We start from the raw sequence: 56915 nt of genomic DNA on the forward strand, positions 1-56915 counted from the left end.
GGTCTGGATGCCGAACGTGTTCCGGTACCTGATCGCCCGCGTTCCGTGACGACCCGGTTCTGAACAGTCCGTGGTGCCGTACCACTCGACCGCACGGTGCCGGCGGTCGCGCGCCTCGCGTACACGCCCGGGAGCGGACCGGCCCTCGCCGCGGCTCCGAGGGGCGCGACGCCACCCGGTCTTCGCAGGCCTGAGGAACGACGGCTGAACGACGCCGAGGCCGTCGGCGTACGGCCCGGGGGGCGCGGTCGGAACCGCGCCCCCCGGGCCATGCGAACGAGGGCGTCAGCCCATGAACTTCTTGAACTCCTCCGGGAGCTCAAAGTCCTGGCCGCCCTGCTGCGGGAGTCCGAGGGCGCCTCCGGCCTGCGCGGCGGCCGCGCGGCGGGCGGCCTCCTCCTGCTCCTGCTGCTTGCGCTTCATCGGGTTGCCCGAGCGCTGCTTGCCCTTGGCCTTCTTCTGCTGCTTCTTCTGCCGACCGGGTCCGCCGCCCATGCCCGGGATGCCCGGCATACCCGGCATGCCACCGCCCTGAGCCATGCGGGACATCATCTTGCGGGCCTCGAAGAACCGCTCGACCAGGTTCTTCACGGCACTGACCTCGACACCGGAACCCTTGGCGATGCGGGCGCGGCGCGAACCGTTGATGATCGTCGGTTCCTGGCGCTCGGCCGGGGTCATCGACTTGATGATGGCGGCCGTGCGGTCGACGTCGCGCTCGTCGAGGTTGTTGATCTGGTCCTTCATCTGGCCCATGCCGGGCAGCATGCCGAGCAGCTTGCTGATGCTGCCCATCTTCCTGACCTGCTCCATCTGGGCCAGGAAGTCGTCCAGGGTGAAGTCCTGGCCCTTCTTGGACGCCAGCTTGGAGGCCATCTTCTCGGCCTCTTCCTGGCTGAACGTCTTCTCCGCCTGCTCGATCAGGGTGAGCAGGTCACCCATGTCGAGGATGCGGGAGGCCATCCGGTCCGGGTGGAAGGCGTCGAAGTCCTCGAGCTTCTCGCCGTTCGACGCGAACATGATCGGCTTGCCGGTCACCGAGGCGATCGACAGGGCCGCACCACCGCGGGCGTCGCCGTCGAGCTTGGAGAGCACCACGCCGTCGAAGCCGACGCCGTCGCGGAAGGCCTCGGCGGTGTTGACCGCGTCCTGACCGATCATCGCGTCGACGACGAACAGGATCTCGTCGGGGCTGACGGCGTCGCGGATGTCCGCGGCCTGCTGCATCAGCTCCTGGTCGATGCCGAGGCGGCCGGCGGTGTCGACGATGACCAGGTCGTGGACCTTGGCCTTGGCGAACTCGATGGAGTCCTTGGCGACCTTGACCGGGTCGCCCACGCCGTTGCCCGGCTCGGGCGCGTAGACCGCGACGCCGGCGCGCTGGGCGACGACGCTGAGCTGGTTGACGGCGTTGGGGCGCTGGAGGTCACAGGCCACCAGCAGCGGCGAGTGGCCCTGCTCCTTGAGCCAGCGGCCCAGCTTGCCCGCGAGGGTGGTCTTACCGGCACCCTGCAGACCGGCCAGCATGATCACGGTGGGCGGCTGCTTGGCGAAGCGCAGGCGTCGGGTCTCGCCGCCGAGGATGCCGACCAGTTCCTCGTTGACGATCTTGAGGACCTGCTGGGCGGGATTCAGCGCCTTGGAGACCTCGGCGCCCAGGGAGCGTTCCTTGACCTTCTTGATGAACGCGCGCACGACGGGCAAGGCCACGTCGGCCTCGAGGAGCGCGATGCGGATCTCGCGGGCCGTGGCGTCGATGTCCGCCTCGGACAGCCGCCCTTTGCCCCGGAGGGATTTGAAGGTGGCTGACAGGCGGTCGGAGAGAGTATCGAACACGGCGGCGTAGGTCCTCGCGTCGGCGTTGGTGTAGGTCGCCCTCCAGGGTATCCGGCCCGGCAAGCAAATCGTCCCCGCCCGCTGCGGAGAGCGGACGGGGACGGGACGCCCCGCGTGGGCGGGGAGCACATCCGGTGGACGCACGACGCGGCCATGTGGTCACGCCCCCAGCGACTCCTCCAGCCCCCGGGCCACCGACACCGCCTCCTCCCCCGGCAGCGGCGCACCCCCGCCCCGCGTCACGTAGAACGCGTCCACCGCGTTCGCCCCCAGCGTCGACACGTGCGCACTCCGCACCCGCACCCCCGCCCGCTCCAGCGCCCGCCCGATGCGGAACAGCAGCCCCGGCGCGTCCTGCGCCCGCACCTCGATCACCGTGGCGTGGCGGGACGCCGCCGGGGCCACCGTCACGCGGGGCGGTGGCGGGAGCACACCCCGGCGCCGGGGATACGCGGCGTCCCGCTCGGCGAGGCGGCCGGCGATGTCCAGGCTGCCGTCCAGGGCCCTGACCAGGTCGGCCCGCAGCCGGGCGGCCTGGGGCAGGGAGCCGTACTCGGCGGCGACCCGCCAGTCCAGCAGCAGCACGGTTCCCTCGACGCCGTCCGGCAGCGGGAGGGTCCGCAGCTCGGCGGTCCGGACGGTCAGCCGGTGCATGGCCAGGACTCCGGCGACCGCGGGGAGCACACCCGGCTGGTCGGGCACGGCGACCAGCAGTTCCACCCCGAGCGGTTCCGGCTCGCCGGCCGTCTCCGGGGCTGCCGACGGCTCGGTCTGGGCGCGCAGTGCCAGGACCGGGCCGCCCGTGCGGAACGCCTCGATGGCGAGCCTTTCCTGTTCCGCGGTGGGCGCGGCGGTCTCGGGCTCGTCCAGCGGATCCCCCGCCAGCACCGCCGAGACGCGTTTCACCAGGTCGGCGACGAGTGAGCCGCGCCAGGACGACCAGGCGGCCGGCCCGGTGGCCAGCGCGTCCGCCTCGGTCAGGGCGTGCAGCAGTTCCAGGGTGCTCTCCGTGCCCACCGCCTCGGCGACCGCCCGCACGGTGGCCGGGTCGTCCAGGTCGCGCCGGGTGGCGGTCTCGACGAGCAGCAGGTGATGGCGTACGAGGGTGGCGAGGACGGTCGCGTCCGCCCGGTCGAAACCGATGCGGGCGGCGACGTCCCGGGCGATGGTCTCACCGGCCACGGAGTGGTCCCCGGGCCAGCCCTTGCCGATGTCGTGCAGCAGCGCGGCGACCAGGAGGAGGTCGGGCCGGTGGACGCGGCGGGTGAACCCGGAGGCGCGGACGGCGGTCTCGATGAGGTGCCGGTCGACGGTCCACAGGTGCACGGCGTTGCGCTGCGGGCGGCAGCGGACCCGTTCCCAGTCGGGAAGGAGCCGGGTGATCAGGCCCTCGGCCTCCAGCGCCTCCCAGACGTGCACCGTGGGCCGTCCCGAGCCCAGCAGGGTCACCAGTTGCTCGCGCGCCTCCGCGGGCCAGGGCGCCGGCAGCGGGCGCGCGGTGGCCAGGTGCCGTACGGCGTGCGGGGAGAGCGGGAGCCCGGCCTGCGCGGCGGCGGCCGCGGCGCGCAGCGGGAGCACGAAGTCACGTTCGGGGCGTGCGGTGCGGGCGAGCACCACCTCGCCGTCCTGCTCGACGACGCCCTCGGCGAGGGGGGAGCGCTCGGGGGCCGGCCTGCCGCCCCCCAGCATGGCGCGCAGCCTCGGCCGCACGGAGCGCGAACGCAGGACGCGCCCCACCTCGCGCCAGGTGACGTCACCGGCGTACGAGATGACGCGGGCCGCCTCGTACACCTGCCGCAGCAGCGTGTCGGCGTCCAGCAGGCCCAGCTCGGCCGCCACCTGGTCCTGCTCCTGCAGGGCCAGTCGGTCGGTCGCCCGGCCCGTCGCCAGGTGGAGCACGTCGCGCACGTCGAGCAGGCGGCGACGGGCGTCGGCGAGGCCCTCGCGCGGGGCGTCGGCCAGCCAGGAGGCCGCGACGGCGCGCAGGACGGTGGCGTCGCGCAGGCCGCCCCGGGCCTCCTTGAGGTCGGGTTCCAGCAGGTACTGCAGCTCCCCCTGGCGTTCGGCGCGCTCGGCGCACAGGTCCCGCAGTGCGGGGAGGCGTTTTGGGGCCTGGTTGCGCCAGTCTGCGAGGATCGCGGTGCGCAGTCCGGCGGTCAGCTGGAGGTCGCCGGCGAGATGGCGGGCGTCCAGGAGGCCGAGCTGGACCTTCAGATCCTCACCCGCCGTCTTCCGGGCCTCCGCGGGCGTGCGTACGGAGTGGTCGAGGGCGATGCCGAGGTCCCAGACGGGGTACCAGAGGCGGTCGGCGAGGGCGGCGACCGCCTTGCCGTCGCTGCCGTCGTGCAGCAGGAGCAGGTCCAGGTCGCTGCGCGGGGACAGCTCTCCGCGTCCGTAGCCGCCGACGGCGACCAGTGACACGCCCTGCGGCGCCTCGCCTCCCGCCTCGAACAGGCCGGCCAGCCAGTCGTCCGTCAGTGCGGAGAGGGCCGTACGGCGCGGCGGCCCGGACCGCGCCCCCTCGGTGAGGAGGCGCAGCCGGGCCGCCGCGTAGCCGCCGGGTCCCGAGTCCTCTGCTTCTCGTGTCACGTCCGTACTCGTCACCGGCGACTCCCGTTCCGTCCTTCTGCCTCAGCGCTGCCTCGGAGATGCGTCAGAGATGACCCAGAGCTGCCCAGAGCCGCCTCAGAGCGCGTCGGGGCCGCGCTCGCCGGTGCGGACTCGTACGGCCGTGTCGACCGGGACCGACCAGACCTTGCCGTCGCCGATCTTGCCGGTGCGGGCCGCCTTGACCACGACCTCGATCACCTGCTCGGCGTCGTCGTCCTCGACCAGCACCTCGATGCGGATCTTGGGCACCAGGTCGACGGTGTACTCGGCGCCGCGGTAGACCTCGGTGTGGCCGCGCTGACGGCCGTAGCCGCTGGCCTCGGTGACGGTGAGGCCGTGGACTCCGAAGGCCTGGAGGGCCTCCTTGATCTCGTCGAGCCGGTGCGGCTTGACGACGGCGGTGATGAGCTTCATGCGTCCACCTTCTTGCTCTCGGCCCGCGCGACCGCGGGGGCGGCCGGTACGGCGGTCGTCCGGGCGGCACCGCCACCGGCGCCGCTGAAGTCGTATGCGGTCTCGGCGTGCTCGGCCTGGTCGATGCCCGCCACCTCGTCGTCCTCCGATACCCGCATGCCGATCGTCCTGTCCAACAGGAAGGCGAGGACCGCGGAGACGACGAGCGAGTAGGCGAGGACGCCGAAGACGCCGGCGCACTGCTTCCAGAACTGGTCCGGTCCGCCGCCGTAGAAGAGGCCCTCGACGTCGGACTGGCCCTTGCCGGTGGCGAAGAAGCCGACGAGCAGGGAGCCGAGGATGCCGCCGACGAGGTGGACGCCGACGACGTCGAGGGAGTCGTCGTAGCCGAACTTGTACTTCAGGCCGACGGCCATCGCGCAGAGCACGCCGGCGATGATGCCGATGGCGATGGCGCCGAGCGGGGAGACCGCGCCGCCCGCCGGGGTGATGGCGACCAGGCCGGAGACGGCACCGGAGGCCGCGCCCAGCGTGGTGAAGGCGCCGTGCCGGATCTTCTCGTAGGCGAGCCAGCCGAGGATGGCCGCACCCGTGGCGACCTGCGTGTTGACGAACATCAGCGCGCCGACGCCGTCGTCGTTGCCGAGCCACGACCCGGCGTTGAAACCGAACCAGCCGAACCACAGCAGACCGGCGCCGAGCATGACCAGCGGCAGGCTGTGCGGGCGCATCGGGTCCTTCTTGAAGCCGACCCGCTTGCCGATGACCAGGATCACACCGAGCGCCGCGGCGCCCGCGTTGATGTGCACGGCGGTACCACCCGCGAAGTCGATCACGCCCAGCTCGAAGGCCCAGCCACCGGCGCCCCACACCCAGTGCGCGACCGGGAAGTAGACGATCGTGGCCCACAGGGCGACGAACAGCGCCCAGGCCGTGAACTTCACGCGGTCCGCGAGCGCGCCGCTGATCAGGGCGGGCGTGAGGACGGCGAACATCAGCTGGAAGACCAGGAACACGAAGACGGGGATGGTGTAGCCGTCCCACAGCTCGGTCAGGCCGATGTCGCTGAGCCCGACCCAGTCCGAGTTCCAGCCGATGACGCTGCCGGAGTCCGTGCCGAACGCCATGGAGAAGCCGTACAGCACCCACAGGACGGTGACGATGCCGAGGCTGATGAAGCTCATCATCAGCATGTTCAGGGTGCTCTTGACGCGGACCATGCCTCCGTAGAAGAAGGCCAGGCCGGGGGTCATGAGCATCACCAGGGCGGAGCAGATGAGCATGAAGCCCGTGTTGGCGGCAGAGAGCTCCGTCTCTGCGGCGAGCGTGATGGCTGGAGCCATCGGCGTCTCCTCGTCGTTGGTACGGCCCCGTGCGGGCGAAGCCTGAGCGGTATGAGGGGTGGGCCGGTTATGCGCCACGAGATTGGCGCAGCGCGGTTTCGGTGGGCGCCCCTCGCTGTTTCACCGCCGTGACGAAGGCACCGTGCGTGTTACGCATCGGTGAACTGCCGGGTGCGGGTCTGCTCGGTCGTCGTCCTGGCACAGCCATCCCCCGTGACCACCACGTGCGCAACCCCCACGTCGAGCGATCAGCTCCACGAGAGCGGCGCCGGCTCAGGCGCACAAGGCGAACCGGCCGCGGCGGCCTCCGGATGACCTGGCATGGGGGAGCCGAGTCGGGCGGTTCGGGAGGGCCGGCCGCGGCCGGGGCTGGTGGGGGTTCAGACCGCCTCGGCGGTCTCCGGCAGCTCGACGGCGAGGCGCTCGGTGAGGTCGACGACCGCGCCGATGCCGCCGAAATCGCGTACGGCCGTGTCGACGGTCTTGCGGATGCGGGTGTTGACGCGTTCGGAGCGGACCTTCTTGGCGAGCCCCATGGCCTCGGCGGCCAGGACGGCGCCCTGCTCGGGTTCGCGGCGGAGCAGGTGCACGGTGGCCATGCCGATCAGGTTCAGCGCGTACGACCGTTGGTGTTCGTCGTCCTCGGCGAACAGCTCCACCGCCCGGCGCATCAGGGGCTCGGCCAGGGAGGCGTAGGCGGGGCTGCGGCCGGCCACGTAGGCGAGGTCGCGGAAGGAGTGGCTGTTCTCCCCGTACAGCTCTGCCTCGGAGAAGAAGCGGATCCAGTCGGGGTCGGGCTCGTCCCACTCCTCGGCCTCGGCGAAGGTGTCCTCGGCCATGCGCACGGCCCGCTTGCAGCGGCCGGGCTGGCCCATGTTGGCGTAGGCGCGGGCCTCCATCGCATACAGCATCGACTGGGTGCGGGGGCTCGCGCAGTCCCGGCTGCCGTACTGCGCGAGGTGGATCAGCTCCAGGGCGTCGTCGGGCCGGCCGAGGTGGATCATCTGCCGGCTCATGCTGGAGAGGATGTACGAGCCGAGCGGCCGGTCGCCCGCCTCCTTGGCGGCGTGCAGGGCGAGGACGAAGTACTTCTGCGCGGTCGGCTGGAGACCCACGTCGTACGACATCCAGCCGGCCAGTTCGGCGAGCTCGGCGGCGACGGTGAACAGCTTGGACCGGGTGTCCTCGGCCTGGGGCTCCTGGAGCAGGTCGGTCACCTCGTGCAGCTGGCCGACCACCGCCTTGCGGCGCAGCCCGCCGCCGCACTGGGCGTCCCAGCGGCGGAACATCACGGCGGTGGACTCCAGCAGGTCCAGCTCCGGCTTGGACAGGCGGCCGCGCGCGCGTGAGCCGGCCGTCGCCTCGCGCGCGGACGAGGCGGCGGCCGGGGGCGAGGGGACGAGCCACCGCTGCATGGGCTCGATGAGGGACGGGCCCGCGGAGAGGGCCAGCGAGCTCCCGAGGAAGCCGCGCCGCGCCAGCATCAGGTCGCTGCGCGAGAACTCGCTGAGCAGGGCCACGGTCTGCGGGCCCGTCCAGGGAAGGTCGACGCCCGTCGTGGAGGGTGCCGGGCGGGTGGTGCGCAGCCCGAGGTCCTCGACGGAGACGACGACGCCGAAGCGCTCGGAGAACAGCTCGGACAGGATCCGCGGGATCGGCTCGCGCGGGTTCTCGCCGTCGAGCCAGCGGCGGACGCGCGAGGTGTCGGTGGAGATGTGGTTGGCGCCCAGCCGGCGGGCCCGGCGGTTGACCTGGCGGGCCAGCTCGCCCTTGGACCAGCCGCTGCGGGTGAACCACGAGGTGAGCAGCTCGTTGGGGCGCTTGTCAGCGTGCGACGCGCTTCCCGCGCTCGTACCGCTTCCGCCGTTGCCGCTCACTGGAACGCCCCCATCCCTGAGACCACCTGCCGCCGAGTGCGCCAAGCCCTATCAGAACGCCGGTCATCACGGCCCTCCGTCCGGCGGTTGTCATCCTCCGAACGGGAGGCCGAGTTGCCTCCGGCATACCCACACGTGCATGTGCCCCACGGCGCCATGCACACAAAGTAATCCTACGGTCACCCGTCCAGCCATGGCGATTGCGCAATCGCCACCATTCGCCACCCCTTCGAATGAACTCCCAGTGACCTGCACACGATTCACTTGACATAGGCCGATCACGAGTCGGCGCAGCGGTGCACACCGGGGCGTGCGTGGTCGGGCGCACCACCCGGCGCGCTTCCGGACGCCGTGTGAACCGCGCCGCACTGGGGATCTGGAAGCAGAGAGTCACGTTTCGCGCCCGCTGCGTAACCGCCGCCGCGTCGGACCCGTTGGAGGGGGCATGGGCTTCACGATCGGCATCGGCAGTGGTCGGGGCACGCGCGACATCCGGTCCGGCGCACGCCGCCGCGGCCGCGCGTCGGAGTGCACCGTCGTGGCCGAGTTCACCGGACTGTGGGGCTGGGACGTGGTGCCGGGCGCCCGGGCCGCCGCGGGCACCTGCTCGTGCGGCCTGTCCGACTGCCCGGCACCGGGCGCGCATCCGCTGGAGTTCGCGCCCCCGGTGCCCGCCGGTGCGACGCTGGACGAGGCGAACGCGGCCTGGGCCCGGTTCCCGGGGGCCGCGCTGATGCTGCCGGTCGGGCGGAGATTCGACGTGATCGAGGTGACCGAGCCCGTGGGGCTGCGGGCGCTGGCCCGGATGGAACGCATGGGCCTCCCCATCGGCCCGGTCACGGCGACCCCGCAGGGCCGCGCCCAGTTCTTCGTCGCTCCGGGCGCCGCCACCGAGCTGCCCCGGCTGCTCTACCGGATGGGCTGGGACGACCCGTCCGCCCTCGACCTGCGCGGCCTCGGCCCGGGTACGCACGTCACGGCGCCGCCCTCCGACCGGGGCGGGCTGGGCCCGGTGCGCTGGCTGCGCCCCCCGGCCCTCGACTCGGCCGCCAGGCCACCGGCGGCACGGCTGCTGCTGGGCACGCTGGCGTACGTGGCCCACCGGTCGCGAGGGTAGTCCCCCGGCCGCGTCCGCCCGGACGGCGAAGCGCCCGTCCCCCGATGGTGGGGGGCGGGCGCTTCGTGGCGCGGCGCGCGGCTCCCGGCGCATGCACCGGACGCCGGCCGGCGGTGTCAGTCGCCGATAAGGGCATCCACGAACGCCTCCGGCTCGAACGGCGCCAGGTCGTCCGCGCCCTCGCCGAGCCCGATCAGCTTGACCGGCACACCCAGCTCGCGCTGCACGGCGACGACGATGCCGCCCTTGGCCGTGCCGTCCAGCTTGGTGAGGACGATGCCGGTGATGTTGACCACCTCGGCGAAGACGCGGGCCTGGACCAGGCCGTTCTGGCCGGTGGTGGCGTCGAGCACGAGCAGCACCTCGTCCAGCGGGGCCTGCTTCTCCACCACGCGCTTGACCTTGCCGAGCTCGTCCATGAGGCCGGTCTTGGTGTGCAGACGTCCGGCGGTGTCGATGAGCACGACGTCCGATCCGAGCTCCTTGCCCTCCTTGACCGCGTCGAAGGCCACCGAGGCGGGGTCGCCTCCCTCCGGGCCGCGCACGGTGTGGGCACCGACCCGCTCGCCCCAGGTCTGGAGCTGGTCGGCGGCGGCGGCGCGGAAGGTGTCGGCGGCGCCGAGGACGACGCTGCGGCCGTCCGCCACCAGCACCCGGGCGAGCTTGCCGGTCGTGGTGGTCTTGCCGGTGCCGTTGACCCCGACCACCATCACGATGCCGGGCTTGCTCGTGGCGGGCTCGGTCTTGACCTCGCGGTCCATATCGGGGCCGACCAGGGTGATCAGCTCCTCGCGCAGCAGGGCGCGCAGTTCCTCGGGTGTACGGGTGCCGAGCACCTTCACGCGCTCGCGCAGCCGTTCGACCAGTTCCTGGGTGGGCTGCACGCCGACGTCGGCGGTGAGCAGCGTGTCCTCGATCTCCTCCCAGGTGTCGTCGTCGAGGTGCTCCCGGGAGAGCAGGGTGAGCAGACCCTTGCCGAGGGCGTTCTGCGAACGGGAGAGGCGGGCACGGAGCCGGACCAGTCGGCCGGCGGTGGGCTCGGGGACCTCGACCTGCGGGATCTCGAGCTCTTCGACGACGGGCGGCTCCTCGACGGTGGCGGGAGCGGTGCCGCCGTCCGGGAGGTCGACCTCCTCTATCGTCCGGCGCGGTTCGTCGCGCGGCTTCTCGGCCTCTTCGCCGACGTGCGGCTCGGCCGGAGGGGCGGTGATGTCGGGCGTGGCGGGGGGCGGCGGAGGCAGCTGCTTCTTGCGGCGACTGCCCACGACCAGCCCGCCGAGCGCGCCGATCACAACCACGGCGATGACTACAGCAAGGATGACGATTTCCATAACGGCTCCAGTATCAGCCATGGGCCCCCGGGACACCCTCCTTGTCGCATCCTCCAAAGGACAAAGGCCACTGGAAGGAAGGAGTCGGATCAAAGTACGATGGAGGAGGCCACGTCAACGCGCGTAGAGTCCCGACCGCCCCCTCTTCTCCCACGATCGAGGCACGGACCCCCCACATGAGCAAGACCGCCGAGACCGAAGGCGCCCTGGAAACCCGTGGCATCGAGCAGGTGCCCGACCACGAGCGCACCGCCCGGACCCGCGAGCTTTTCCCGACCTGGGTCGGCGCCAACATCAGCGTGCTGCTGCTCACGATGGGCGCGAGCCTCGTCGTGGCGTACCGGCTCAACTTCTGGCAGGCACTCGTCGTCGCGGGCGCGGCGCCGGTCGTGTCGTACGGGCTGGTCGGGCTGATCGGCATCGCCGGCAAGCGAGGGGGCGCGCCCGGCATGGCGCTGTCCCGGGCCGTCTTCGGGCAGCGGGGCAATCTGCTGCCCGGTTCGCTGATCTGGGTCGCCCGCTGGGGCTGGGAGACGATCAACGCGGTGACCGGCGCCTACGCCCTGCTCACCGTGCTGGACATCGTCTTCGGCATACGGGCCAACAGCGTGCTGGACATGGTGACGCTGCTGGCCTTCGTCGTCGCGACCTTCGCGATCTCCGGGCTCGGCATCAACGCCGTGCAGAAGTGCAACAAGTACGCGGCGTACCTCTTCGGCGTCTTCTCGGTGCTGGTCCTCGGCTACCTGGTCGTGGACACCGACTGGTCCGCGGTGTTCGACCGGTCCGCCGGTTCGGTGGCCGCGATGATCACAGGCGTGGGCCTGATCGCGGCGGGCGGCGTCAGCTGGATCCCGTCCGCCCCCGACTTCACCCGGTACCTGCCGCGCACGGCCTCCTCGAAGGGGATCGTGGGCGTGACGATCGGCGGTGCCGGCATCGTCGTCCTGCCCATGGTCGTGATGGGTATGGTCATGGCCGTCTCCACGCCCGACCTGGCCTCGGCCGCCGACCCCGTCTCCTTCCTCGGCGAGATTCTGCCGACCTGGATCGCGGTGCCGTACCTGCTGATCGCCCTGATCGGCATGCTGCTGATCAACTCCATGTCGATGTACTCGGCCGGCTTCACCGCGCAGACCCTGGGCTTCAAGGTCCCGCGCCACTGGGCGGTCTCGGTAAACGCCGTGATCTCGCTGGTCTTCGGCGGTGTGCTGATGCTGGTGGCGACCAGCTTCATGGGGTCCTTCATCGCCTTCCTGTCGCTGCTCGCGGTCGCCTTCTCCGCCTGGGTCGGCGTCTTCGGCGCCGACATGCTGCGCCGCAGGGAGTACGACGGCGAGGCCCTGGCCGACACCGGCCGCACCAGCGCCTACTGGTACCGGGGCGGCTTCTCCCCCGCCGCCGTCGCCGCCTGGGCGGTGGGCCTGGCCGCGGGCCTGATGTTCACCACCTCCGACTGGTTCACGGGCCCGCTCGCGGCGAACAACGTCATCGGCGAGTACGGCCTCGGGTGGGTCGCGACGATCATCATCTCGGCACTGCTGTACGCCGTGCTGCCGAAGCCGGCGGTGGTCGTCCCGTCGGTGTCCGCGGGGCGGGCCGAGCAGCCCGAGCCCGTGACCGTCTGACCCAGGCCGCCGAAGCCGACCCACGCCCCCTTCGCCGCTGCCCGGTGGAGGGGGCGTCGGCGCGTCCGGAGCCCGACACGCGAGGGGGACGCAGCCGGCGTGAAGTGCGCGCGGGCCGGCGGGTCGACGGTGTCGGGGCTGGGACGCCGACGCCGGGGCGGCTCCGCCGCCAGAAGTGCGCCGTGGCCTTCCGAGCCCGGTACGTGAGGGGCCGAGGGCGCCGGCCCGGCGCCAGAGCTTGCCGGTGGACGGCTCGCGTGGGCGGGACGGGGCGGGCCGTAGCCGCCCATGCCACCGCGACCGGCGGGTCTCGGGAAGTCGCGGAGACTCCCGCCGCGGGCCGGCGGGGCCGGCCGGGCCGGTCCACCGGGGGCCGGTGGACCGGCCCCCGGTCGTCCTGACCCGCCGGGCCTGCTACGCGCCCCCGCTCACGGCCCACCCGCAGCCGACCCGGCAACGGCCGAGCCGCGCCCGGTGAGCGCGCCGACCCGCAACCGGCGGAGCCTCGGCGGCTCCGCCAGGTCGTGGACACGACACCGCCGCCCCCGTCCGGACGGGACCGGACGGGGGCGGCGGACAGTACGGGGAGAGGGCAGCGGGGACTTGGCCCTTCCCCCCGGGTTCGGGGCGGGCGGTCAGCCCATCTCCTCCAGGGCCTTGCCCTTGGTCTCCTTCACGAACTTCAGGACGAAGGGGATGGAGAGCGCGGCGAAGATCGTGTAGATCACGTAGGTGCCGGAGAGGTTCCAGTCGGCCAGCGACGGGAAGCTCGCGGTGATGGCCCAGTTGGCGATCCACTGCGCGGACGCGGCCACACCCAGGGCGGCGGCGCGGATCCGGTTCGGGAACATCTCGCCGAGGAAGACCCAGACGACCACACCCCAGGACAGGGCGAAGAAGAGCACGAACACGTGGGCGGCGATCAGCGCGACCCAGCCCTGCGTGACCGGGAGCTTCCCGTCGACCAGGTCGAAGGAGAACGCCCAGGCCTCCAGCGCCAGGCCGATCACCATGCCGACCGACCCGATGATGGCGAGCGGCTTGCGGCCGATGCGGTCCACGAAGATCATCGCGATCACGGTGCCGACGATGTTGATGATCGACGTCGTGAACGAGTAGAAGAAGGACTTCGTCGGGTCGACGCCGACCGACTGCCACAGCGTCGAGGAGTAGTAGAACGCGACGTTGATGCCGACCAGCTGCTGGAAGGCCGACAGGCCGATACCGATCCAGACGATCGGCTTGAAGAAGAAGCCGCCGCCGAGCAGGTCCTTGAACGAGGACTTCTCCTCGCGGTGCATCGCGTGCTCGATCTCGGCGACGCGGGCGTCGAGGTCCACGTCCTTGCCCTCGACCTCTTCGAGGATCTGCCGGGCGCGCTCGTGCTTGCCGACGGAGATCAGGAAGCGCGGGGACTCGGGGATGGCGAAGGACAGCAGGCCGTAGAGGACGGCCGGCACGACCATGACGCCGAGCATGACCTGCCAGGCCTCCAGGCCCATCAGCTCACCGCGCTGGTCGCCGCCGGCGGCGTTCAGCAGGCCCCAGTTGACCAGCTGCGACACGGCGATGCCGACGACGATCGCGGCCTGCTGGAAGGAGCCGAGCCGGCCGCGGTAGGCGGGCGGGGAGACCTCGGCGATGTAGGCGGGGCCGATCACCGAGGCCATGCCGATGGCGAAGCCACCCACGATGCGCCACATGGCGAGGTCCCACAGGGCGAAGGGCAGGGCGGAGCCGATGGCGCTGACGATGAAGAGCACCGCCGCGATCTGCATGCAGCGGATGCGGCCGATGCGGTCGGCGATGCGGCCGGCGGTCGCGGCACCGATGGCGCAGCCGATCAGCGCGATGGCGATGACCTGGGCCAGCATCGCGGAGCCGATGTCGTAGCGGCCCCGGATGGCCTCGACGGCACCGTTGATCACGGAGCTGTCGTAGCCGAACAGGAAACCGCCCATCGCGGCCGCGGCCGCGATGAAGATGACGTGCCCGAGATGATCGGGGTGAGCCGTCCTGGCTCCTGAATTGGGTGCCTGCGATGTGCTGGCCACGTGTACTCCTCGGGCTACCGGCAACGCTGCCGGGGTGGTTCGCCCTTCGAGGTACCACTGAAGGAACCTGAAGGTAAAAGCAACGTTGCAGAGACTATGCCTTCAAGTTTCGAAGTCAATAGGTCCAGAGCTGTGAGTTATCAGACGCGAAGCGCGATCATTGCGTTCAAGAATTGAAGTCGCCTCGGTGTCTGCCGAGCGGATACCCGCTCTTCGCGACCTGGAACTAGCGCAGCCGCTGGCTGATGACCTTCGACACGCCGTCGCCCTGCATGGACACGCCGTAGAGTGCGTCGGCGACCTCCATCGTGCGTTTCTGGTGCGTGATCACGATGAGCTGCGAGGCCTCCTGCAGCTCCTGCATGATCCGGATGAGCCGCTGCAGGTTGGTGTCGTCGAGCGCCGCCTCGACCTCGTCCATGACGTAGAACGGGCTGGGCCGCGCCTTGAAGATCGACACGAGCAGCGCCACGGCGGTCAGCGAGCGCTCCCCGCCCGAGAGCAGCGAGAGCCGCTTGACCTTCTTGCCCGGCGGCCGGGCCTCGACGTCCACTCCCGTGGTCAGCATGTTGTCGGGATCGGTCAGTACGAGACGCCCCTCACCGCCGGGGAACAGCCTGCTGAACACGCCTTCGAACTCCCGGGCCGTGTCCCGGAAGGCCTCGGTGAAGACCTGCTCGACGCGTTCGTCGACCTCCTTGACCACCTGGAGCAGGTCGGCGCGGGTCTTCCTCAGGTCCTCGAGCTGCTCGCTGAGGAACTGGTGCCGTTCCTCCAGCGCCGCGAACTCCTCCAGGGCCAGCGGGTTCACCTTGCCGAGCTGCTGGTAGGCGCGCTCGGCGGCCTTCAGGCGCTTCTCCTGCTCGGCCCGTACGAAGGGCCGGGGAAGGTTGCGCGGGTGCTCGGGGTCGTCCGGTAGCCGCTCGCCCTCGGCGGGGGGCGAGGGCGGCACCTGCTGATGGGGCCCGTACTCGGCCGCGAGTCCCGCCGGTTCCACACCGAGTTCCTCCAGCGCCTTGGTCTCCAGCTGCTCGATGCGCAGCCGCTTCTCGGCGCCGAGTACCTCGCCCCGGTGGACTGAATCCGTCAACTTGTCGAGCTCCGCCTTGAGGTCGCGCCCGGCGGTGCGCGCGGCGGTCAGCTCCTGTTCGCACCGGGCCTTGGCCGCCTCGGCGGCGGTGCGCTCCTCGTCGGCGCGGACCAGGGAGACCTCGACGTGGGCGAGCAGCTGCCGGGCCCCGGAGGCGACGGCCTCGGCGACGGCCGCCTCGTGCCGCAGCCTGGCCCGCCGCTGCTCGGCCCGCGCGCGTGCCTCACGTTCCGCGCGGGCGGCCCGGTCCAGGGAGTCGGCCCGCCCGGCGAGTCCCTTGACCCGCTCCTCATGGGTACGGACCTGGAGACGGGCCTCCATCTCGGTCTGCCGGGCGTTGGCGCCGTCGGCGGCGAGCCGGTCGCGGGCGGCGGTGTCGAGCTCCTCCGCCCCTCCTTCCTCGGAGGCGCTCTCCTCGGCGACCGCGAGCCGTTCGGCCAACTCCTCGACGTCCATGAGCGCCTTGTCCAGCGCCTCCTGCGCCCGGGCCGCCGCGGCGGCGGACCGCTCGGCCTCCCCGGCCGCGCCCCGCGCCTGTCCCGCGAGCCGGCCCAGCTGCTGGGCGACGGCCGACTTCTCCCGGTCGGCGGCCCGGCGCCGCTCCCCCAGCTCCTCGACCAGCGCGGCGCACTCCCGGCGCCGCTCGACCGCCGCGCCCTGCGCCTCCGCCAGCTCCTCGCACCGCACGCCCAGCGCCTCCAGCTCGGCGGCGGCCTGGTCCACGGAAGCCTGCACCTCCAGGAGACTGGGCGCCCCGGCGGACCCGCCCTGCGCGAAGTGGGCGCCCAGCAGGTCACCCTCGGCGGTGACGGCGGTCAGTTCGGGGTGGGCGTGGACGAGGTCCTCGGCGTCCTCCAGGGTGCCGACGACGACGAACCCGCGCAGCAGGCGCCGTACGGCGGGCATCAGGTCGGCGGGTCCGCGGACGAGATCGGCGGCGTACGGGAGCCCGTCACTCCGCGGCTCGTGCGGTACGTCGTCCGGGGCGCCGGCGAGCAGCAGGGCGGCGCGGCCGGCGTCCTGCTTGCGCAGCAGGCGGATGGCGTCGGCGGCGGCCGACGGGGAGCGCACGGCGAGGGCGTCGGCGGCGGCACCGAACGCGGCGGCGAGCGGGACCTCGTGGCCGGGCGTCACGGTGAGCAGTTCGGCGGCCGGTCCGAGCAGACCGGTGAGCCCGTCCTGCGCCGCGAGCAGGGCGCCGGTGCCGTCCTTGCGGCGCAGGCCCAGGGCGAGGGCGTCGTGGCGGGCCTGCGTCGCCGCGCGCTCGCGCTCCGCCGCGGTGGCCGCTTCGCGGGCGGCGCTCTGGGCGGCCTCCGCCTCGGCCAGCCGGCGCTTGGCGTCCTCGTGCCGCTCGGCGAGTTCCTGGTCGCCCGCGTCGAGTCCGTCGACCTCGGCCTGGAGCGTCTCGTACTCCTCCTGGGCGGCGGCGGCCCGCTCCCGCGCCTCGTCCCGGGCGGCGGCCAGCCGCTCGATCTCCGCCTGGGCGGAGGCTGCCCGGGAACGCGCGGCGCCGACCTGGCCGCTCAGCCGGGCCAGCCCCTCTCGGCGGTCGGCGATGGCGCGCGCGGCGTCCTTGAGACGGCGCTCCTCCAGGGCCAGCTCACGTTCGAGATCGGCGCGGTGGGCGACCGTGTCCTCCAGCGCGCGCTCGGCCGCTTCCAGGGCCGCCTCGAGTTCGGCCTCCTGCTCGCGGACCCGGGCGGCCTCGCGCTCCAGCTCCTCCGGGTCGCGGCCACGCCGCTCCTCGGGGGGCGCGGAGGTGGCGCTCTTCACCCGTGCGTCGGCCAGCGAGATGGTGCCGCGCACCCGCTCGGCGAGCTGGGACAGCTCGTACCAGGTCTGCTGGGCGCGCTGGAGGCGCGGGGTGAGCCGGCGCACCTCGTCCTCCAGGTCCGCCTCGCGTCGCATCGCCTTGCCCAGCTCGTGTTCGGCGGCTTCCTTGCGCTCCTTGAGCGCGGCCTCGTCGGCGATCTCCGCCCGGAGCGCCTCGCGCAGTCGTACGAGGTCGTCGGCGAGGAGTCTGAGGCGGGCGTCCCGCAGGTCGGCCTGGATGACGGCGGCCCTCCTGGCGACCGCCGCCTGGCGGCCCAGGGGCTTGAGCTGGCGCCGCAGCTCGTCGGTGAGGTCCTGCACGCGCGCGAGGTTGGCCTGCATCGCGTCCAGTTTCCGGAGCGCCTTCTCCTTGCGCTTGCGGTGCTTGAGGACACCGGCGGCCTCCTCGATGAAGGCGCGGCGCCCCGTCGGGTCGGCGTGCAGCACGGAGTCGAGCTGGCCCTGGCCGACGATGACGTGCATCTCGCGGCCGATGCCGGAGTCGGACAGCAGTTCCTGGATGTCGAGGAGGCGGCAGGTGTCGCCGTTGATCTGGTACTCGCTGCCGCCGTTGCGGAACATGATCCGCGTGATGGTGACCTCGGCGTACTCGATCGGCAGGGCCCCGTCGGAGTTGTCGATGGTCAGCGACACCTCGGCCCGGCCGAGTGGTGGGCGACCGGTGGTGCCGGCGAAGATGACGTCCTCCATCTTGCCGCCGCGCAGCGACTTGGCGCCCTGTTCACCCATGACCCAGCTGAGGGCGTCCACGACATTGGACTTGCCCGAACCGTTCGGACCGACGACGCAGGTGATGCCCGGCTCGAACCGGAGCGTGGTCGCCGAGGCGAACGACTTGAACCCGCGCAGGGTCAGGGCCTTCAGGTGCACGCCCCGGGACTCTACCTTTCGCCGGTGTCTCACTCCATGAACGGGTGAACCACCGCGGTTTCGCCGGTGAACGCGCAGGGCACATCAGACGTTGAGGAGGGTGTCCGGATGCGCCGGGGAGGGAAGGGCGGGCGGTCCCGGAGACGGGCGGCGGACGGGGCGGAGCAGACGGGGAAGACGCGACGGGGGCGGCACAGAAAGAAGGGACGCCGAAGCGTCCCTTGCAGACTCTGACACCTGAGCGGTTGTACGGGCGGGCCCGACCACTGACGTGCCGTCGTGGAGCGATGCAGTGATCAGGTGAGCGCAGGCTCCGCCTGGTGTGCGTCAACGCTCTCCATGCTCTCCATGATCCTGTCGTGAGAAGCGGCAGCCGCCAGCGCGTCGTTCTCCGCCTGGATCCGTCCGAGCTCGGATTCCAGGTCCTGGACGCGCTGCTGGAGCCGTCGCATCTCGGCGAGGAGTCGCGGGTCGGAGCCGCCGACGTAACCGAGAAGCGCCTTTGCCATGATGGATGGTCCTCCACAATGAGTGACCGACCGAAGCGGTGTGGGTCGTGAGGGATTCGCACCCGCGGTGCTTGGCACTATGGAGTTTTTTCTGCCGTTCAACCATGCCAAACAGCTAAGGTGCGCGGGGCTTTCAGCGTCTCACCAAAAAGTTTGACGGTCAACACGATCACGCCCCGTATCGGCGGGCACCCGGGGGCATACGGCCTCGGAACGGCGACGCTGCGACTCCTGCGGGCCCCTCGGGGCGTGGCGATCAATGTGCGTGCGGAGCCTGCCACGGCACGGCGTTCTTGGCAACCACCTGCCCGTTTTCGCTTCGCGCCCCCTTCCGGAGGCGGGCCCGCTGGAGGCCGGCGGACCGGGACGTCGCCCCGCGTCAGCGGATCGCGAAGCCGTCGTAGCCACCGCGCGGTGTGTCCCAAATCTCGGTGACACCGTCCACGCGCCCGGGCGTGTCGTCACCGCGCAGCCAGTCGAGCAGCCCCTCGCACCGCTCGCGCGGCCCCTCCGCGACGACCTGGACGCGCCCGTCGGCCAGGTTGAGGGCAAAACCGCTCATGTCCCCGAGTTCCAGCGCCCTGGCCCGCGTGAACCAGCGGAAACCCACGCCCTGGACCTGTCCGCGCACCCAGGCGACCAGCCGTACCTCATCGCTCATGAGTGCAACCTAACCAGTCAGCGCCTCGCCGGGCACGTCACCCCCTGGCGCCCCCCGGCACCGTTCCCCGCCCGGTGACCTGACGTGAACCCGCTCCGTCGGAGGATCAGGAGGGCACCCCCTGTGCCGCCGGGCACTGTCCGGTGCGCAGCGCGATCCGCAGGGCAGCACTGTGCTCCCGTACGCTGGACGCATGTCGACCACGCAGGAGCGTACGGAGGAGCAGGAGCTTCCGTACGACGTGTTCTCCAGGGCCTGTCCCTCGCGCGGCACCCTGGAGCACGTCACCGGGCGCTGGGGCGCGCTGACACTCGGCGCCCTGTACGAGGGTTCCTTCCGGTTCAACGAACTGCGTCGCCGTGTCGACGGCGTCAGCGAGAAGATGCTGTCCCAGACCCTGCACGCCCTGGAGCGCGACGGCCTGGTGCACCGGGAGGCCCAGCTCACCAACCCGCCCCGCGTGGACTACGAACTCACCGCGCTGGGACGCGAGGTCGCCGGACGGCTGATCGCCCTCATCCAGTGCGTGGAGGAGCGGATGGACGAGGTACTGGCGTCACGTGAGCGCTACGACGCCCGAGAGGCCCGGCAGCTCTAGGGCAGACGAGGCGTGCGCTGGCACTTCGGGCAGAAGTAGCTGGAGCGGTTCATCCACGGCCGACGGCGCATCGGCGTGGCACACCGGCGGCAGGGCAGGCCCTCACGGCCGTACGCGTCCAGCGACCGGTCGAAGTAGCCGGACTCACCGTTGACGTTGACGTAGAGGCTGTCGAAGCTGGTGCCGCCGACGGCGAGGGCCGCGTTCATGACGTCCCGGACATGGCCGAGGAGTTCCGCGGTGCGGGGGCGGGTGAAGGTCGCCGTGGGGCGTTCGTAGTGCAGGCGGGAGCGCCACAGGGCCTCGTCCGCGTAGATGTTGCCGACGCCGCTGATCAGGGACTGGTCGAGCAGGGCCCGTTTGATCGTGGTGCGCTTGCGGCGCAGCGCGAGGTGGAACGCCTCGTCGTCGAAGAGCGGGTCCAGCGGGTCGCGGGCGATGTGCGCGATGACGTCGGGCAGGCCGTCGGACGTGGTGCCGTGCAGCGACAGGCCGCCGAAGGTGCGCTGGTCGACGAAGCGGAGTTCCGTCGCCAGGGTGTCGGCGAAGCGGACGCGGACGCGCAGGTGCTTCTCCGCCGGTGCCTCGTGCGGCTGGACCAGGAGCTGGCCGCTCATTCCGAGGTGCGCCAGGACCGCCTGGCCGGTGTCCTCCAGCGGCAGCCACAGGTACTTGCCGCGGCGGCTGGGCGTGCCGATGCGGTGGCCCTCGAGGCGGCGGGCGAAGTCGTCGGGGCCGGCGATGTGCCGGCGTACCGCGCGGGGGTGAAGCACCTGGGCGTCGGCGACGGTCCGGTGGGCGACCCAGCGTTCCAGGCCGCGCCGTACGACCTCGACCTCGGGCAACTCGGGCATGGCTTCCCCTCGGGTGGGCCGGTGGACGAACCGAACGCCCGCCCCGGGACAGGGACGGGCGTTCGGAACGTGCGGTGGGTCAGGCGGAGGCCGACGGTGCGTCGGCGTTCGGCTGGAGGGCGGCTTCGGTGGCCGACTGGTCCGCCGGCGCCTTGGCGCGCTCGTCCGCCGTGGCCCGGATGGACCGCCAGGCGGATTCCGCGGCCTGCTGCTCCGCCTCCTTCTTGCTGCGGCCGGTGCCGGTGCCGTACGAGACGCCTCCGACGCGGGCGGCAGCAGTGAAGGTCTTCTCGTGGTCCGGGCCGGTCTCCGTGACCAGGTACTCGGGGACACCGAGCCCTTCGGTCGCGGTGAGTTCCTGGAGGCTGGTCTTCCAGTCCAGGCCGGCGCCGAGGTTCGAGGACTTCTCGATCAGCGGGTCGAACAGGCGGTGCACCAGTTCGGATGCCGCGTCGAGGCCCTGGTCGAGATAGACCGCGCCGATCACCGCTTCGAGGGTGTCGGCGAGGATGGATGCCTTGTCCCGGCCCCCCGTGCCCTCTTCACCGCGGCCGAGCCGGATGAAGGAGCCGAGGTCGAGCCCGCGGCCCACCTCCGCCAGCGCGCGCGAGTTGACCACCGCGGCCCGCAGCTTGGCCAGCTGGCCTTCGGGCAGGTCGGGGTGGGTGCGGTACAGCGTGTCCGTCACGACGAGGCCGAGGACGGAGTCACCGAGGAACTCCAGCCGCTCGTTCGTCGGCAGACCGCCGTTCTCGTACGCGTAGGAACGGTGGGTCAGTGCGCGCACCAGAAGGGCGGACTCGAGCTGGTAGCCGAGCCGCCCTTCCAGAAGCGTGTGGGACGAGGCCTGGGTGTCCGCCTTCTTCTTGGCGGGTGGGTCCGCCTTGGCGTCTTCCGCCTTCTTGGGGACTGACACAGTGCCTCTCACCAGCCGCTCAGACCTCGAGGACCTGGCGCTTGTTGTAAGTGCCGCAAGACGGGCACGCGATGTGCTGCTGCTTGGGCTCGTGGCAGCGCTCGCACGCCACCAGGGTGGGGACCGCAGCCTTCCACTGCGACCGGCGGTGGCGCGTGTTGCTGCGCGACATCTTCCGCTTCGGAACAGCCACGGCTACTTCTCCTGCTTCTCGTCGGCGCGTGCTGACTGAGGCGCGCCGCCGCTCATCTCGTCCTTCTCGCCGTCTTCGAGTGAACCGGCGAGTCCCTGCAAAGCCGCCCAACGGATGTCGACGGCGTCATGGTGGTGGTCCGGGTCGTCCGACAGGCGTACCCCGCACTCGGAGCACAGACCCTGGCAGTCTTCCTGGCACACCGGCTGCATCGGCAGTGCGAGCACCACCGCATCACGCAGCACGGGTTCGAGGCCGATCAGGCCGTCCTCGACGAAGAGCCTGTCCTCGTCTTCCTCGGCGTCGTCGGCCGGTTCCGCCTTCACGCGGCCCCGGTCGTCGGCGTCAGGGTACGAGAACAACTCCTGGAAGTCCGCTTCGAGCTCCTGCTCGAGCGGCTCCAGACACCTTACGCACTCCCCCTCGGCCTTGGCACGGGCGGTGCCTGTGACGAGCACACCTTCCATGACCGACTCGAGCCGGAGGTCCAGCTCCACCGGGCCGCCTTCCGGCACCCCGATGACTCCCTGGATACCGAAGTCCCTGGGAGCGTCGACCGTGCGGGTCAGGCGCTGCAGCGCACCGGGCCGCCGTCCCAGCTCGTGCGTGTCGAACACGAGGGGATCGCGGTGGTCGAGGCGCGCGTTCAGAACCATTCCTGCTTTCGGTCTTCGTGGCTTGGGGGACGCTGCCTGTGGTGGTCCCGGGCAGCGGCGATCGCGGACGTACGCGCGACCGAAGAGCCAGGATACTGGACCTTTCGCTCTCGGCCCAATCCGGTCCCGGGACCGGTGCGCGGGCCAGGGCCCGTCCGAGGGGCCCTAGAGTCCGCGGCCCTGTTCGTAGGCCCTCAGCTGCTCGGCGCTGATCATGCTGGTGTCGAAGAGGCTGGTCTCGTCGAGCGCCTGCGGCTGAGCCTGCGGGGGCTGTGGGGGCTGTGGGGGCTGCTGCGGCATCACGGGCTGCTGGTGCTGCGCGTAGCCCTGCCCGCCGTCGTACACCTGCGGCTGGGCGTCGTACTGGTAGGGGTACGGGTCGGCGGACTGCTGCGGGTAGCCGTACGGGTCCTGTCCGCCGTAGGTCTGCTGGTACGCGCCGTACGGGTCGGGCTCGTGCTGCGCGTAGCCGTATTCCGGTTCCTGCGCCGGCATCTCCGGTACGGCCTGGGCCGGTACCCGTGCCGCCGCCGGCTGCTGCTCGCCGTACTCGCGCTGCCGGGGCTGTTCGGCCGGGGCGTCCGAGAGGGCGGCGAGGCCGGCGAGGTAGTCGGCGTCGCTGGAGTGCTGGACGGTGGTGGAGTCGTCGGCGAGGGCGCCGAGGTCGTCGGTGGCGATGCGGCCGTGCAGCTTCTGGCGGCCCCGGCCGACCGCCTCCAGGGTCTTGGCCAGCACCGCCTCGAAGGCGCCGAGCTTGGTGTCGACGTAGGCGTCGGCGTCCCGGCGCAGGGTCTCCGGGTCGTGGCTGCGCTCGGGGGCGTCCTCGTCCTCGTAGCCGTTCTCGTCGAGGCCGGGTCCGGTGCCGAGCAGCTTCTCGCGGCCGCGGCCGACGGAGCCGAGGGTCTTGGTGAGGACGACCTCGAAGTTGGCGAGCTTGGAGTCGACGTAGTCGTCGGCCTCGGCGCGGACCTCCTCGGCCTCCTGGCGGGCCTCGCTGAGGATCCGGTCCGCCTCGGCCTGGGAGCGGCGGGCGATCTCGGTGTCGGAGATCAGGGAGCCGCGTTCGGCGTGTGCGCTCTCGATGATCCGCTCGGCCTCCTGGCGGGCCTGCGCGACCATCTGTTCCCGGTCGCCGATCAGTTCCTGGGCCTGGGCGAGGGAACCGGGCAGCTCGGCGCGCAGTTCCTCCAGCAGCGAGAGCAGTTCGGCGCGGTTGACCACGCACGAGGCCGACATGGGCATGGCGCGGGCGCCGGAGACCATCGCGGTGATCTCGTCGAGCTTCTTCTGCACGTCCACCGTGTGCTCGCCACTCTCTACAGCTGTGTTGGAGACGGACGGGACGACTGTACGACCCTGGGGAGCCCGGGGGACACCGGGTGACGGTTTGTCAGTCTCCGGAGGCTGCACGACGGTGCGGTCAGCGCTTCCTCAGCCGCTCCGAGAGGGCCTCCAGGACCAGCGGCGGCACCAGGTGGGAGACGTCGCCGCCCCAGGTCGCGACCTCCTTGACCAGGGAGGACGACAGGAAGCTGTAGGTGGGGTTGGTGGGGATGAAGAGGGTCTCCACGCCCGAGAGGCCGTTGTTCATCTGGGCCATCTGCAGCTCGTAGTCGAAGTCGCTGACCGCGCGCAGGCCCTTCACGATGGCCGGGATCTCGCGCTGCTTGCAGAAGTCGACGAGGAGGCCGTGGAAGGACTCCACGCGCACGTTCCCGTACTCGGCGGTGACCTGGCGGATGAGGTCGATCCGCTCCTCGATCTCGAACAGGCCCTTCTTGGCCTGGTTGATCATCACCGCGACGTAGACCTCGTCGTAGAGTCTGGAGGCCCGGGCGATGATGTCGAGATGTCCGTTGGTGATCGGGTCGAACGACCCGGGACAGACGGCGCGGCGCACTTGAGTTCCCTCGCTCTCCGGTCCGGTCATCGTGCGTCTTCGCACGTAGAGGCGGCGTGACCGTACCAAAACGTTCCCTCGCCGTAACGACGGGCCCGGATCGCGTCGAAGCCGTGCGGCCAGCGGAATTCGCCGCCCCTGGTGCTGCGCTCCACGGTGACGAGCGCTTCCCCGGTGAGCCACCCCTGAGTGCGGAGTGTGAGCAGGATCTCCCGAAGATCGTCGTCCGACACGGCGTACGGCGGGTCCAGGAAGACGATGTCGTACGGCTCTTCCGGGGCCGCGGTGCGGATGACCTGTTCCGCCTTGCCCGCCCTGACCTCGGCGCCGGGCAGGCCGAGGGCCTTCACGTTCTCCCGGACGGTGCGGGCGGCGCGGGCGTCGGCCTCGACGAGGAGGACGTGCCCGGCGCCCCGGGACAGCGCCTCGAGGCCCACGGCGCCGGAACCGGCGTACAGGTCGAGGACGCGTTCGCCGTCCAGCGGGCCGCCGAGGAGGGACTGCCAGGTGGAGAAGAGGCCCTCGCGCGCGCGGTCGGAGGTGGGGCGGGTGCCGGTCCCTGGCGGGACGGTGAGGCGGCGTCCGCCGGCTTTGCCGGCGATCACGCGGGTCATCTCTGGGTCCTTGTCGGTGTGCTCGGCGTGCTCGGGTGGGTGTCCGACCCCAGTCTGTCAGCCCTTCTCCAGGTACTGCTCCCGCTCCTCGTCCAGCAGTGCGTCCAGGGCGGTGCGCAGGCCGGGCAGGCCGGTGAGCTCCGGGTCGGCGGCCACCACCGCCGCCGCCTCCTTCCGCGCCTCGGCGATGATCTCCTCGTCCTCGATGACGGCGAGGACGCGCAGGGAGGTGCGGGCGCCGGACTGGGCCTGGCCGAGGACGTCGCCCTCACGGCGCTGTTCGAGGTCGATGCGGGAGAGCTCGAAGCCGTCGAGGGTGCCCGCGACGGCGTTCAGCCGCTGCCGGGCCGCGCTCGCCTCGGGCATCTCGGTGACCAGCAGGCACAGGCCGGGGGCGGAGCCCCGTCCGACCCGGCCGCGCAGCTGGTGCAACTGCGAGACCCCGAAGCGGTCGGCGTCCATGATCACCATCGCGGTGGCGTTGGGGACGTTCACACCGACCTCGATGACGGTCGTGGCGACCAGGACGTCGGTCTCGCCGGCGGCGAAGCGGCGCATGACGGCGTCCTTGTCGTCGGGCTGCATGCGGCCGTGCAGGATCTCGACCTTGAGGCCCTGCAGGGGGCCTTTCGCCAGGTGGTCGGCGACGTCGAGGACGGCGAGCGGGGGCCGCTTCTCGGCGTCGTCGCCGGAGGGCTTGGCCTGCTTGGAGTTCCTCTTCGGGTCGTCGTCCTCGTCCCCGATGCGCGGGCAGACGACGTACGCCTGGTGGCCGCCCGCGACCTCCTCACGCACCCGTTCCCAGGCCCGTGCGAGGAAGTGCGGTTTGTCGGCGGCCGGGACGACGTGGCTGGCGATCGGGGAGCGCCCGGCCGGCAACTGGTCCAGGACGGAGGTCTCCAGGTCGCCGAAGACGGTCATGGCGACGGTGCGCGGGATCGGCGTGGCGGTCATGACGAGCAGGTGCGGGGGTTGTTTTCCCTTGCTCCGCAGGGCGTCGCGCTGTTCCACGCCGAAGCGGTGCTGTTCGTCGACGACGACCAGGCCGAGGTCGTGGAACTGGACCTTGTCCTCGATCAGCGCGTGCGTGCCGATGACGATGCCGGCCTCTCCGGTGGCCAGGTCGAGCAGGGCTTGACGGCGGGCGGCGGCGCCCATCGACCCGGTGAGCAGGACCACCTTGGTGGCGTGCTCGGCGCCGCCCGGCATGCCGCCCTCCCGTCGCCCACCACCGCCCTCCTGCGGAGGCGCTTCGCGCCACAGCCCCCAACTGGCCAGCTCCCCCATCATCTCGACGACCGAACGGTGGTGCTGCTGGGCGAGCACCTCGGTGGGCGCCAGCATCACGGCCTGCCCGCCGGCGTCGACGACGGCGAGCATGGCGCGCAGGGCCACCAGCGTCTTGCCGCTGCCGACCTCCCCCTGCAGCAGCCGGTGCATCGGGTGGTCCGTGGCGAGGTCGTCGAAGATCTCGCGGGAGACCTTCCGCTGTCCGTCGGTGAGGGTGAAGGGGAGGCGGTCGTCGAAGGCCGTGAGCAGGCCGTCCGGGCTCGGCTTCCTGGGGACGGCGGGGAGTTGGGTCTCGGCGTGGCGGCGGCGGGCCAGGGCGACCTGGAGGACGAAGGCCTCGTCCCACTTCAGGCGGGCACGGGCGTCCTCGATGTCCGCCTTGGTGTGCGGACGGTGGATCTTCAGGAGGGCTTCGGGGAGGGGGACCAGGCCACGGCCCTCGCGCAGGGAGGCGGGGAGGGGGTCGACGGCCTCCTGCGCGCTGGGCAGCACCGTCTGGATCGCCTTGCCGATCTTCCAGGACTCCAGCTTGGCGGTGGCCGGGTAGAGGGGGATGAGCGCGCCCGCCCACGACTCGACGCTGCCGGTCCCGTCCTCGCCCCCGTCGCCGCGCAGCAACTCGTACGCCGGGTGGGCCAGTTGCAGTCGGCGGTTGAAGACGGAGACCTTGCCAGAGAACATCGCGCGCGTGCCCGGCAGGAGTTCCTTGTGGGGCTTGTGGACGCCGTGGCCGAAGAAGACCAGCTGGAGGCGGCCGCTGCCGTCCGTGATGGTCACCTCGAGGCGCTGTCCCTTGCCGCGCGGTGCCTTCGGCGAGGCGAAGGTGTGCAGGCGGGCGTCGGCGACCTGGGCCACCACCGTGACGTGCTCGTCCATGGGCAGGTCGGCGAGGTGGGTGAGCTGACCGCGCTCCTCGTATCTGCGGGGGTAGTGGTGGAGGAGGTCGCCGACGGTGTGCAGGCCGAGGTGCTCGGCCATCACCTTCGCGGTGGCGGGGCCGAGCACCTTCTTCAGGGGTTCTTGCAGTGCGGGCACGGGATCCATTGCACACCACGCCACTGACAATGGCCCCACGCCTCCCGGGAAGCCCCGGAAAACGCCCCGCGAGCCCGTGCCGTACCGCGCCGGGCAGGCCCGCGCTACTCGACGCCGACCAGCAGCAGCGCCCCCTGTCGTCCGCCCCGGTGGACCACCGTGTCGACGGCGAGGTACGCCTCGCGGACGCGGGCCTCCAGGTGCCCGGCGACGGTCTCGGGGGCCTCGTCACCGAGGACGAGGGTGACCAGCTCGCCGCCGGCCGCGAGCATGCGGTCCAGGACGGTCGCGGCGACCTCCGTGACGTCCGCGCCGATCACGGCCACGTCGCCGTCGATGAGGCCGAGCACGTCACCCGCCTGGCAGATGCCGGCCGTGGTCCAGGACCGGTGTTCGGCGACGATGACCTCGGCGTGGCGGGTCGCGCCGGCCGCCGAGGTCATCGCCACCACGTCCTCGTCGAAGCGCCGCCCGGGTTCGTGCACGGCGAGCGCGGCGATGCCCTGGACCGCGGAACGGGTCGGGATCAGGGCGACCCGGATGCCTTCGGCGCGGGCCTGCTCCGCCGCCGCGGCGGCGGTGTGCCGCAGCTCCGCGTCGTTGGGCAGCAGCACGACCTCGCGCGCGTGCGCCCGGCGGACGGCCTGCACGAGCTCCCCGCTCGCGGGCGACTCCCCCGGGCGGGCGAGCACGGGGGTCGCCCCCGCCTCGGCGTACAGCCCGGCCAGGCCCTCGCCGGGGACGACGGCCACCACGGCGCGCTGGGTCCGCTCCTGGGGCGGGCGCCCGGTCCTGGTGCTGTGGACGTCGCCGTGCCCGAAGTGCGTGATGCGGATCCGGTACGGCCGCCCGGCCTCGACGCCCGCCTCCACGGCGGCGCCCGCGTCGTCGACGTGGACGTGGACGTTCCACAGTCCGTCGCCGCCGACCACGACCAGCGAGTCACCGAGGGTGTCGAGCCGCTGCCGCAGTCGTGCCACGGCCGTGTCGTCGGCCTCCAGGAGGTAGATCACCTCGAAGGCGGGGCCGTGGGCGCCGCCGTCCGCCACGGCGCCCTCCCCCGCGCGCTCCCCACCGCTCCCCGCGACGGCGCACTCCCCCGCGCGGTCCTCGCCGTCCTCCGCCTCGGCGCACTCCCCCGCGCGCCCCCCGCGGCCGGGCTCCACGCGCGCGTGCGGCACGACGGCCGCTCCCGGCGCCGACGTCCGGCCGGTGAACGTCTCCACCAGGGCCGCGAGGACCGTCACGAGACCGTGCCCGCCGGCGTCGACCACTCCGGCGCGCTCCAGGACGGCCAGTTGGCCCGGGGTCGCGGCGAGTGCCGCACGGGCGCCCTCATGGGCCGCGCGGGCCACCGCCGCGCAGTCGCCCTCCGCACTGTCGGCCGCGTCGGCGGCGGCCGAGGCGACGGTCAGGACGGTGCCCTCGACCGGGTGGGCCACGGCCTGCCGGGCGGACTCGGCCGCGTGCCGCAGGGCCAGCCGCAGGGCCGGGCCGTCGGTGTGAGCGGGCTCACCCCGCGCGGTGAGCACCTGGGCCATGCCCCGCAGCAGCTGCGCGAGGATCGTCCCGGAGTTGCCCCGCGCGCCGATCAGCGCCCCGTGCGCCATCGCGCCCACGGCATCGGCCAGTGAGGGGCCGTCGCCCCCCGGCGTCCCGGCGTCCACCTCGTGCGCCGCGAACACCGCCTCCACCGCCGCGACGGCCGACTCCAGGGTCAGGTAGAGGTTCGTGCCGGTGTCCCCGTCCGCGACGGGGTAGACGTTGATGGCGTCGATCTCCTCGCGCACCTGCCCCAGCGCACGCAGCGACAGACCGCACCAGGTACGCACCGCCAGAGCGTCGAAGAACCTCTGCGGCACCTGCGCCACCTGCGCCTCCTTGAGCTGCTGGACGTGGCAGGCAGCGTAGACCTTGGGAGGGGGCCCACCGGAAGAGGGCCGGGGACGGACCGCTGAGCTGCCGTGGTAGTTTCGTTGTACGGGAGCAGCCGTTGTATGCTGCTCCGGTTGCCCGATCCCGATCGGGCTATCCCCCCTGGCACCGCCACTCAGATCCCGGACCGTTCATTGGTCCGAGACCTGGTCCCGGCATGCCGGGATCAACCGTAAGTGCATCTGAAGTCTTTGGAGTGACCCGTGGCTGCCAACTGCGACGTCTGCGGCAAGGGGCCGGGCTTCGGCAACAACATCTCGCACTCGCACCGCCGTACGTCCCGTCGCTGGAACCCGAACATCCAGCGTGTGCGTACCGTGGTCGGCGGGACGCCGAAGCGCGTGAACGCTTGCACCTCGTGCATCAAGGCCGGCAAGGTCTCGCGCTGACGCGTCAGCTGAGCGCGCGGCCACTGCCTGGTCCGCTGCACGAAGCCGGTCCACCTCGGGTGGGCCGGCTTTTTGCCGTGCCCGGACGCCGGGAGCACGCTTCGGTGCCCTCGGACCCCCGGGCGAGCCGGACGGGCGGTTGACCGTCCGCGGCGGCGCCGGACCCGGGGCCGCCGAAGTGGTGCGCGCGGTGTGCGGTTCCCCTGGAACAGGCCCGCGGGCTCGCCCCGGCGGACGTCACCGGCCGCCGGGGGCGTCGGGCTCAGGGAACGTCCCGTCCGAGTGCCCAGCCGTGGTCCACCGGCCCGATGCCGCCGCCGAGCGGGAAGCCGGCCGCTATCGCCCCGGTGACGTACTCCTTGGCCGCCGTCACCGCCTCCGGCACCGACCGTCCCTTCGCCAGCCCGCAGGCGACGGCCGACGCGAGGGTGCAGCCCGTGCCGTGGGTGTGCCGGTTGTCGAGACGCGGGGCGCGCAACCAGTGCTCCTCACAGCCGTCGGTGAGCAGGTCCACGGCGTCACCGCGCAGATGGCCGCCCTTGATCAGCACCCAGCGCGGCCCGTACTCCAGTACGGCCGCCGCGGCCCGGCGCAGATCGGTCTCCGCCTCGACCCGTACGCCGGTGAGTTGGGCGACCTCGTCGAGGTTCGGCGTGGCGACGGTCGCCACCGGGAGCAGCTTGGTGCGCACCGAGTCCAGGGCGGAGGCGGCGAGCAGCGCGTCGCCGTGCTTGGAGACGCCCACCGGGTCGACGACGGCCGGGGCGTCGGTGCCGCCGATCAATTCGGCGACCGTCTCGACGAGTTCCGCGGAGGAGAGCATCCCGGTCTTGACCGCCTGGACGCCGATGTCGTCCACGACGCTGCGGTACTGGGCCCGCACCGCCTCCACGGGCAGCTCCCAGGCACCCCGCACGCCGAGGGAGTTCTGCGCGGTCACCGCGGTGAGCACACTCATGCCGTGGGTGCCGAGGGCGAGCATCGTCTTCAGGTCGGCCTGGATGCCGGCGCCGCCGCCGGAGTCGGAGCCGGCCACGGTGAGGACCGGGGGAAGCCTCATGACTCCACGTCCCCGAAGTGGTCCCAGCCGCCCTTGCTGGTCCACGGCGCCCCGTCGACGGTCACCTGGGGCAGGGCCGACGGATTGAGGACCTCACCGATGACCTTCCAGCGGGCGGGCAGTTTCACGTCCGGCGGGAAGGTGGCCACGATCGCGTGGTCCTCACCCCCGGTGAGCACCCACTGCATGGGGTCCACGCCGACGGCCTGGCCGATGTCGTTCATCTGGGTCGGGATGTCGATCTGGCCGGAGCGGATGTCGATCCTGACCTTGCTGGCCTCGGCGATGTGGCCCAGGTCGGCGATCAGCCCGTCGCTCACGTCGCACATCGCGGTGGCGCCGAGACCCGCGGCGGCCGGCCCCGCGTGGTACGGCGGCTCCGGGCGACGGTGCGCCTCGACGAAGGCGCGCGGCGAGCGGAAGCCGCGGGACAGCACGGCGAACCCGGCCGCGGACCAGCCGAGCCAGCCGGTCACCGCGACGAGGTCGCCGGGCTGCGCGCCGGCCCGGGTCACGGGCTCCTGGTTGCGCAGGTCACCGAGGGCGGTGATGGACACGGTGATGGTGTCGCCGCGCACCACGTCGCCGCCGACCACCGAGGCACCGGCGACCTGGCACTCGTCGCGCAGCCCGTCCATCAGCTCGGTCGGCCAGGTCACCGGCAGTTCGGCGGGCACCACGAGGCCGAGCAGCAGCGCGGTGGGCACCGCGCCCATGGCGGCGATGTCCGCCAGGTTCTGTGCCGCCGCCTTGCGGCCCACGTCGTACGCGGTGGACCAGTCGCGGCGGAAGTGCCGCCCCTCGACGAGGATGTCGGTGCTGGCCACCACCCGGCGGTCGGGCGCGGCCACCACCGCGGCGTCGTCGCCGGGGCCGACCCGGACCGCCGGAGTGGAGGTGAGACGGGAGGTGAGCTCCCTGATGAGCCCGAACTCCCCGAGCTCACCAACAGTGCCCTTCATTGCCTTGACTCCCCTTCTGTCCCTGTCCGTGCCCGGTCGCGTGGCATCTCTGTCCTGGTTACGGTCGAAATGACCGCCTCCGCGGTCGGCGTGATCGTCAACTCGTGTCCGCGCCGCACCCCGGCACGCGGGCCACACGCTCCGCGGGTCTCCCCGCGAAGCGCGGCGACGCGATACCGTGGCGTTCCTTTTCCCCACATGATCCTCGTGGCCGCCCTGGAGGTTCCGTGGTACAGGCGTACATCCTGATCCAGACGGAGGTCGGCAAGGCGTCGACCGTCGCCGAGACGATCAGCAAGATCCCTGGAGTGATCCAGGCCGAGGACGTGACGGGACCCTACGACGTCATCGTCCGGGCCCAGTCCGAAACCGTCGACGAACTGGGTCGCATGGTGGTCGCCAAGGTCCAGCAGGTGGACGGCATCACCCGCACTCTGACCTGCCCGGTCGTCCATCTCTAGCCCTCTTCCGCCCGCTCGCTCTCGCACCGCTGACCGCCGCCGCGGGCCGCTCCCTCAGCAGACGACAGCGAGTCGGCGGCGGTTCCCGGCCCGGACGCGTTGGTCACCAAGCTGTGCCGGAACCCTGGACGAGGCGCTGCCGCGGACGGACGGCGGGCTGGGGAAACCCGCTGATCATACTGTGCCGCGGGGTACGGCGATCCGCTCAGGAGCCGCGGTTTCCCACCGGTCGCGCGGAAGGCGATCCCCGAGGGGATCGCCTTCCGGGCCGTCCGTGCGGAACGGAACGTCAGCGCAGCCCCGTGGACCGCCGCAGCGCCGCCTGGACCAGCCGGTCCACCAGTTCCGCGTAACCGACACCGCTCGCCTGCCACATCTGCGGGTACATGGAGATCGGCGTGAAGCCGGGCATGGTGTTGATCTCGTTGATCACGAACTCGTCGTCCTCGGTGAGGAAGAAGTCCGCGCGCACCAGCCCCTCGCAGGAGGCCGCGTCGAACGCCTCGACCGCCAGCCGCTGGACCTCGGCGGTCTCCTCGGGCGTGAGCGGGGCGGGCACGACGCCGGGCGTGGAGTCGATGTACTTGGCCTCGAAGTCGTAGTACGCGTGCGCCGAGGGCGGCGGGATCTCGGCGGGGACGGAGGCCCGGGGGCCCTCCTCGAACTCCAGCACCCCGCACTCGATCTCCCGGCCGGTGAGCGCCGCCTCGACGAGGATCTTCGGGTCGTGGCGCCGGGCCTCCTCGATCGCCTCGTCCAGTCCGGCGAGGTCGTCGACCTTGGTGATGCCGATCGAGGAACCCGCGCGCGCGGGCTTCACGAACAGCGGCCAGCCGTGCTCGCCGGCGAAGTCCACGATCTTCCTGCGGGCGCCGGAACGGTCCTGCTCCCACTCGCGCGGACGGATCACCACGTACGGGCCGACCTTCAGCCCGTAGGAGGTGAACACCCGCTTCATGTACTCCTTGTCCTGGCCGACGGCCGAGGCGAGCACTCCCGAGCCGACGTAGGGCACCCCGGAGAGCTCCAGCATGCCCTGGAGGGTGCCGTCCTCGCCGTACGGGCCGTGCAGCACGGGGAAGACGACGTCGACCTCGCCGAGCGCCTTGGGCACCGAGCCGGGCTCGCTGTAGACGACCTCGCGGTTGGCGGGGTCGACGGGCAGCACCACGCCGCCCTCGGTCGACTCGGCCAGTTCCTCGACGTCGGGCGTACGGCGTTCGGTGATCGCCATGCGCTCCGGCTCGTCGGCGGTGAGGGCCCAGCGGCCGTCCCGGGTGATGCCGATCGGCAGGACGTCGTACTTCGTCCGGTCGATGGCCGCGAGGACGGCGCCGGCGGTGACCACGGAGATCCCGTGTTCGGAGCTGCGCCCGCCGAAGACGACGGCCACACGCGGCTTGCGGGGCGGCTGCTCCGGGCTCTGCTCGGGGCTCTGGGGGAGGTTCTCGGTGCTCATATCGCGTTGAGAGTACCCGCCCGTAGGGCCGCGAGACAGCGTCGGCCGGGCCGCGTGGCGCGGGTGGCACCCGCGTGCCGTCCCGTCGTCGCTCAGCGTCGTTCGGGCTTCGCGCTGCGCGACATCAGCTCCTTCACCGCGGCCACCGGGGACTTGCCCTCGTGCACGATGGCGACGACCGTCTCGGTGATCGGCATGTCGACACCGTGCCGGCGGGCCAGATCCAGCACCGACTCGCAGGACTTGACGCCCTCGGCGGTCTGCCTGGTGACCGCGATGGTCTCCGCCAGGGTCATGCCCTTGCCGAGGTTGGTGCCGAAGGTGTGGTTGCGGGACAGCGGCGAGGAGCAGGTGGCCACCAGGTCGCCGAGCCCGGCCAGTCCCGAGAAGGTCAACGGGTCGGCGCCGAGGGCGACCCCGAGACGCGTGGTCTCGGCGAGGCCGCGGGTGATGAGCGACCCCTTGGCGTTGTCGCCGAGCCCCATGCCGTCCGCGATGCCGACGGCCAGCCCGATCACGTTCTTCACGGCGCCGCCGAGCTCGCAGCCGACGACGTCGGTGTTGGTGTACGGGCGGAAGTACGGCGTGTGGCAGGCGGTCTGGAGGCGCTGGGCGACGGCCTCGTCGGGGCAGGCGACCACGGCGGCGGCCGGCCTGCGGGCGGCGATCTCCCGGGCCAGGTTGGGCCCGGTGACCACGGCGATGCGCTCGGCGCCGACCTTGGCGACGTCCTCGATCACCTCGCTCATCCGCATCGTGGAGCCGAGTTCGACGCCCTTCATCAGCGACACCAGGACCGTGCCGGGCGCCAGCAGCGGCGTCCAGTCGGCGAGGTTGGCGCGCAGTGTCTGGGAGGGCACGGCGAGGACGGTGAAGTCCGCGTCGTGCGCCGCCTCCGCGGCGTCGGTGGTGGCCCGCAGGGTGGCGGGGAGTTCCACGCCGGGCAGGTAGTCCGGGTTGGTCCGGGTGGAGTTGACCGCCTCGGCGAGTTCGGCGCGGCGCCCCCACAGGGTGACGTCGCACCCCGCGTCGGCGAGGACCATGCCGAAGGCGGTGCCCCACGATCCGGTGCCGAAGACGGCCGCCTTGACGGGCCTGCTCATGCGCTCCGCCCTTCTGCCTGCTGCCCCTGCGCCGATGCCTGGGCCTGCGCCTGCGCCTGCGTCCGGCGCCGCTGCTCGATCCGCTCCCGGCGCGGGTCGTAGGGGGTCGCGGGCGCCTTCTCGCCGCGGATCTCCTCCAGCTGGCGGGTGACGGCGGCCATGATGACCTCCGTGGCCTCCCTCAGCAGCTCCGCGGTCATCTCCCTGTCGTAGAACCGCGACAGGTCGACCGCCGGGCCCGCCAGCACGCGGTGGGTCTTGCGCGGCAGGAGCCTGGGCTTCTTGCTGTAGGGCGGCAGCAGTTCGTTGCAGCCCCACTGGGCGACGGGGATCACCGGGCACTTGGTCTGCAGGGCGACGCGTGCGGCACCGGTCTTCGCGGTCATCGGCCAGCCGTCCGGGTCGCGGGTGAGAGTGCCCTCCGGGTAGAAGGCGACGCACTCGCCGCGCTCCACGGCGTCGATCGCGGCCCGGAAGGCGCTGAGCGCGTCCGTGCTCTCGCGGTAGACGGGGATCTGCCCGGTGCCCCGCATCGCGGCACCGACGAATCCCTTCTTGAAAAGGCCGCTCTTCGCCAGGAAACGCGGCACGCGCCCGGTGTTGTATTGGTAGTGCGCGTACGCGAAGGGGTCGACGTGCGAATTATGGTTCACGGCGGTGATAAATCCACCGTCGGCCGGCATGTTCTCCATTCCCCGCCAGTCCCGCTTGAGCAGAACCACCAGCGGCGGTTTGCAGATCACCGCGGCGAAGCGGTACCAGAAGCCGATTCTGCGGCGGGGCACGCGGACACCTTTCTCCAGGGCCTGGGGCCGGACAAGTGTCGCCCCGGGCCGCCCGTCTGTCGAGAACACCGTACGCCCCGGCGAGTGAATCGCCAGATCGCCCAGGTGACAATGTCAGCGACGAGAGAAGGACGGAACGCTCGTGCAGTGGACCTTGGTCGTACCCGTGAAGCCCCTCGCCCGGGCCAAGAGCAGGCTGTCGGACACCGCGGACGACGGGGTGCGGCCGGGCCTCGCGCTGGCGTTCGCACAGGACACGGTGGCGGCCGCGCTGGCCTGTCCGTCGGTGGCGGATGTGGCAGTCGTCACGGACGACGCCCGGGCGGGGCGGGAGCTGGCGAAACTGGGCGCCGGGGTCGTTCGGGACGAGCCGGGCGGCGGTCTGAACGCCGCGCTGGCACACGGGGCGACGGCCGTTCGGGCGGTGCGTTCCGACATTCCCGTGGCCGCCCTCAACGCCGATCTTCCCGCGCTGCGGCCCGCGGAATTGGCGCGGGTCCTGTCGGCGGCCGCGCAATTCCCGCGCGCTTTCCTGCCGGACGCGGCCGGAATCGGCACGACCCTGCTGGCTGTGGCACCGGGCCGTGAATTGGCCCCCGCTTTCGGTACGGATTCCCGGGCCCGGCACCGGGCCTCCGGCGCGGTGGAGCTCAGCCTCGACGCGGTGCGTTCCGTACGGCAGGACGTCGACACCGGCGACGACCTGCGCAGCGCTCTCGCGCTGGGGGTGGGGCCCCATACGGCCGCCGTGGCGGCGCGGCTGCTCATCCCCCGGCAGTAGGCTTCCGGCATGCAGGCGACCGCATACACGTACGACCCCGAGAGCCGCAGCGGACAGGTGCTGCTCGACGACGGCACGCCCGTGCCCTTCGACGCGGCGGCGTTCGACGCGGGGGGCCTGAGACTGCTGCGACCGGGGCAGCGGGTGCGGATCGAGACCGAGGGCGCGGACGCGGACCGCCGGATCACGCTGGTGACCCTCCAGACGTTCTGACCCCTCCAGACGCTCCGGCCCTCCAGCTCCAGCCGCTCTGGCCCCGGACACTCTGTTCCACCGGGGCCTTCCGGTCCGCGGGGGTTCCACGAGCGTACCGACACGCCGCGGGCCGGACTCCGAGAGGGAGTCCGGCCCGGCGCGTGAGTGCCCTGTGCCCGTTCGCCTGCTGCTTGCCGCTACTTCTTGCGGGCGGTGGCCTTCTTGGCGGTGGTCTTGCGAGCCGTCGACTTCTTGGCGGGGGCCTTCTTGGCCGTCGCCTTCTTCGCCGGGGCCTTCTTGGCCGTGGTCTTCTTCGCGGCCGCCGTGGTGGTCTTGGCGGTGGACTTCTTGGCGGTGGACTTCTGCGCCGTCGCCGCGCCCGCCGTCTTCTTCGCGGTCGACTTCTTCGCCGCCGCGGCCGTCTTCTTGCCCGTGGTCTTCTTGGCGGCGCCCGTGGCCTTCTTGGCGGCCGCCTTCTTGCCCGCGGCCTTGGAGATGGTGGGCGTGGGGCCGGACAGGCTGCCCTTGGGGGCCTTCTTGACCGCGATGTCGTTCTTCGGGAGCTTCTTCGAGCCGCTCACCAGGTCCTTGAAGCCCTGACCCGCACGGAAGCGCGGCACCGAGGTCTTCTTGACCCGAACCCGCTCGCCCGTCTGGGGGTTGCGGGCGTAGCGGGCCGGACGGTCGACCTTCTCGAAGGAACCGAAGCCGGTGACCGAGACCCGGTCGCCCGCGACCACCGCACGGACGAGGGCGTCCAGGACCGCGTCGACAGCGTCGGCGGCCTGCTGCCGGCCACCCAGCTTGTCGGCGATCGCTTCTACGAGCTGCGCCTTGTTCACGTCTTCCCCTTCGGAGACATCGCCAGAACGAATGTGTTCAAGCTTTTTCGCACGTTAGGCAGATATATACCGCAAATCAAACACGAAACGGGCTAATCACCCTTGTGCCGCAACGGACTCGGGCCGTCCCGGCCTGTTCAGCCTTCCTCTTCGGGGAATCGCCCCGCGTCGAGATCGGCGGTGAACCGCTCCAGGCGCCTTGCCGCACCGGCGAGATCGTGTTTGGCCGCGGCCGTAATGACCAGCAGCTTCCGGGTCAGCGCCATCCGTACGCCCTCCGGGACTTGCAGTGCACGCACTCTTGTGTGCGCTTCTTTGAGCCGGACCGCGACCGCCGTATAGAGCTCGAGTTGGCCGTCGTGTTCCATGCACAGATTGTGCCATCTGGGGCGAGTTGTCGCCTGCGCAGGGGGCAACTGCGGCCCCGAACGGCCTTCCGGGCACCCGCGCACACCTCGCCCCGACGACTCATGTACCCCGGCAACCACGCCTCTAACGTGGGAAGTTGTCGATCCCGGCCGTCACACGCACCCGCATCCGGGCCCAGACACGGCTGTACCCCCGATCGGGCCGATCGGGGGTACAGCGGGTGTGCTGGGTGGCCGAAACTCGACCTTGTGCCGCCCCCGGACGGGGGCCGGGGATCAGACCTGGAGCGTCTGCGGCTTGAACGACGGACGCTTCGCCTCGTAGGCGGCGATGTCGGCCTCGTTCTGGAGGGTGATCGAGATGTCGTCCAGCCCGTTCAGCAGCCGCCAGCGCGAGTTCTCGTCCAGCTCGAAGGCGGCGGTGACGCCCTCGGCACGGACCTCGCGGGCCTCCAGGTCGACCGTGATCTCGGCCTGGGGGTCCTTCTCCGTGATCTCCCACAGCGCGTCCACGACCTTCTGGTCGAGGACCACCGTGAGCAGACCGTTCTTCAGCGAGTTGCCGCGGAAGATGTCGGCGAAGCGGGAGGAGATCACCGTTTTGAAGCCGTAGTTCTGCAGCGCCCAGACGGCGTGCTCGCGCGAGGAGCCGGTGCCGAAGTCGGGGCCGGCGACCAGCACCGTGGCACCCTGGCGCTCGGGCCGGTTGAGCACGAACTCCGGGTCCTTGCGCCAGGCCTCGAACAGCCCGTCCTCGAACCCGTCCCGCGTGACCTTCTTGAGCCAGTGGGCGGGGATGATCTGGTCGGTGTCGACGTTGCTGCGGCGCAGCGGGACGGCCCGGCCGGTGTGCTTGGTGAACGCTTCCATGACTCTCAGACTCCAGCGGGCGTGGGGACGTCGGCGGCGGACAGGTCGGCCGGGGAGGCCAGGTGCCCCAGGACCGCCGTGGCGGCCGCGACCTGCGGCGACACCAGGTGGGTGCGGCCTCCCTTGCCCTGCCGCCCCTCGAAGTTGCGGTTGGAGGTGGACGCGGAGCGCTCGCCCGGGGCCAGCTGGTCCGGGTTCATGCCCAGACACATCGAGCAGCCCGCGTGCCGCCACTCGGCGCCGGCCTCCTTGAAGACCACGTCCAGGCCCTCGGAGACGGCCTGCAGACCCACGCGCGCGGAGCCGGGGACGACCAGCATCCGTACGCCGTCGGCGACTTTGCGGTCCTTCACGATCTCGGCCGCGGCGCGCAGGTCCTCGATGCGGCCGTTGGTGCACGAACCTACGAAGACGGTGTCCACCTTGATGGAGCGCAGCGGCTGCCCGGCCTCCAACCCCATGTACTCCAGGGCCTTTTCCGCGGCGAAGCGCTCCGAGGCGTCTTCGTACGAAGCCGGGTCGGGGACGGCCGCGGAAAGCGGCGCGCCCTGGCCCGGGTTGGTGCCCCAGGTGACGAACGGGGAGAGCTCGGCGGCCTCGATGACCACCTCGGCGTCGAACTCGGCGTCGTCGTCCGTGCGCAGCGTCTTCCAGTACTCGACCGCCGCGTCCCAGTCCGCGCCCTCGGGTGCGTGCGGGCGGCCCTGGAGGTAGGCGAAGGTGGTCTCGTCGGGGGCGATCATGCCCGCGCGGGCGCCGGCCTCGATCGACATGTTGCAGATGGTCATGCGGGCCTCCATCGAGAGCTTCTCGATGGCCTCGCCGCGGTACTCCAGGATGTAGCCCTGGCCGCCGCCCGTGCCGATCCTGGCGATGATCGCCAGGATCAGGTCCTTGGCCGTGACACCGTCGGGCAGTTCGCCGTTGACGGTGATCGCCATGGTCTTCGGGCGGGCCATGGGCAGCGTCTGGGTGGCCAGCACGTGCTCGACCTGGGACGTGCCGATGCCGAACGCCAGCGCGCCGAACGCGCCGTGCGTGGAGGTGTGCGAGTCGCCGCAGACCACGGTGGTGCCGGGCTGGGTCAGGCCCAGCTGCGGGCCCACGACGTGCACGACGCCCTGCTCGACGTCGCCCAGCGGGTGCAGCCGGACGCCGAAGTCGGCGCAGTTCTTGCGCAGCGTCTCCAGCTGGGCCCGGGAGACCGGGTCCGCGATGGGCTTGTCGATGTCGAGCGTCGGGGTGTTGTGGTCCTCGGTCGCGATGGTCAGGTCGAGCCGGCGCACCGGGCGGCCGCTCTTGCGGAGACCGTCGAAGGCCTGCGGGCTGGTCACCTCGTGCAGCAGGTGCAGATCGATGAAGAGGAGGTCGGGCTCGCCTTCGGCGCGCCGGACGACGTGGTCGTCCCAGACCTTCTCCGCGAGTGTCCTACCCATCGCTTTCCCTCCGGCCGGCGACAACGCGCCGACCCAACTAGAGATCTTGAGGAGGCGGCGCCCTCACCCCTGTTTCCGGGCGCCCGCCACCAGGCCCTTTCGTCACGGGCCGTTGTGACTTCGTGCCCTCAAGGGTGGCGCGTTCCGCGGAAAATTGAACTTGCGTTTCACAGAGTGAGACGGGAGTATCGTTGCATGGACAACAGTAGCGGCGTCGGCGTTCTGGACAAGGCGGCCCTCGTCCTGAGCGCTCTGGAGTCCGGTCCGGCCACCCTCGCGGGGTTGGTCGGTGCGACCGGACTGGCACGACCCACGGCCCACCGCCTGGCCGTGGCGCTGGAACACCACCGCATGGTGGCGCGCGACATGCAGGGTCGCTTCATTCTCGGCCCTCGCCTGGCCGAACTGGCCGCCGCGGCCGGCGAGGACCGTCTCCTCGCCACGGCGGGCCCGGTGCTCACCCACCTCCGGGACGTCACGGGCGAGAGCGCCCAGCTCTACCGCCGCCAGGGCGACATGCGCATCTGTGTGGCCGCGGCCGAGCGGCTGTCGGGCCTGAGGGACACGGTCCCGGTCGGTTCCACGCTCACGATGAAGGCCGGCTCCTCGGCGCAGATCCTGATGGCGTGGGAGGAGCCCGAGCGCCTGCACCGCGGCCTGCAGGGCGCCCGCTTCACGGCGACGGCCCTGTCCGGCGTGCGGCGCCGCGGCTGGGCCCAGTCCATCGGCGAGCGGGAGCCGGGCGTCGCGTCCGTCTCCGCGCCCGTGCGCGGCCCCTCCAACCGCGTGGTGGCCGCCGTGTCCGTCTCGGGCCCCATCGAGCGCCTGACGCGCCACCCGGGCCGTATGCACGCCCAGGCCGTCATCGACGCCGCAGGCCGTCTCTCCGAGGCCCTGCGCCGTACGGGCTGACCGCCTCGCGTGCCCGACCGGGAGCGGGCCCGCCTCAACGCCGCGGCAGGCCCACCCCGTCCTCGCGCCCCGTGCTCACGCCGTCTCGGGCGAAGCCCGTCTGAACACGTCGGGCGAGTGGGCGTACGCGGAGAGCTTCCGGCTGCCGGACTGACCGCGCCGTACGGGGAGTTGATGCTCGGGGTGGTGCCTCGTACGGTGGCCGGGTGAACGCCGAAGGGGGCTCCCGCCTGAGCGGGAGCCCCCTTGGGACTCGTACCCCCGACCGGATTCGAACCGGCGCTACCGCCTTGAGAGGGCGGCGTGCTAGGCCGCTACACAACGGGGGCGAGGACTCTGCGTTTCCGCAGGTCCGAGCTGGTCTACCTGGACTCGAACCAAGACTAACTGAACCAGAATCAGTCGTGCTGCCAATTACACCATAGACCAATGATGGTTTAGACCAGTCAGTACCCCCGACCGGATTCGAACCGGCGCTACCGCCTTGAGAGGGCGGCGTGCTAGGCCGCTACACAACGGGGGCCCTAGCGATCCTCACCCGGCGGTAGCCGGATGTTGTCCACGCGAAGTCAGCGGGAGCTACCCTGACTGTCCTCGCGGGAAGGATCTGTACCCCCGACCGGATTCGAACCGGCGCTACCGCCTTGAGAGGGCGGCGTGCTAGGCCGCTACACAACGGGGGCTTTGCGGATGTGATCCGCGATGCAGATAAGCTCTGCGAGCTGGCCTACCTGGACTCGAACCAAGACTAACTGAACCAGAATCAGTCGTGCTGCCAATTACACCATAGGCCACTGGAACGCAAGCCCCTGGGGGGATTTTGTTCTAGCGTTGCGCTTCCGGTTCCCGGCCCTTTCGGCCCGCTCCCCGGCGGCGCAGGAAGAACATTACCCGAAGGTGGACGCGGCTCCAAAACGAGTATCGGCGCCGAGGAGCGCGGGCAGTTCGGAGAGGGACGCGATCCGGCGTGGTCCGGCGGGCGCGTCGAGGGTCGCGTAGGCACCGCCGCGATCGATCCAGACCGACAGCAGCCCGGCGTCGGCGGCCCCGCGCCCGTCGATCTCCGGGTGGTCGCCGACGTAGGCGACCTCCCGCGGGGCGAGGGAGAGCGCGTCGCAGGCCGCGAGGAAGGCGCCGGGCTCGGGCTTGGAGACGCCCAGCTCGGCGGCGCACAGGATGGCCTCGAAACGGTCGTGCACGCCGAGCACGCGCAGCTTGCGGTCCTGGACGGTCAGGCTGGAGTTGGAGAGCACGGCGTGCCGGTGGCTGGCGGCGAGGGCGTCGAGGACGGGCAGGACGTCGGGGAAGAGGGACCAGGCGGCCTCGTAGTGGCTGACGTAGCGCTGGAACCAGTCGTCGGCCTCGGTGTCCGTGAGGTCCGGCCGGCCCAGGAAGACCCGGACGCGGTCGCGCCGCTGTGTGACGAAGTCGACCTCGCCGGCCGCGAACCGGGCCCACTGCTGGTCGGTGATCTCCCGCCAGCGCACGAGGGCTTCCTCCGCCGACCCGTACCCGGCGAGCAGCCCCTCGGCCACCAGGTGGGCGCGCATGCCCTCGCGGTCGGCGGTGGTGTAGTCGAAGAGGGTGTCGTCGACGTCCCAGACCACGGCCCGAATGCTCATGATCCGACGGTAACGCCGTGGGGCGGCCCGCGTCCGTCCGAAGGGGAAACGGGGAACGGCGAAGGGGCGGCCACCCGGATGCCCGGGTGGCCGCCCCTCAGCGCGCGTGCGTCAGGCCGTCAGCCTCGCCAGGGCCGCGTCGATGCGGGTCAGCGCCTTCTCCTTGCCCAGGACCTCCAGGGACTCGAAGAGGGGCAGGCCGACCGTGCGGCCGGTGACGGCGACGCGGACGGGGGCCTGAGCCTTGCCGAGCTTGAGGCCGTGGACCTCGCCGGCGGCCAGGACGGCCTCCTTGAGGGACTCCGGGGACGTCCAGTCGGCCGCGTCCAGCTTCTCGCGCGCCGTGCGCAGGAGGGCGTCCGAGCCCTCCTTCATGGCCTTGGTCCAGCTCGCCTCGTCGAAGACCGGCTCCGGCAGGAACAGGAAGTCGACGTTGTCGGTGATCTCGGAGAGGACCTTCAGGCGGGTCTGCGCGTGCGGCGCGATCGCCTGCCACTTGGCCTCGTCGAAGTCCTCGGGCGCCCAGGGGGCGACGGGGGCCTTCAGCCACGGGCGGCAGCGCTCGGTGAAGTCCTTCACCGCGAGCATGCGGATGTGGTCGGCGTTGATCGCCTCGCACTTCTTGAGGTCGAAGCGGGCCGGGTTGGGCTGGACGTCGCTGACGTCGAAGGCCGCGACCATCTCCTCGACCGTGAAGATGTCCTGGTCGGCGGAGAGCGACCAGCCGAGCAGCGAGAGGTAGTTGAGCAGGCCCTCGGGGAGGAAGCCGCGCTCCCGGTACAGGTTCAGGCTGGACTGCGGGTCGCGCTTGGAGAGCTTCTTGTTGCCCTCGCCCATCACGTACGGCAGGTGGCCGAAGGCCGGGATCTCCTTGGCGACGCCCAGCTCGATCAGCGCCTTGTAGAGGGCGATCTGGCGGGGGGTGGAGGAGAGCAGGTCCTCGCCACGCAGGACGTGGGTGATCTCCATCAGGGCGTCGTCGACCGGGTTGACCAGCGTGTAGAGCGGGGCGCCGTTGGCACGGACGATGCCGTAGTCCGGCACGTTCTCCGGGAGGTACGTGATCTCACCGCGGACCAGGTCCGTGAAGGTGATCGTCTCGTCGGGCATCCGGAAGCGGACGATCGGCTCGCGGCCCTGGGCCTTGTACTCCTCGACCTGGGCGTCGCTCAGGTCGCGGCAGTGGCCGTCGTAGCCGGACGGCTTGCCGGCGGCGCGGGCGGCCTCGCGGCGGGTGTCCAGCTCCTCCTGGGAGCAGTAGCAGCGGTAGGCGTGGCCGGCGTCGAGGAGCTTCTGGGCGACGCCCTGGTAGATGTCCATGCGCTGCGACTGGCGGTACGGCGCGTGCGGGCCGCCGACCTCGGGGCCCTCGTCCCAGTCGAAGCCCAGCCAGCGCATCGAGTCGAGCAGCTGCTGGTACGACTCCTCGGAGTCGCGGGCCGCGTCGGTGTCCTCGATGCGGAAGACCAGCGTGCCCTGGTGGTGCCGGGCGAACGCCCAGTTGAACAGGGCGGTGCGGACCAGGCCCACATGGGGGTTACCGGTGGGCGAGGGGCAGAAACGGACGCGTACGGGGGAGCCGGGTGCGCTAGCCACGCTTGACAACCTTGTTGGTGAGAGTGCCGATGCCTTCGATGGTGACGGCGACCTCGTCGCCGACGTTGAGGGGTCCGACGCCGGCCGGGGTGCCCGTGAGGATCACGTCGCCGGGGAGCAGCGTCATGGCCTCGGAGATGTTGACGATCAGGTCCTCGATGGAGTGGATCATCTCGCTGGTGCGGCCGAGCTGACGCTGGCCGCCGTTGACCGTGAGCTGGATGGTCAGGTCCGCCGCGGCGGCGATGTCGATGTCCGTCTCCACCCAGGGGCCCAGCGGGCAGGCGGAGTCGAAGCCCTTGGCCCTGGCCCACTGCTTCTCACGGCGCTGCACGTCGCGGGCGGTGACGTCGTTGGCGCAGGTGTAGCCGAAGATCACGTCCTTGACGCGTTCGCGCGGGACGTCGCGGCACATGCGGCCGATGACGACGGCGAGCTCGGCCTCGTGGTGCAGTTCCTCGGAGAAGGAGGGGTACTGGATGGCGTCGCCGGGGCCGATGACCGAGGTGGACGGCTTGAAGAAGGCGAACGGGGCCTCGGGCACCTCGTTGCCGAGTTCGCGGGCGTGCTCGGCGTAGTTGCGGCCGAAGGCGACGACCTTGTTGGGGAGTACGGGCGGCAGCAGCCGCACCTTGCTGAGGGGCACCTTGGTGCCGGAGAGCTCGAAGTCCGCGAACGGGATGCCCTTGATGATGTCGAGGACGAGCTGGTCCGGCTGGTCGCCCTCGACCGCGCCGAAGGCGACGTTCCCGTCGATGGAGAACCTGGCGATGCGCACGGGTTGCTTGGCCCCTTGACTGAGCTGGCTGGAGTCTGACGCTCCAGGCTAACGCGGTACGCGTCGGGCGCCTCGCGCATGACCGCCGCGGCCCACCGGGCGTCGGTCCGTGGCGCGGGCGCCCGTGTGTCCGTGCGGCCGCCCTGGTCGTACGTGTCCGTGCGGCCGTCCCGGTCGTACGTGTCCGTGCGGCCGTCCCGCATCGTCGGGCGGCCGGGCCGCCGTACTACTCTGCGGCGGAGGCCGCGGCCGGGATCTCCATGAGGACGGTGCGCCGGGGGTTGGCCGTCTGGGTGGGGAGCTCGACGGCGTGCTCCCGCTGTTCCGGCGTCTGCAGGTCGTCGGCGCCGTCGAGGTGGGCCAGCGTCGTGCGGCGCGGGTTGGCGATCTTGTGGAACATCATCGTCGTCTTCACGGTTGTACGAGACCCTGTCGTGTCCGGGCGCCTGGAGGCTGCAAGAAGCCCTGCGAGGGCGCGGGTTGTCGGTTTTGCCTTCTCTGTAAAGCGTCAGGCTAAACATGCGATTCCCCGGCGGGCCGGGTGGGGCCCATGATCAGCGTGTGAGTTTGCTCACTTATCAAGGGTCAAACCGGTCAATTCCGGCTCGCACACCACCCCGACGAAACCGACATTGCCCCCCTGAAGCCATCATTCCGCTGCTGATCATGGCGACTGGGACACCTTCCGCCCGTCGGTGAATCGAGTACATTCGTCCGTTTTTGCGGGTGATCACTTTCTACGTCCGGTGACTCGCCCCTCACGTGCTGTCACGTATGTCGTGGCCTGACCCTCGGGCCTTGTTGGAGATCCGGCACTGTGCTGGAATTCCACGGACCGCCGCAGGATCGAGCCGGCGCACAGGGGGCGCACACCAGCGCCGAGTGACGGCGAGAAGGGGGAACCAGCGCCGGTCACTCACGACCACCACAGGGGCGTATTCAGGGCGCCCCTATGACGCCGACACCGTGCCCACCCGTTCACGCGGAGGGTGCCTGGTCCAGAGGTTGCGACGCTAGTGCAGGGACGTTTCAAGAGGGATGGCAGCGCTTCGGCGGAGCCGGAGCACGGCGGGACTGGCCACAAGGCCGTCAGCTCCTCGCCCCAGCACGCCCAGAACCCGGGCCAGGCCCAGCCGGGCGACAGCTCCGACCACGCTGGTCGCCCCGGCCAGGCGGCGGCCAAGCCCGCCCCCGGTGACAAGGCGGCCGCCAAGCCGGCCAAGGGCTCGACCGGCCCCGGCCCGCGCATTGCCCTGCGCAACTGGCGTATCTCCACGCGTCTGGTGTCACTGCTCGCGCTCCCGGTGGTCGCGGCCACCTCGCTGGGCGCGATGCGCATCAGCCAGTCGTTGGACGACATCCAGCAGCTCGACAACATGAAGCTGCTGACGGAGATGACCAAGCAGGCCACCGAGCTGGCCGCCGCGCTCCAGGAGGAGCGCGACAAGTCCGCCGGTCCCCTGGCGCACGGCTCGAAGTCCAGCGAGATCGCCGTCAAGGGCGACCGGGAGAAGACCAACCGGGCCCTGAAGAACTTCCTCGACAGCTCCGAGGAGATCGACGCCGCCAGCAAGGACGGCAACCTCGTCGGTGTCCGTGACAGCCTCGTCGGCCTCGCGAGCGACCTGAACGACCTGAACAAGATCCGCAGCACGGCCTACCAGTCCGAGGGGAACTCCACCCAGACGGTCGAGGCCTACCACCGGCTGATCACCCACCTGCTCGACCTCTCCCAGGACATGGCGGAGGCGACCAGCAACCCCGACATGATCCAGCGCACGCGCGCCCTGTCGGCCTTCTCCTCGGCCAAGGAGTACGCCTCCATCCAGCGAGCGGTCCTGGCGGCGGCACTCCCCGCGAACAACACCTCCAAGGCCGACCTGAGGGAGAACGACCGGCTCTACGCCCAGTCGGCGCTCCAGAGCCAGAAGTCCGAGATCCGCAGCTTCACCAGCATCTACGGCGACGGCGCCGAGGAGCTCCTCAAGCCGATCTCCGAGGGCAACCCGGTCATCGAGACGTCCGACCAGTACGCGGGCCGCGCCCTCGGCAAGGAGGGCGGTCTCGCCGGACTGAAGAAGCGGTCGTACCAGGACTGGCTGGACGAGAGCTCCACCAAGATCCAGCAGATGAAGAACATCGAGCTCAAGCTGCTGGAGGACATGGAGCAGCAGGCCCGTGAGCTGCGCAACGAGTCGGAGCGCGAGGCGATCATCTCGGGTATCGTGATCCTGCTCGTGCTCGGTGTCTCGCTGGTCGGCGCCTTCGTCGTCGCCCGGTCCATGATCCGCTCGCTGCGCCGCCTGGAGGAGACCGCGACCAAGGTCGCCCAGGACCGTCTGCCCGAGCTGGTCAAGCAGCTGTCCGAGACCGACCCGCAGGACGTCGACACCTCGGTGGAGTCGGTCGGTGTGCACTCCCGGGACGAGATCGGCCGGGTGGCCGCGGCCTTCGACGACGTGCACCGCGAGGCGGTCCGCCTCGCCGCCGAGCAGGCCCTGCTGCGGGGCAACGTCAACGCGATGTTCACCAACCTCTCGCGCCGCTCCCAGGGCCTCATCCAGCGTCAGCTGTCGCTGATCTCCGAACTGGAGTCCCGCGAGGCCGACCCGGACCAGCTGTCCTCGCTGTTCAAGCTCGACCACCTCGCCACGCGTATGCGCCGTAACGGTGAGAACCTCCTCGTCCTCGCCGGTGAGGAGCCCGGCCGTCGCTGGACCCGTCCGGTTCCGCTGGTCGACGTGCTCCGTGCCGCCGCCTCCGAGGTGGAGCAGTACGAGCGCATCGAGCTGGCCTCCGTGCCGACCACCGAGGTCGCCGGCCGCGTGGTCAACGACCTCGTGCACCTGCTCGCCGAGCTGCTGGAGAACGCGACCTCGTTCTCCTCCCCGCAGACCAAGGTCAAGGTCACCGGTCACGCGCTGCCCGACGGCCGGGTGCTGATCGAGATCCACGACACCGGCATCGGCCTCTCGCCCGAGGACCTCGCCGCGATCAACGAGCGGCTCGCCTCGCCGCCGACCGTGGACGTCTCCGTCTCCCGCCGCATGGGTCTGTTCGTGGTCGGCCGGCTCTCCCAGCGCCACGGCATCCGCATCCAGCTGCGTCCGTCCGACTCCGGTGGTACGACCGCGCTGGTCATGCTGCCCGTCGACGTCGCCCAGGGCGGGCGCAAGCCGCAGCCCAAGCCCGGTCAGCCGGGCGCGGGCAGCGGCGGCCCGGCCGCGGCGCAGGCCGCCGCGGGTGTCGCGGCGGCCCGGCGCGGTGGCCAGGGTGGCGGCGCCCTCGCCGGGGGCGGTGCCTTCGGCGGCGGTGGCGGTGCTCTCGGCGCCGGTGCGGCGGGCGGCGGCCGGCTCGGAGCCGGTCAGGGACCGCGGGCCGCACTGCCCGGGCGCGATGCGGGCGGTCGCCCGGGTGCGCCGGGCGGCGCGCGCGGGCCCCAGTCCCCGGCGGGCCCCGTCCAGCAGGGCCGTCCCGCCCCGGCCGGCGCGGGTGCCGGTGCCGGTCAGGCGCCCGGTGCCTCGCAGGGCCCGCAGGCCGCGGGCGCGAACGCGCCGCAGGACCAGGACATCTTCGGTGGCGGGCGTGGCCCGGCCGGCGGCGGACAGAGCCGGCCGCAGGGACCCTCGTCCCCGCAGCGCGGCAAGCGCCGGGACAACGGCGACGCCCAGCGAGGCCGTCGTCCGCAGCTGCCGCCGCGCGGCGGCCCGCGGGCCGAACTGCCCGGCGGCAACCCGCAGCCCCGTGTGCCCAGCTGGAGCGACGAGAACGCGCAGCCGCCCGCGCCGCGTGCCTCCCTGGACACCCCGCGTGGCCATGAGGAGCCGGGCAGCTCCCGTACGGACCGGACGCCGCGCTACGACGACCGGCAGGACCCGGGCTCGACCGCCGAGATGCCGGTGATCCCCGCGCTCGGTGAGGCCCAGGGTCCCGGCGCGACGGCGGAGTTCGCCCGCCCGGACTTCGACGCCCCGGCCCCCCGCCAGGACGCCTCGCAGGCCACGGGCCAGTTCGCCCAGCCCGGTGCGGACCAGTACCACCCCAACGGCGCGGACGGCCGGCGCAACGACCAGTTCCAGCAGCCCGGTGCGGACCAGTACGCCCCCAACGGCACGGACGCGCAGCGCAACGACCAGTTCATCCAGCCCGGTCCGGACCAGTACGCCCCCAACGGCACGGACGGCCGACGCAACGACCAGTTCCAGCAGCCCGGCCCGGACCAGTACCACCCCAACAGCACGGACGCGCAGCGCAACGACCGGTTCCAGCAGCCCGAGCCGTCGGCACCGCAGGACAACGGCGGGTCCTTCGTCCGTTCGGACGTCTTCGGCGGGCAGCCCGGTCAGGCGGCCCCCGCGCCGGCCCTGAACGACCCCGCGTCGACCGGCCAGTTCGCGAGCCCCCAGGCGTACGACAACGGCACGACCGGGCAGCAGTACCTGCCGGGCCGTCAGGACCCGGCCGTCACCGGCCAGTTCGAGCGCCCGCAGGGAGACGGCGGGCAGGAGGGCGGCGACCTCGGCGCCCCGCAGCAGCGCCCCGCCCACCAGGAGCCCGCGGCTCGGCCCGCAGCGCAGCAGCGGCCGAACGACGGCTGGGCCCTGCCCCCGGCCTCCGGCCCCGGTGACGGACGTACGCCGCTGTACGACACGCTGGAGACCAACTGGTTCCACGGCGACCGCGAGGCGAGGGCACAGGAGGACGCCCCGCCCGCCGCCCCGGAGCCGCAGGCCACCCAGCCCCAGACCCCGGCGGCCCCCCAGCGGCCCGCCACCTCCGCCTGGCGCAGCTCGCCGAACGACGATCTCGTCCGGCAGGCTGAGCGCGTCCGGCAGCCGGCCGCGGGCGGGGTCACCACCTCCGGCCTGCCGCGCCGGGTGCCCCGGGCCAACCTCGTCCCGGGCACGGCTCAGCAGCAGTCGCACCAGAACGGTCCGCAGGTATCGCGTGCGCCCGACGACGTGCGTGGCCGGCTGACCAATCTCCGTCGGGGAATCGCACAGGGCCGTCAGGCCGGTACCAACCAGACCGGCAGCTATCCGCGGCCCACTCACCAGCAGGAGCGTTAGTTGAGCCCGATGAGCCAGGCGGCACAGAACCTCAACTGGTTGATCACGAATTTCGTGGACAACACCCCAGGGGTGTCCCACACCGTCGTCGTGTCCGCCGACGGACTCCTTCTGGCGATGTCGGAGGGCTTCCCGCGCGACCGCGCCGACCAGCTCGCGGCCGTCGCCTCCGGTCTGACCTCACTGACCGCAGGTGCCTCGCGCATCTTCGAGGGCGGCAACGTGGCCCAGACGGTGGTGGAGATGGAACGCGGGTTCCTCTTCCTCATGTCCGTCTCGGACGGCTCGTCCCTGGCCGTCCTGGCCCACCCGGAGTGCGACATCGGCCTCGTCGGCTACGAGATGGCACTTCTCGTCGACCGTGCCGGCGCCGTGCTCACGCCCGACCTGCGCGCCGAGCTGCAGGGAAGTCTGCTCCACTGAACGGCCCCGGCACCACCCGTGTTACCAAATCACCGTCCGGCCGCCACAATCCCCCCACCGGCCTCGTCAGACGGCACGACTGACCGACTTGCTGTCCCGCCCGGAGGATTCATGACCCCGCCCACCGCCTCTCATGATCCGTACGCGGAGCCGTACGAGGACGAGGGCGACCAGCCGCTGGTACGTCCGTACGCCATGACGGGCGGCCGGACCAGGCCGCGCTATCAGCTCGCCATCGAGGCACTGATCAGTACGACGGCCGACCCCGCAGCACTCATGGGGTTGCTCCCCGAGCACCAGCGCATCTGCCACCTGTGCCGCGAGGTGAAGTCGGTGGCCGAGGTGTCGGCCCTGCTGGCGATGCCGCTCGGCGTGGCCCGGATCCTCGTCGCGGACCTCGCGGAAGCCGGGCTCGTCGCCATTCACCAGCCCGGCGGCGACGAGAACAACGGCGGTGCGCCGGACGTGACACTGCTCGAAAGGGTGCTCAGTGGACTTCGCAAGCTCTGACGGGGGTCGGGCGACCACCTCCGCGAAGATCGTGGTGGCCGGCGGCTTCGGCGTCGGCAAGACCACGTTCGTGGGCGCCGTCTCGGAGATCAACCCGCTGCGCACCGAGGCCGTGATGACCTCCGCCAGCGCCGGGATCGACGACCTCACACACGCCGGGGACAAGACGACCACCACGGTCGCCATGGACTTCGGCCGCATCACGCTCGACCAGGACCTGATCCTGTACCTGTTCGGCACACCGGGTCAGGACCGCTTCTGGTTCATGTGGGACGACCTGGTGCGCGGTGCCATCGGCGCGGTCGTGCTGTGCGACACCCGCCGGCTGGCCGACTGCTTCCCGGCGGTGGACTACTTCGAGAACAGCGGGCTGCCGTTCGTCGTCGCCCTCAACGGCTTCGACGGCCAGCAGCCGTACTCCCCCGACGAGGTCCGGGAGGCCCTGCAGATCGGACCCGACACCCCGATCATCACGACCGACGCCCGGCACCGCGCCGACGCCAAGAGCGCGCTGATCACGCTGGTCGAACACGCGCTGATGGCACGACTGAGGTAGCCGCCCCGTCGGTCGTGTCCAAGTCGGCTGGGGCCGTACGGCAGTTGCCGTGGCCGGAGCGGAGTCGGCCGTGTCGTCGGACACGGCCGGCTCCGCTGTTCATAACGTTTCGGCAGAGGAATCGGGTGATGCCGCCACGCGTCGCGCACATCTGGTGTCGCTGTGCTCACGATCGCCTCGCGTTTTGACGACCCTCGCTCTTTATGACCGTTTTATCTGGGGCTTACATCACGTGTAACCCCCGCGTTCCACTGTTTGGAAGAGCGCAGGCCGCCGTGCTGGAATGCCAGAACCGCCCGATGGTCCACGACGTACTCAGCAGTAGTGCGTACTCGATGACGGACCGGGCTCTGATACACAGCGGCACGACGTAGGTGCCGACCGCCGAGAGGTTGTTGGTCGAGTGAGGCGAAGCAAGAACAGTCCCGAGCCATCGGCCCGGGGCAACTTCACCCCGCCGCAGCGCACAGCGGCGCCCGCCCCCGCGCCCGTCGCGGAGCCCACGGCCGCGCCCGCTCCGAGCGGTGGCCGCTTCTCCCCGCGCAACTGGCGGGTGACCACACGGCTCAACGCGATCCTGCTCATACCCGTGCTGGTCGGCCTCGTCATGGGCGGCTTCCAGGTGAAGAGCTCCATCGACACCTGGCAGGACGCCGAGGACGCCGAGAGCACCGCGCGCCTCGTGCAGGCCTCCCTCACCTACGCCAACGCCCTCTACAACGAGCGCGACGTCACCGCCGCCCCCCTGCTCCAGGGCAAGGGCGAGAAGGACTCCACCGTCCTCAAGGCCCGCCGGGCCACCGACGACGCGGCCGACACCTTCGACACGGCAGCGCGGAACATGCCGGGCAAGCCGGGGCTGGAGCGCCGGATGAAGGTGTTCCGCGAGCAGGAGCCCAAGCTCCAGACGCTGCGCGCGTCCGCCTACACCTCCAAGCTCAAGGGCGTGGAGACGGAGGAGGGCTACACCGGGATCGCCCACCCCCTGATGGAGTTCGCCAACGAGCTCGGTCTCGGCACCGGCAACATCACCTCCTACGGCCGCACCGTCTACGCCATCTCCCTGACCAAGGCGGCGCTCTCCCTGGAGCGCTCCATCGGCATGCACATGCTGGCCAAGCCCGGGCCGGAGCCGAGCCACCTCGCCAGCCAGCGCGTCGCCCTCTCGTCGTACGCCTACCTGGAACGCGTCGCCGTCGAGGAGTACATCGGCGGCGGTACCGAGGCGGACGCTCAGAAGCTGGAGGACTCCGAGAAGAAGGTGCGGGAGGACGGGGCGGCCATGGCCAAGGAGGCCAAGGCCAAGGACCCGGACTACGTGCCACCGCCGGCGAGCCCCACCACGATGGTCTCGGAACTGGCCCAGCTGGACTCCACGGACACCAGTGCGCGGGCCGAGCTGGCCGAGCAGGGCATCACGCCGGAAAACTGGTGGGCGGTCAACACCCTCAAGTTCGAGGCCTACGGCAAGATCGAGTCGGACCTCGCCGACAAGGCGGTGGCCGAGGCGTCCGCCATCGCCGACGACGCCGAGCGGGACACCTACATCACCGGTGCCGCGGTCGTGGTCGCGCTGCTCGCCGCGTTCGTCCTGGCCGGCATGGTGGCCCGCCAGATGAGCCGCTCCATGCGCCAGCTGCGCAACGCCGCCTTCGGCATCGCCGAGCAGCGCCTGCCGACGCTGGTCGACCAGCTCTCCCGCACCGACCCCGGCCGGGTCGACACCCGGGTCCAGCCGATCCCGATCACCTCGACCGACGAGATCGGCGAGGTCGCCCGCGCCTTCGACCAGGTGCACCGCGAGGCCGTCCGGCTCGCCTCCGAGCAGGCCCTGCTGCGGGGCAACATCAACGCGATCTTCACCAACCTCTCGCGCCGCAACCAGTCGCTGATCGAGGGCCAGCTGAGCCTGATCACCGACCTGGAGAACAACGAGGCCGACCCCGACCAGCTGGAGAGCCTCTTCCGGCTGGACCACCTCGCGACCCGTATGCGCCGCAACGGCGAGAACCTCCTCGTCCTCGCCGGCGAGGAGCCCGGCCGCCGCTGGGACCAGCCGGTCCCGCTGGTGGACGTGCTGCGCGCCGCCTCCTCCGAGGTGGAGCAGTACGAGCGCATCGAGCTCTCCGGCGTCCCGGAGGCCGAGATCCACGGCCGGGCCGTGACCGACCTCGTGCACCTGCTCGCGGAGCTCCTCGAGAACGCCACCACGTTCTCCTCGCCCCAGACCAAGGTCCGCGTCACCGCGACCCGACTCCCCGACGGCCGCCTGATGGTGGAGATCCACGACAAGGGCATCGGCCTGACCGCCGAGGACTTCGCGGACATCAACCACAAGCTGGCCAACCCGCCGACCGTGGACGCCGCCATCTCGCAGCGCATGGGCCTGTTCGTGGTCGGCCGGCTGTCGGACCGGCACGGCATCCGCGTCCAGCTGCGCCCCTCCGGCGAGCAGGCGGGCACCACCTCGCTGGTCATGCTGCCGGACGCCATCACCCATGGTGGCGGCGGCGAGCAGCAGCAGCGCGACGAGTTCACCGTCTCGCAGATCATCCCGGAGCAGAACGTCCAGGGCGAGGCCTTCGGCCAGGTCGGCCAGCCGATGCGCACCGCCGCCGAGCTGGGCTTCGACGACAGCCGGTACGCCGAGGCCCCCGACGACGTCCGTGGTCTCGACCCGGTCGGCCGCTCGCTGATGCGTGAGGAGCGCCGCGCGGCCCTGGAGGCCCAGGCACAGCCCGAACCGTCCGGTCCGGCGGGCCCCGGCGGCCCCGGGACCGCTGGGGCGCCCGGCTTCCAGGACCAGTTCACCGGGCAGCAGCCGGTCCACGACCAGGGCGGCTACCAGGAACAGCCGACCGGCGCCTACGACCAGCCGTCGGCCTACGCCGATCAGCAGCAGGCCTATCAGGAACCGCGGCAGACGTCGTACGACGAGCAGTACTACGCGCCGAACGGCAACCTGCCGCAGGGCGACGGCTACTCGGCCAACGGCGGCTTCCCGGACCCCTCCTACGCGGAGCCGGGCCACAACGGGCACCAGCCGGCGGGCGCCGGCGCCCAGGAGACCTACCCCGCGTTCGAACAGCGCCGCCACCAGGACGACTGGCCCCAGCAGGACGGCTACCAGAACCAGGACGGCTACCAGAACGGTTATCCGGACCAGTACCCCACGGGTGCTCCGGAGGCGGAATCCTCGCAGGCCGCTGACGTGAACGAGGCGGACGGCGTAGGCTTCGACCGTCCGGGTCCGGCCCCCTCCGCCGCCCACGAGCTGACCGACGCCGGTCTTCCCCGCCGCGGATCCACCGCGAGCGGCGCGGGCGACGCGCGGCGCATGGACCAGGAGGCGTCGGCCTCCGCGCCGGCGGCCGGCGGGGACGGCGACTGGCGGTCGGCCAACGACGACCGGTGGCAGCAGGCCTCACAGCTGCGCAAGCCCAAGGCGGGCGGGGTGACGTCCTCGGGCCTGCCGCGGCGGGTCCCCAAGGCCAACCTGGTCGAGGGCGCCGCCGAAACCACCCCCCAGGGAGGCCCCCAGGTCTCCCGCGCTCCGGAGGACGTCCGGGGCAGGCTGAGCAACCTGCGGCGCGGCGTCGAGCGAGGCCGCAACGCAGGCAGTGAAACGAACGGCCAGGACACAGGTAAGGAACACCGTGGTCCTGACAGCACCTACAACCAGGAGCGTTAGTGTGAGCCCGATGAGCCAGGCGGCACAGAACCTGAACTGGTTGATCACCAACTTCGTGGACAACACCCCGGGGGTGTCCCACACGGTGGTGGTCTCCGCCGACGGACTCCTTCTGGCGATGTCCGAAGGGTTTCCGCGCGACCGCGCCGACCAGCTCGCGGCCGTCGCCTCCGGTCTGACCTCGCTGACCGCGGGTGCCTCGCGCATCTTCGAGGGCGGCAGCGTGAACCAGACGGTTGTGGAGATGGAGCGGGGATTCCTCTTCATCATGTCCATCTCCGACGGTTCGTCCCTCGCGGTTCTCGCACACCCGGAAGCGGACATCGGTCTCATTGGGTACGAGATGGCCCTCCTGGTGGACCGTGCGGGCACGGTCCTGACGCCCGATCTGCGGGCCGAGCTCCAGGGGAGCCTTCTCAACTAAAGGACAGACGGTGCGTTTTGGCGTCCCGTGGCCGTAAAGTTTCGGGACGCGGCTCCACAGCGATGGATGCCAGGCACGGTCGGAGGAGGAAAAAGTGGCAACACCCCCAGGTGGTCCGTCAGCGGGCAACTGGTCGTACGGCCCTGGTCAGGGCCCGCACGACGGCTCGACGAACGGATACGGCTACCCCTCCACCCCGAACCACCGGCAGCCGTACGTCCCGCAGGGCCCCGGCCCTTCGCCGTACGACCAGCCGCACGCTCCGCGCGTCCAGCCTGTGCAGCCGCAGCGCCGCACCCCTGAGCCGGCGCCCGCCGGGGCGTCGAACAACCCCCTGGTGCGCCCGTACGCCATGACGGGCGGTCGCACCAGGCCCCGGTACCAGCTCGCCATCGAGGCGCTGGTGCACACCACCGCGCAGCCGCACCAGATGCAGGGCCAGCTGCCCGAGCATCAGCGGATCTGCCACCTCTGCCGGGAGATCAAGTCGGTGGCCGAGATCTCGGCCCTCCTGACGATCCCTCTCGGCGTGGCCAGGATCCTCGTCGCCGACTTGGCGGAGGCGGGCCTGGTCGCCATCCATCAGCCCGGCGGCGACGAGAACGCCGGCGGCCAGCCAGACGTGACACTGCTCGAAAGGGTGCTCAGTGGACTTCGCAAGCTCTAGCGGAGGGCCTTCCCGCTCCACCACGTCCGCGAAGATCGTGGTGGCTGGCGGCTTCGGCGTGGGCAAGACCACGTTCGTCGGCGCCGTCTCGGAGATCAACCCGCTGCGCACCGAGGCCGTGATGACATCCGCGTCGGCGGGCATCGACGACCTCACCCACACCGGGGACAAGACGACCACCACGGTCGCCATGGACTTCGGCCGCATCACCCTCGACCAGGACCTGATCCTGTACCTCTTCGGTACGCCCGGCCAGGACCGCTTCTGGTTCATGTGGGACGACCTGGTGCGCGGCGCCATCGGCGCGGTCGTCCTGGTCGACACGCGGAGGCTCGCCGACTGCTTCCCCGCCGTCGACTACTTCGAGAACTCGGGCCTGCCGTTCGTCATCGCCCTGAACGGCTTCGACGGCCAGCAGCCGTACAACCCGGACGAGGTCCGCGAGGCCCTGCAGATCGGGCCGGACACCCCGATCATCACGACCGACGCCCGGCACCGCGCCGACGCGAAGTCGACGCTCATCACGCTCGTGGAGCACGCCCTGATGGCGCGCCTGCGCTAGCCGCGCGGCCTGCGGCCACCGGGCCGCCGGGCCGCCGGGGGCTGTCGTGCCGCCGGGCGCGGGCAGGCGGCGGAGCGGCATATCGTCACCGCCCCGCTCCCCAGCGGTGTGACGCCCGGCCCGGCGCCGAGCCGTCGAGCCGTCGAGCGGAAGCAACCCGTACATGTCAGAGGCCCCTCCGGAGCGGAGGGGCCTCTGACATGTACGGGGTTCGGCTCAGCGCCAGCTGT

50 protein-coding genes and 5 tRNA genes (2 of these 55 running past the window's edge) are annotated in these 56915 nt (G+C 71.5%); 17 read left to right on the forward strand and 38 right to left on the reverse strand.

The genetic code is table 11. The features are described 5' to 3' along the window. Positions 1-49: the end of a class I SAM-dependent methyltransferase gene (locus KUM32_RS11465; protein ID WP_217141748.1), read on the forward strand. It extends 815 nt beyond the left edge of the window; 49 of the gene's 864 nt are visible here — the last part of the coding sequence; its start codon lies beyond the left edge, outside the window; its stop codon occupies positions 47-49. 236 nt (positions 50-285) lie between these two features. Here KUM32_RS11465 and ffh read toward each other — a convergent pair whose 3' ends face one another. From ffh to KUM32_RS11490, 5 genes are all read right to left on the reverse strand, one after another. Continuing rightward, a complete protein-coding gene (ffh, locus tag KUM32_RS11470) occupies positions 286-1836 on the reverse strand; it encodes a signal recognition particle protein (RefSeq protein WP_217141749.1) in 1551 nt (516 codons plus the stop codon). 159 nt (positions 1837-1995) lie between these two features. Further along, the gene (locus KUM32_RS11475) at positions 1996-4440 is read right to left on the reverse strand and encodes a [protein-PII] uridylyltransferase (protein ID WP_217141750.1); all 2445 of its coding nucleotides are present in this window, start codon (positions 4438-4440) and stop codon (positions 1996-1998) included. Positions 4441-4521: 81 nt separating this feature from the next. Beyond that, positions 4522-4860, reverse strand: coding sequence for a P-II family nitrogen regulator (locus KUM32_RS11480; protein WP_217141751.1), 339 nt, complete (start codon positions 4858-4860; stop codon positions 4522-4524). Next, positions 4857-6203 carry an ammonium transporter gene (locus KUM32_RS11485; protein ID WP_217141752.1) on the reverse strand — a complete coding sequence of 449 codons (1347 nt, stop codon included), beginning with the start codon at positions 6201-6203 and terminating at the stop codon, positions 4857-4859. The genes KUM32_RS11480 and KUM32_RS11485 overlap by 4 nt, the downstream gene beginning before the upstream one ends. A 380-nt stretch (positions 6204-6583) precedes the next feature. Next, the gene (locus KUM32_RS11490; protein WP_217141753.1) at positions 6584-8080 is read right to left on the reverse strand and encodes a hypothetical protein; all 1497 of its coding nucleotides are present in this window, start codon (positions 8078-8080) and stop codon (positions 6584-6586) included. Between the two features lie 445 nt (positions 8081-8525). On the opposite strand from KUM32_RS11490, the gene KUM32_RS11495 reads away from it, so the two are divergent. Next, positions 8526-9197, forward strand: a complete 672-nt coding sequence (locus KUM32_RS11495; protein ID WP_217141754.1) for a bifunctional DNA primase/polymerase — start codon at positions 8526-8528, stop codon at positions 9195-9197. A gap of 116 nt (positions 9198-9313) precedes the next feature. Here KUM32_RS11495 and ftsY read toward each other — a convergent pair whose 3' ends face one another. Then, positions 9314-10528 carry a signal recognition particle-docking protein FtsY gene (ftsY, locus tag KUM32_RS11500; RefSeq protein ID WP_217141755.1) on the reverse strand — a complete coding sequence of 405 codons (1215 nt, stop codon included), beginning with the start codon at positions 10526-10528 and terminating at the stop codon, positions 9314-9316. A gap of 176 nt (positions 10529-10704) precedes the next feature. On the opposite strand from ftsY, the gene KUM32_RS11505 reads away from it, so the two are divergent. Next, entirely contained in the window at positions 10705-12156 is a 1452-nt protein-coding gene (locus KUM32_RS11505; protein WP_217141756.1) for a cytosine permease, read from the forward strand. Between the two features lie 635 nt (positions 12157-12791). Here the strand turns inward: KUM32_RS11505 and KUM32_RS11510 are convergent. The 4 genes from KUM32_RS11510 to KUM32_RS11525 form a co-directional block, all read right to left on the reverse strand. After that, a complete protein-coding gene (locus tag KUM32_RS11510) occupies positions 12792-14210 on the reverse strand; it encodes a sugar porter family MFS transporter (RefSeq protein WP_217141757.1) in 1419 nt (472 codons plus the stop codon). A gap of 226 nt (positions 14211-14436) precedes the next feature. Next, the gene (smc, locus tag KUM32_RS11515; protein WP_217141758.1) at positions 14437-18003 is read right to left on the reverse strand and encodes a chromosome segregation protein SMC; all 3567 of its coding nucleotides are present in this window, start codon (positions 18001-18003) and stop codon (positions 14437-14439) included. Positions 18004-18299: 296 nt separating this feature from the next. Beyond that, positions 18300-18512, reverse strand: a complete 213-nt coding sequence (locus tag KUM32_RS11520) for a hypothetical protein (RefSeq protein WP_003973418.1) — start codon at positions 18510-18512, stop codon at positions 18300-18302. Between the two features lie 379 nt (positions 18513-18891). After that, entirely contained in the window at positions 18892-19173 is a 282-nt protein-coding gene (locus tag KUM32_RS11525) for an acylphosphatase (RefSeq protein WP_217141759.1), read from the reverse strand. Between the two features lie 193 nt (positions 19174-19366). Here KUM32_RS11525 and KUM32_RS11530 point away from each other — a divergent pair, with 193 nt between their 5' ends. Then, positions 19367-19771 (forward strand): helix-turn-helix domain-containing protein, encoded by a 405-nt coding sequence (locus tag KUM32_RS11530; protein WP_217141760.1) that lies wholly within the window; start codon positions 19367-19369, stop codon positions 19769-19771. Here the strand turns inward: KUM32_RS11530 and mutM are convergent. The 9 genes from mutM to KUM32_RS11575 all read right to left on the reverse strand — a co-directional run bounded on the left by mutM (position 19768) and on the right by KUM32_RS11575 (position 29100). Next, positions 19768-20625, reverse strand: coding sequence for a bifunctional DNA-formamidopyrimidine glycosylase/DNA-(apurinic or apyrimidinic site) lyase (mutM, locus tag KUM32_RS11535; RefSeq protein ID WP_217141761.1), 858 nt, complete (start codon positions 20623-20625; stop codon positions 19768-19770). The two genes, KUM32_RS11530 and mutM, sit on opposite strands and share 4 nt — an antisense overlap. A gap of 79 nt (positions 20626-20704) precedes the next feature. Beyond that, positions 20705-21553 (reverse strand): ribonuclease III, encoded by an 849-nt coding sequence (gene rnc / locus KUM32_RS11540; RefSeq protein WP_217141762.1) that lies wholly within the window; start codon positions 21551-21553, stop codon positions 20705-20707. Between the two features lie 7 nt (positions 21554-21560). Beyond that, on the reverse strand, positions 21561-21734 hold the full coding sequence (gene rpmF, locus KUM32_RS11545) for a 50S ribosomal protein L32 (protein WP_003951102.1): 174 nt from the start codon (positions 21732-21734) through the stop codon (positions 21561-21563). Positions 21735-21736: 2 nt separating this feature from the next. After that, positions 21737-22390, reverse strand: a complete 654-nt coding sequence (locus KUM32_RS11550) for a DUF177 domain-containing protein (RefSeq protein WP_217141763.1) — start codon at positions 22388-22390, stop codon at positions 21737-21739. A 165-nt stretch (positions 22391-22555) separates the two neighbouring features. Beyond that, positions 22556-23689, reverse strand: coding sequence for an ATP synthase F0 subunit B (locus tag KUM32_RS11555; RefSeq protein WP_217141764.1), 1134 nt, complete (start codon positions 23687-23689; stop codon positions 22556-22558). 121 nt (positions 23690-23810) lie between these two features. Next, positions 23811-24290: a pantetheine-phosphate adenylyltransferase gene (coaD, locus tag KUM32_RS11560; RefSeq protein WP_217141830.1), complete on the reverse strand. Its 480-nt coding sequence runs from the start codon at positions 24288-24290 to the stop codon at positions 23811-23813. Between the two features lie 26 nt (positions 24291-24316). Further along, the gene (gene rsmD, locus KUM32_RS11565) at positions 24317-24904 is read right to left on the reverse strand and encodes a 16S rRNA (guanine(966)-N(2))-methyltransferase RsmD (RefSeq protein WP_217141765.1); all 588 of its coding nucleotides are present in this window, start codon (positions 24902-24904) and stop codon (positions 24317-24319) included. Positions 24905-24961: 57 nt separating this feature from the next. Then, positions 24962-27238, reverse strand: a complete 2277-nt coding sequence (gene recG / locus KUM32_RS11570) for an ATP-dependent DNA helicase RecG (RefSeq protein ID WP_217141766.1) — start codon at positions 27236-27238, stop codon at positions 24962-24964. Between the two features lie 95 nt (positions 27239-27333). Further along, on the reverse strand, positions 27334-29100 hold the full coding sequence (locus KUM32_RS11575; protein WP_217141767.1) for a DAK2 domain-containing protein: 1767 nt from the start codon (positions 29098-29100) through the stop codon (positions 27334-27336). A gap of 267 nt (positions 29101-29367) precedes the next feature. Between KUM32_RS11575 and rpmB the strand changes: the two genes are divergently transcribed. Continuing rightward, a complete protein-coding gene (gene rpmB / locus KUM32_RS11580; RefSeq protein WP_003993230.1) occupies positions 29368-29553 on the forward strand; it encodes a 50S ribosomal protein L28 in 186 nt (61 codons plus the stop codon). A 262-nt stretch (positions 29554-29815) separates the two neighbouring features. Here rpmB and thiD read toward each other — a convergent pair whose 3' ends face one another. Then, positions 29816-30613: a bifunctional hydroxymethylpyrimidine kinase/phosphomethylpyrimidine kinase gene (gene thiD / locus KUM32_RS11585; RefSeq protein ID WP_217141768.1), complete on the reverse strand. Its 798-nt coding sequence runs from the start codon at positions 30611-30613 to the stop codon at positions 29816-29818. Beyond that, a complete protein-coding gene (locus KUM32_RS11590; RefSeq protein WP_217141769.1) occupies positions 30610-31575 on the reverse strand; it encodes a thiamine-phosphate kinase in 966 nt (321 codons plus the stop codon). Before KUM32_RS11590 ends, thiD begins: the two co-directional genes overlap by 4 nt. A gap of 227 nt (positions 31576-31802) precedes the next feature. Here KUM32_RS11590 and KUM32_RS11595 point away from each other — a divergent pair, with 227 nt between their 5' ends. After that, complete coding sequence (locus KUM32_RS11595; RefSeq protein WP_037654619.1) at positions 31803-32036, forward strand: Lrp/AsnC family transcriptional regulator; 234 nt, start codon at positions 31803-31805, stop codon at positions 32034-32036. Between the two features lie 289 nt (positions 32037-32325). On the opposite strand, the gene KUM32_RS11600 is transcribed toward KUM32_RS11595, so the two are convergent. The 3 genes from KUM32_RS11600 to KUM32_RS11610 form a co-directional block, all read right to left on the reverse strand. Further along, entirely contained in the window at positions 32326-33495 is a 1170-nt protein-coding gene (locus tag KUM32_RS11600) for a D-alanine--D-alanine ligase family protein (protein ID WP_217141770.1), read from the reverse strand. Between the two features lie 92 nt (positions 33496-33587). After that, positions 33588-34598 carry an NAD(P)H-dependent glycerol-3-phosphate dehydrogenase gene (locus tag KUM32_RS11605; protein ID WP_217141771.1) on the reverse strand — a complete coding sequence of 337 codons (1011 nt, stop codon included), beginning with the start codon at positions 34596-34598 and terminating at the stop codon, positions 33588-33590. Beyond that, positions 34595-35383, reverse strand: coding sequence for a 1-acyl-sn-glycerol-3-phosphate acyltransferase (locus KUM32_RS11610; protein ID WP_217141772.1), 789 nt, complete (start codon positions 35381-35383; stop codon positions 34595-34597). The genes KUM32_RS11605 and KUM32_RS11610 overlap by 4 nt, the downstream gene beginning before the upstream one ends. 142 nt (positions 35384-35525) lie before the next feature. Between KUM32_RS11610 and cofC the strand changes: the two genes are divergently transcribed. Then, a complete protein-coding gene (gene cofC, locus KUM32_RS11615; protein WP_217141773.1) occupies positions 35526-36164 on the forward strand; it encodes a 2-phospho-L-lactate guanylyltransferase in 639 nt (212 codons plus the stop codon). 9 nt (positions 36165-36173) lie between these two features. Further along, positions 36174-36377, forward strand: coding sequence for a hypothetical protein (locus tag KUM32_RS11620; protein ID WP_217141774.1), 204 nt, complete (start codon positions 36174-36176; stop codon positions 36375-36377). Positions 36378-36556: 179 nt separating this feature from the next. Here KUM32_RS11620 and KUM32_RS11625 read toward each other — a convergent pair whose 3' ends face one another. The 4 genes from KUM32_RS11625 to leuC form a co-directional block, all read right to left on the reverse strand. Next, positions 36557-37201, reverse strand: coding sequence for an HU family DNA-binding protein (locus KUM32_RS11625; protein WP_217141775.1), 645 nt, complete (start codon positions 37199-37201; stop codon positions 36557-36559). Between the two features lie 137 nt (positions 37202-37338). Next, a complete protein-coding gene (locus tag KUM32_RS11630) occupies positions 37339-37569 on the reverse strand; it encodes a hypothetical protein (protein WP_217141776.1) in 231 nt (76 codons plus the stop codon). 276 nt (positions 37570-37845) lie between these two features. After that, positions 37846-38439, reverse strand: coding sequence for a 3-isopropylmalate dehydratase small subunit (gene leuD / locus KUM32_RS11635; protein WP_217141777.1), 594 nt, complete (start codon positions 38437-38439; stop codon positions 37846-37848). Between the two features lie 5 nt (positions 38440-38444). Beyond that, positions 38445-39875 (reverse strand): 3-isopropylmalate dehydratase large subunit, encoded by a 1431-nt coding sequence (gene leuC / locus KUM32_RS11640; RefSeq protein WP_217141778.1) that lies wholly within the window; start codon positions 39873-39875, stop codon positions 38445-38447. 195 nt (positions 39876-40070) lie between these two features. Here leuC and ndgR point away from each other — a divergent pair, with 195 nt between their 5' ends. Next, positions 40071-40787 carry an IclR family transcriptional regulator NdgR gene (gene ndgR, locus KUM32_RS11645; RefSeq protein WP_020270051.1) on the forward strand — a complete coding sequence of 239 codons (717 nt, stop codon included), beginning with the start codon at positions 40071-40073 and terminating at the stop codon, positions 40785-40787. Positions 40788-41043: 256 nt separating this feature from the next. On the opposite strand, the gene KUM32_RS11650 is transcribed toward ndgR, so the two are convergent. From KUM32_RS11650 to KUM32_RS11690, 9 genes are all read right to left on the reverse strand, one after another. Further along, positions 41044-41116: transfer RNA gene (locus tag KUM32_RS11650), tRNA-Glu, on the reverse strand. Between the two features lie 28 nt (positions 41117-41144). Next, positions 41145-41216: transfer RNA gene (locus KUM32_RS11655), tRNA-Gln, on the reverse strand. A gap of 21 nt (positions 41217-41237) precedes the next feature. After that, positions 41238-41310, reverse strand: a tRNA-Glu gene (locus KUM32_RS11660). Positions 41311-41397: 87 nt separating this feature from the next. After that, a tRNA-Glu gene (locus tag KUM32_RS11665) sits at positions 41398-41470 on the reverse strand. A gap of 39 nt (positions 41471-41509) precedes the next feature. After that, positions 41510-41581 (reverse strand) — tRNA-Gln (locus KUM32_RS11670). 93 nt (positions 41582-41674) lie between these two features. After that, positions 41675-42409 (reverse strand): HAD family hydrolase, encoded by a 735-nt coding sequence (locus KUM32_RS11675; RefSeq protein ID WP_217141779.1) that lies wholly within the window; start codon positions 42407-42409, stop codon positions 41675-41677. Between the two features lie 111 nt (positions 42410-42520). After that, positions 42521-44005, reverse strand: a complete 1485-nt coding sequence (gene gltX, locus KUM32_RS11680) for a glutamate--tRNA ligase (RefSeq protein WP_217141780.1) — start codon at positions 44003-44005, stop codon at positions 42521-42523. Then, on the reverse strand, positions 43998-44783 hold the full coding sequence (locus KUM32_RS11685) for a fumarylacetoacetate hydrolase family protein (RefSeq protein WP_217141781.1): 786 nt from the start codon (positions 44781-44783) through the stop codon (positions 43998-44000). The genes gltX and KUM32_RS11685 overlap by 8 nt, the downstream gene beginning before the upstream one ends. 226 nt (positions 44784-45009) lie before the next feature. Continuing rightward, positions 45010-45198: a hypothetical protein gene (locus tag KUM32_RS11690; RefSeq protein ID WP_217141831.1), complete on the reverse strand. Its 189-nt coding sequence runs from the start codon at positions 45196-45198 to the stop codon at positions 45010-45012. A gap of 601 nt (positions 45199-45799) precedes the next feature. On the opposite strand from KUM32_RS11690, the gene KUM32_RS11695 reads away from it, so the two are divergent. The 8 genes from KUM32_RS11695 to KUM32_RS11730 all read left to right on the forward strand — a co-directional run bounded on the left by KUM32_RS11695 (position 45800) and on the right by KUM32_RS11730 (position 56685). After that, positions 45800-49852: a nitrate- and nitrite sensing domain-containing protein gene (locus KUM32_RS11695; protein WP_217141782.1), complete on the forward strand. Its 4053-nt coding sequence runs from the start codon at positions 45800-45802 to the stop codon at positions 49850-49852. A 9-nt stretch (positions 49853-49861) separates the two neighbouring features. Next, a complete protein-coding gene (locus KUM32_RS11700) occupies positions 49862-50275 on the forward strand; it encodes a roadblock/LC7 domain-containing protein (RefSeq protein ID WP_003973453.1) in 414 nt (137 codons plus the stop codon). 111 nt (positions 50276-50386) lie between these two features. Beyond that, positions 50387-50785: a DUF742 domain-containing protein gene (locus KUM32_RS11705; RefSeq protein WP_003973454.1), complete on the forward strand. Its 399-nt coding sequence runs from the start codon at positions 50387-50389 to the stop codon at positions 50783-50785. Continuing rightward, entirely contained in the window at positions 50766-51341 is a 576-nt protein-coding gene (locus tag KUM32_RS11710) for an ATP/GTP-binding protein (RefSeq protein ID WP_217141783.1), read from the forward strand. The genes KUM32_RS11705 and KUM32_RS11710 overlap by 20 nt, the downstream gene beginning before the upstream one ends. 403 nt (positions 51342-51744) lie before the next feature. After that, complete coding sequence (locus KUM32_RS11715; RefSeq protein WP_217141784.1) at positions 51745-55032, forward strand: nitrate- and nitrite sensing domain-containing protein; 3288 nt, start codon at positions 51745-51747, stop codon at positions 55030-55032. A gap of 10 nt (positions 55033-55042) precedes the next feature. Beyond that, on the forward strand, positions 55043-55456 hold the full coding sequence (locus tag KUM32_RS11720) for a roadblock/LC7 domain-containing protein (protein ID WP_004983065.1): 414 nt from the start codon (positions 55043-55045) through the stop codon (positions 55454-55456). Between the two features lie 94 nt (positions 55457-55550). Beyond that, positions 55551-56123, forward strand: coding sequence for a DUF742 domain-containing protein (locus KUM32_RS11725; RefSeq protein WP_217141785.1), 573 nt, complete (start codon positions 55551-55553; stop codon positions 56121-56123). Next, positions 56104-56685 (forward strand): ATP/GTP-binding protein, encoded by a 582-nt coding sequence (locus KUM32_RS11730; RefSeq protein ID WP_026243582.1) that lies wholly within the window; start codon positions 56104-56106, stop codon positions 56683-56685. Before KUM32_RS11725 ends, KUM32_RS11730 begins: the two co-directional genes overlap by 20 nt. A gap of 216 nt (positions 56686-56901) precedes the next feature. Here the strand turns inward: KUM32_RS11730 and KUM32_RS11735 are convergent, their stop codons facing one another. Next, positions 56902-56915, reverse strand: partial view of an acyl-CoA carboxylase epsilon subunit gene (locus tag KUM32_RS11735; protein ID WP_217141786.1) — the 3' end only. 184 nt of this gene lie beyond the right edge of the window; the window shows 14 of its 198 coding nt (coding positions 185-198); its start codon lies off the right edge, out of view; its stop codon occupies positions 56902-56904.

The organism is Streptomyces sp. AC627_RSS907, from assembly GCF_019049165.1.

Excerpts from the sequence above, each read along its gene's own strand:
- KUM32_RS11480 (WP_217141751.1), bottom strand. The coding sequence starts at position 4,860 with ATGAAGCTCATCACCGCCGTCGTCAAGCCGCACCGGCTCGACGAGATC.
- KUM32_RS11485 (WP_217141752.1), bottom strand. The coding sequence starts at position 6,203 with ATGGCTCCAGCCATCACGCTCGCCGCAGAGACGGAGCTCTCTGCCGCC.
- KUM32_RS11495 (WP_217141754.1), top strand. The coding sequence starts at position 8,526 with ATGGGCTTCACGATCGGCATCGGCAGTGGTCGGGGCACGCGCGACATC.
- ftsY (WP_217141755.1), bottom strand. The coding sequence starts at position 10,528 with ATGGAAATCGTCATCCTTGCTGTAGTCATCGCCGTGGTTGTGATCGGC.
- KUM32_RS11505 (WP_217141756.1), top strand. The coding sequence starts at position 10,705 with ATGAGCAAGACCGCCGAGACCGAAGGCGCCCTGGAAACCCGTGGCATC.
- KUM32_RS11520 (WP_003973418.1), bottom strand. The coding sequence starts at position 18,512 with ATGGCAAAGGCGCTTCTCGGTTACGTCGGCGGCTCCGACCCGCGACTC.
- KUM32_RS11525 (WP_217141759.1), bottom strand. The coding sequence starts at position 19,173 with ATGAGCGATGAGGTACGGCTGGTCGCCTGGGTGCGCGGACAGGTCCAG.
- KUM32_RS11530 (WP_217141760.1), top strand. The coding sequence starts at position 19,367 with ATGTCGACCACGCAGGAGCGTACGGAGGAGCAGGAGCTTCCGTACGAC.
- mutM (WP_217141761.1), bottom strand. The coding sequence starts at position 20,625 with ATGCCCGAGTTGCCCGAGGTCGAGGTCGTACGGCGCGGCCTGGAACGC.
- KUM32_RS11550 (WP_217141763.1), bottom strand. The coding sequence starts at position 22,390 with ATGGTTCTGAACGCGCGCCTCGACCACCGCGATCCCCTCGTGTTCGAC.
- rsmD (WP_217141765.1), bottom strand. The coding sequence starts at position 24,904 with ATGACCCGCGTGATCGCCGGCAAAGCCGGCGGACGCCGCCTCACCGTC.
- recG (WP_217141766.1), bottom strand. The coding sequence starts at position 27,238 with ATGGATCCCGTGCCCGCACTGCAAGAACCCCTGAAGAAGGTGCTCGGC.
- thiD (WP_217141768.1), bottom strand. The coding sequence starts at position 30,613 with ATGAGGCTTCCCCCGGTCCTCACCGTGGCCGGCTCCGACTCCGGCGGC.
- KUM32_RS11590 (WP_217141769.1), bottom strand. The coding sequence starts at position 31,575 with ATGAAGGGCACTGTTGGTGAGCTCGGGGAGTTCGGGCTCATCAGGGAG.
- KUM32_RS11600 (WP_217141770.1), bottom strand. The coding sequence starts at position 33,495 with ATGAGCACCGAGAACCTCCCCCAGAGCCCCGAGCAGAGCCCGGAGCAG.
- KUM32_RS11605 (WP_217141771.1), bottom strand. The coding sequence starts at position 34,598 with ATGAGCAGGCCCGTCAAGGCGGCCGTCTTCGGCACCGGATCGTGGGGC.
- KUM32_RS11620 (WP_217141774.1), top strand. The coding sequence starts at position 36,174 with ATGCAGGCGACCGCATACACGTACGACCCCGAGAGCCGCAGCGGACAG.
- KUM32_RS11630 (WP_217141776.1), bottom strand. The coding sequence starts at position 37,569 with ATGGAACACGACGGCCAACTCGAGCTCTATACGGCGGTCGCGGTCCGG.
- leuD (WP_217141777.1), bottom strand. The coding sequence starts at position 38,439 with ATGGAAGCGTTCACCAAGCACACCGGCCGGGCCGTCCCGCTGCGCCGC.
- leuC (WP_217141778.1), bottom strand. The coding sequence starts at position 39,875 with ATGGGTAGGACACTCGCGGAGAAGGTCTGGGACGACCACGTCGTCCGG.
- ndgR (WP_020270051.1), top strand. The coding sequence starts at position 40,071 with ATGGACAACAGTAGCGGCGTCGGCGTTCTGGACAAGGCGGCCCTCGTC.
- KUM32_RS11675 (WP_217141779.1), bottom strand. The coding sequence starts at position 42,409 with ATGAGCATTCGGGCCGTGGTCTGGGACGTCGACGACACCCTCTTCGAC.
- KUM32_RS11700 (WP_003973453.1), top strand. The coding sequence starts at position 49,862 with ATGAGCCAGGCGGCACAGAACCTCAACTGGTTGATCACGAATTTCGTG.
- KUM32_RS11705 (WP_003973454.1), top strand. The coding sequence starts at position 50,387 with ATGACCCCGCCCACCGCCTCTCATGATCCGTACGCGGAGCCGTACGAG.
- KUM32_RS11720 (WP_004983065.1), top strand. The coding sequence starts at position 55,043 with ATGAGCCAGGCGGCACAGAACCTGAACTGGTTGATCACCAACTTCGTG.